General features: G+C 68.3%; 54 protein-coding genes (2 of these 54 running past the window's edge). 35 read left to right on the forward strand and 19 right to left on the reverse strand.

The window, feature by feature from the left end:
• Positions 1-1,149: the 3' portion of a glycosyltransferase gene (locus HWX03_RS04840; protein ID WP_244132572.1), read on the forward strand. Its footprint begins 120 nt before the window's first position; 1,149 of the gene's 1,269 nt are visible here — the last part of the coding sequence; the start codon falls outside the window, past its left edge; the stop codon is at positions 1,147-1,149.
• A 46-nt stretch (positions 1,150-1,195) separates the two neighbouring features.
• Here HWX03_RS04840 and HWX03_RS04845 read toward each other — a convergent pair whose 3' ends face one another.
• Positions 1,196-2,614 carry a cytochrome c peroxidase gene (locus HWX03_RS04845; RefSeq protein ID WP_175870441.1) on the reverse strand — a complete coding sequence of 473 codons (1,419 nt, stop codon included), beginning with the start codon at positions 2,612-2,614 and terminating at the stop codon, positions 1,196-1,198.
• A gap of 94 nt (positions 2,615-2,708) precedes the next feature.
• Positions 2,709-4,382, reverse strand: coding sequence for an alkaline phosphatase family protein (locus HWX03_RS04850; RefSeq protein ID WP_175870442.1), 1,674 nt, complete (start codon positions 4,380-4,382; stop codon positions 2,709-2,711).
• 401 nt (positions 4,383-4,783) lie between these two features.
• Here HWX03_RS04850 and HWX03_RS04855 point away from each other — a divergent pair, with 401 nt between their 5' ends.
• On the forward strand, positions 4,784-5,641 hold the full coding sequence (locus HWX03_RS04855) for an EamA family transporter (protein ID WP_175870443.1): 858 nt from the start codon (positions 4,784-4,786) through the stop codon (positions 5,639-5,641).
• A gap of 27 nt (positions 5,642-5,668) precedes the next feature.
• Here the strand turns inward: HWX03_RS04855 and HWX03_RS04860 are convergent, their stop codons facing one another.
• Positions 5,669-6,142: an Lrp/AsnC family transcriptional regulator gene (locus HWX03_RS04860; RefSeq protein ID WP_014899441.1), complete on the reverse strand. Its 474-nt coding sequence runs from the start codon at positions 6,140-6,142 to the stop codon at positions 5,669-5,671.
• A gap of 319 nt (positions 6,143-6,461) precedes the next feature.
• Between HWX03_RS04860 and HWX03_RS04865 the strand changes: the two genes are divergently transcribed.
• The 6 genes from HWX03_RS04865 to HWX03_RS04890 all read left to right on the forward strand — a co-directional run bounded on the left by HWX03_RS04865 (position 6,462) and on the right by HWX03_RS04890 (position 10,842).
• Entirely contained in the window at positions 6,462-7,847 is a 1,386-nt protein-coding gene (locus tag HWX03_RS04865; protein WP_175870444.1) for an amino acid permease, read from the forward strand.
• 46 nt (positions 7,848-7,893) lie between these two features.
• Positions 7,894-9,096 (forward strand): amino acid aminotransferase, encoded by a 1,203-nt coding sequence (locus HWX03_RS04870; protein WP_175870445.1) that lies wholly within the window; start codon positions 7,894-7,896, stop codon positions 9,094-9,096.
• Positions 9,097-9,261: 165 nt separating this feature from the next.
• Positions 9,262-9,660 carry a DUF488 family protein gene (locus HWX03_RS04875; protein WP_174430024.1) on the forward strand — a complete coding sequence of 133 codons (399 nt, stop codon included), beginning with the start codon at positions 9,262-9,264 and terminating at the stop codon, positions 9,658-9,660.
• A gap of 131 nt (positions 9,661-9,791) precedes the next feature.
• Positions 9,792-10,082: a DUF1488 domain-containing protein gene (locus tag HWX03_RS04880; protein WP_174430023.1), complete on the forward strand. Its 291-nt coding sequence runs from the start codon at positions 9,792-9,794 to the stop codon at positions 10,080-10,082.
• 16 nt (positions 10,083-10,098) lie between these two features.
• Positions 10,099-10,338, forward strand: coding sequence for a hypothetical protein (locus HWX03_RS04885; RefSeq protein WP_006479066.1), 240 nt, complete (start codon positions 10,099-10,101; stop codon positions 10,336-10,338).
• 153 nt (positions 10,339-10,491) lie between these two features.
• Positions 10,492-10,842, forward strand: coding sequence for a metal ABC transporter ATPase (locus HWX03_RS04890; protein ID WP_175870446.1), 351 nt, complete (start codon positions 10,492-10,494; stop codon positions 10,840-10,842).
• Between the two features lie 28 nt (positions 10,843-10,870).
• Here the strand turns inward: HWX03_RS04890 and HWX03_RS04895 are convergent, their stop codons facing one another.
• The 3 genes from HWX03_RS04895 to lhpI all read right to left on the reverse strand — a co-directional run bounded on the left by HWX03_RS04895 (position 10,871) and on the right by lhpI (position 13,172).
• Complete coding sequence (locus tag HWX03_RS04895; RefSeq protein WP_174430021.1) at positions 10,871-11,647, reverse strand: helix-turn-helix domain-containing protein; 777 nt, start codon at positions 11,645-11,647, stop codon at positions 10,871-10,873.
• A gap of 15 nt (positions 11,648-11,662) precedes the next feature.
• Entirely contained in the window at positions 11,663-12,067 is a 405-nt protein-coding gene (locus HWX03_RS04900; protein WP_175870447.1) for a response regulator transcription factor, read from the reverse strand.
• 169 nt (positions 12,068-12,236) lie between these two features.
• On the reverse strand, positions 12,237-13,172 hold the full coding sequence (gene lhpI, locus HWX03_RS04905; protein WP_175870448.1) for a bifunctional Delta(1)-pyrroline-2-carboxylate/Delta(1)-piperideine-2-carboxylate reductase: 936 nt from the start codon (positions 13,170-13,172) through the stop codon (positions 12,237-12,239).
• 268 nt (positions 13,173-13,440) lie between these two features.
• Here lhpI and HWX03_RS04910 point away from each other — a divergent pair, with 268 nt between their 5' ends.
• The 7 genes from HWX03_RS04910 (at position 13,441) to HWX03_RS04940 (ending at position 21,496) form a co-directional block, all read left to right on the forward strand.
• Positions 13,441-14,178: a GntR family transcriptional regulator gene (locus tag HWX03_RS04910; protein WP_175870449.1), complete on the forward strand. Its 738-nt coding sequence runs from the start codon at positions 13,441-13,443 to the stop codon at positions 14,176-14,178.
• A 129-nt stretch (positions 14,179-14,307) separates the two neighbouring features.
• Positions 14,308-15,429, forward strand: coding sequence for a branched-chain amino acid ABC transporter substrate-binding protein (locus HWX03_RS04915; protein ID WP_175870450.1), 1,122 nt, complete (start codon positions 14,308-14,310; stop codon positions 15,427-15,429).
• Positions 15,430-15,497: 68 nt separating this feature from the next.
• Positions 15,498-16,505, forward strand: coding sequence for a trans-3-hydroxy-L-proline dehydratase (gene lhpH / locus HWX03_RS04920; RefSeq protein ID WP_175870451.1), 1,008 nt, complete (start codon positions 15,498-15,500; stop codon positions 16,503-16,505).
• Positions 16,506-16,690: 185 nt separating this feature from the next.
• Positions 16,691-19,279: a transglycosylase domain-containing protein gene (locus tag HWX03_RS04925; RefSeq protein ID WP_175870452.1), complete on the forward strand. Its 2,589-nt coding sequence runs from the start codon at positions 16,691-16,693 to the stop codon at positions 19,277-19,279.
• A gap of 79 nt (positions 19,280-19,358) precedes the next feature.
• Positions 19,359-20,237, forward strand: a complete 879-nt coding sequence (locus HWX03_RS04930) for a PilZ domain-containing protein (RefSeq protein WP_175870453.1) — start codon at positions 19,359-19,361, stop codon at positions 20,235-20,237.
• A 226-nt stretch (positions 20,238-20,463) separates the two neighbouring features.
• Positions 20,464-20,793, forward strand: a complete 330-nt coding sequence (locus HWX03_RS04935) for a DUF4148 domain-containing protein (protein WP_105132824.1) — start codon at positions 20,464-20,466, stop codon at positions 20,791-20,793.
• A 298-nt stretch (positions 20,794-21,091) separates the two neighbouring features.
• The gene (locus tag HWX03_RS04940) at positions 21,092-21,496 is read left to right on the forward strand and encodes a lysozyme inhibitor LprI family protein (protein ID WP_059505223.1); all 405 of its coding nucleotides are present in this window, start codon (positions 21,092-21,094) and stop codon (positions 21,494-21,496) included.
• A 66-nt stretch (positions 21,497-21,562) separates the two neighbouring features.
• Here HWX03_RS04940 and HWX03_RS04945 read toward each other — a convergent pair whose 3' ends face one another.
• Positions 21,563-22,210 (reverse strand): response regulator transcription factor, encoded by a 648-nt coding sequence (locus tag HWX03_RS04945; RefSeq protein ID WP_006483707.1) that lies wholly within the window; start codon positions 22,208-22,210, stop codon positions 21,563-21,565.
• A complete protein-coding gene (locus tag HWX03_RS04950; protein WP_175870454.1) occupies positions 22,207-24,309 on the reverse strand; it encodes a PAS domain S-box protein in 2,103 nt (700 codons plus the stop codon). The genes HWX03_RS04945 and HWX03_RS04950 overlap by 4 nt, the downstream gene beginning before the upstream one ends.
• 320 nt (positions 24,310-24,629) lie before the next feature.
• Here HWX03_RS04950 and HWX03_RS04955 point away from each other — a divergent pair, with 320 nt between their 5' ends.
• The 5 genes from HWX03_RS04955 to HWX03_RS04975 all read left to right on the forward strand — a co-directional run bounded on the left by HWX03_RS04955 (position 24,630) and on the right by HWX03_RS04975 (position 30,100).
• The gene (locus HWX03_RS04955; RefSeq protein WP_175870455.1) at positions 24,630-25,100 is read left to right on the forward strand and encodes a universal stress protein; all 471 of its coding nucleotides are present in this window, start codon (positions 24,630-24,632) and stop codon (positions 25,098-25,100) included.
• Between the two features lie 305 nt (positions 25,101-25,405).
• Complete coding sequence (locus HWX03_RS04960; protein ID WP_175870456.1) at positions 25,406-25,912, forward strand: cupin domain-containing protein; 507 nt, start codon at positions 25,406-25,408, stop codon at positions 25,910-25,912.
• Between the two features lie 185 nt (positions 25,913-26,097).
• Entirely contained in the window at positions 26,098-27,123 is a 1,026-nt protein-coding gene (locus tag HWX03_RS04965) for a DedA family protein/thiosulfate sulfurtransferase GlpE (protein ID WP_175870457.1), read from the forward strand.
• 444 nt (positions 27,124-27,567) lie between these two features.
• Complete coding sequence (locus tag HWX03_RS04970; RefSeq protein WP_175870458.1) at positions 27,568-28,950, forward strand: amino acid permease; 1,383 nt, start codon at positions 27,568-27,570, stop codon at positions 28,948-28,950.
• 214 nt (positions 28,951-29,164) lie between these two features.
• A complete protein-coding gene (locus HWX03_RS04975) occupies positions 29,165-30,100 on the forward strand; it encodes a universal stress protein (RefSeq protein ID WP_175870459.1) in 936 nt (311 codons plus the stop codon).
• A gap of 434 nt (positions 30,101-30,534) precedes the next feature.
• Here the strand turns inward: HWX03_RS04975 and HWX03_RS04980 are convergent, their stop codons facing one another.
• Positions 30,535-30,969 carry a hypothetical protein gene (locus HWX03_RS04980; protein WP_175870526.1) on the reverse strand — a complete coding sequence of 145 codons (435 nt, stop codon included), beginning with the start codon at positions 30,967-30,969 and terminating at the stop codon, positions 30,535-30,537.
• A 540-nt stretch (positions 30,970-31,509) separates the two neighbouring features.
• Between HWX03_RS04980 and HWX03_RS04985 the strand changes: the two genes are divergently transcribed.
• Together HWX03_RS04985 and HWX03_RS04990 are read left to right on the forward strand one after the other, a co-directional pair.
• Complete coding sequence (locus tag HWX03_RS04985) at positions 31,510-31,764, forward strand: DUF3562 domain-containing protein (protein ID WP_175870460.1); 255 nt, start codon at positions 31,510-31,512, stop codon at positions 31,762-31,764.
• Between the two features lie 201 nt (positions 31,765-31,965).
• On the forward strand, positions 31,966-33,765 hold the full coding sequence (locus HWX03_RS04990; protein ID WP_175870461.1) for a methyl-accepting chemotaxis protein: 1,800 nt from the start codon (positions 31,966-31,968) through the stop codon (positions 33,763-33,765).
• A gap of 43 nt (positions 33,766-33,808) precedes the next feature.
• Here HWX03_RS04990 and HWX03_RS04995 read toward each other — a convergent pair whose 3' ends face one another.
• Positions 33,809-34,786 (reverse strand): sigma-54 dependent transcriptional regulator, encoded by a 978-nt coding sequence (locus HWX03_RS04995; protein ID WP_175870462.1) that lies wholly within the window; start codon positions 34,784-34,786, stop codon positions 33,809-33,811.
• A 455-nt stretch (positions 34,787-35,241) separates the two neighbouring features.
• Between HWX03_RS04995 and HWX03_RS05000 the strand changes: the two genes are divergently transcribed.
• The 3 genes from HWX03_RS05000 to HWX03_RS05010 all read left to right on the forward strand — a co-directional run bounded on the left by HWX03_RS05000 (position 35,242) and on the right by HWX03_RS05010 (position 38,528).
• Entirely contained in the window at positions 35,242-37,221 is a 1,980-nt protein-coding gene (locus HWX03_RS05000; RefSeq protein WP_175870463.1) for an ATP-binding protein, read from the forward strand.
• Positions 37,222-37,287: 66 nt separating this feature from the next.
• Positions 37,288-37,698, forward strand: a complete 411-nt coding sequence (locus tag HWX03_RS05005) for a BON domain-containing protein (protein ID WP_175870464.1) — start codon at positions 37,288-37,290, stop codon at positions 37,696-37,698.
• A 203-nt stretch (positions 37,699-37,901) separates the two neighbouring features.
• Positions 37,902-38,528 carry a DUF4142 domain-containing protein gene (locus tag HWX03_RS05010; RefSeq protein ID WP_175870527.1) on the forward strand — a complete coding sequence of 209 codons (627 nt, stop codon included), beginning with the start codon at positions 37,902-37,904 and terminating at the stop codon, positions 38,526-38,528.
• A gap of 34 nt (positions 38,529-38,562) precedes the next feature.
• Here the strand turns inward: HWX03_RS05010 and HWX03_RS05015 are convergent, their stop codons facing one another.
• The 3 genes from HWX03_RS05015 to HWX03_RS05025 all read right to left on the reverse strand — a co-directional run bounded on the left by HWX03_RS05015 (position 38,563) and on the right by HWX03_RS05025 (position 40,222).
• On the reverse strand, positions 38,563-39,066 hold the full coding sequence (locus HWX03_RS05015; protein WP_175870465.1) for a PRC-barrel domain-containing protein: 504 nt from the start codon (positions 39,064-39,066) through the stop codon (positions 38,563-38,565).
• A 101-nt stretch (positions 39,067-39,167) separates the two neighbouring features.
• Positions 39,168-39,599: a CBS domain-containing protein gene (locus HWX03_RS05020; protein ID WP_174429999.1), complete on the reverse strand. Its 432-nt coding sequence runs from the start codon at positions 39,597-39,599 to the stop codon at positions 39,168-39,170.
• A 371-nt stretch (positions 39,600-39,970) separates the two neighbouring features.
• Complete coding sequence (locus HWX03_RS05025; protein WP_174429998.1) at positions 39,971-40,222, reverse strand: hypothetical protein; 252 nt, start codon at positions 40,220-40,222, stop codon at positions 39,971-39,973.
• 139 nt (positions 40,223-40,361) lie between these two features.
• Between HWX03_RS05025 and HWX03_RS05030 the strand changes: the two genes are divergently transcribed.
• From HWX03_RS05030 to HWX03_RS05055, 6 genes are all read left to right on the forward strand, one after another.
• The gene (locus tag HWX03_RS05030) at positions 40,362-40,661 is read left to right on the forward strand and encodes a hypothetical protein (RefSeq protein ID WP_175870466.1); all 300 of its coding nucleotides are present in this window, start codon (positions 40,362-40,364) and stop codon (positions 40,659-40,661) included.
• Between the two features lie 95 nt (positions 40,662-40,756).
• Positions 40,757-40,954 carry a hypothetical protein gene (locus HWX03_RS05035; RefSeq protein WP_174388259.1) on the forward strand — a complete coding sequence of 66 codons (198 nt, stop codon included), beginning with the start codon at positions 40,757-40,759 and terminating at the stop codon, positions 40,952-40,954.
• A 15-nt stretch (positions 40,955-40,969) separates the two neighbouring features.
• Positions 40,970-41,281 carry a hypothetical protein gene (locus tag HWX03_RS05040; protein WP_006479035.1) on the forward strand — a complete coding sequence of 104 codons (312 nt, stop codon included), beginning with the start codon at positions 40,970-40,972 and terminating at the stop codon, positions 41,279-41,281.
• A gap of 203 nt (positions 41,282-41,484) precedes the next feature.
• A complete protein-coding gene (locus HWX03_RS05045) occupies positions 41,485-42,366 on the forward strand; it encodes a MipA/OmpV family protein (RefSeq protein WP_175823234.1) in 882 nt (293 codons plus the stop codon).
• 95 nt (positions 42,367-42,461) lie between these two features.
• Positions 42,462-44,156 (forward strand): VRR-NUC domain-containing protein, encoded by a 1,695-nt coding sequence (locus tag HWX03_RS05050; protein WP_175870467.1) that lies wholly within the window; start codon positions 42,462-42,464, stop codon positions 44,154-44,156.
• Positions 44,153-46,453, forward strand: a complete 2,301-nt coding sequence (locus HWX03_RS05055; RefSeq protein ID WP_175870468.1) for an ATP-dependent DNA helicase — start codon at positions 44,153-44,155, stop codon at positions 46,451-46,453. The genes HWX03_RS05050 and HWX03_RS05055 overlap by 4 nt, the downstream gene beginning before the upstream one ends.
• A gap of 18 nt (positions 46,454-46,471) precedes the next feature.
• Here the strand turns inward: HWX03_RS05055 and HWX03_RS05060 are convergent, their stop codons facing one another.
• Positions 46,472-47,245 carry an IclR family transcriptional regulator C-terminal domain-containing protein gene (locus HWX03_RS05060; RefSeq protein WP_126369857.1) on the reverse strand — a complete coding sequence of 258 codons (774 nt, stop codon included), beginning with the start codon at positions 47,243-47,245 and terminating at the stop codon, positions 46,472-46,474.
• 148 nt (positions 47,246-47,393) lie between these two features.
• Between HWX03_RS05060 and HWX03_RS05065 the strand changes: the two genes are divergently transcribed.
• Both HWX03_RS05065 and HWX03_RS05070 read left to right on the forward strand, forming a co-directional pair.
• Positions 47,394-47,627 (forward strand): AbrB/MazE/SpoVT family DNA-binding domain-containing protein, encoded by a 234-nt coding sequence (locus tag HWX03_RS05065; protein ID WP_175870469.1) that lies wholly within the window; start codon positions 47,394-47,396, stop codon positions 47,625-47,627.
• On the forward strand, positions 47,614-48,027 hold the full coding sequence (locus HWX03_RS05070; protein ID WP_174388254.1) for a PIN domain-containing protein: 414 nt from the start codon (positions 47,614-47,616) through the stop codon (positions 48,025-48,027). Before HWX03_RS05065 ends, HWX03_RS05070 begins: the two co-directional genes overlap by 14 nt.
• 72 nt (positions 48,028-48,099) lie before the next feature.
• On the opposite strand, the gene HWX03_RS05075 is transcribed toward HWX03_RS05070, so the two are convergent.
• Positions 48,100-49,401: a UDP-N-acetylglucosamine 1-carboxyvinyltransferase gene (locus tag HWX03_RS05075; protein WP_174434282.1), complete on the reverse strand. Its 1,302-nt coding sequence runs from the start codon at positions 49,399-49,401 to the stop codon at positions 48,100-48,102.
• A 215-nt stretch (positions 49,402-49,616) separates the two neighbouring features.
• Complete coding sequence (shiA, locus tag HWX03_RS05080) at positions 49,617-50,924, reverse strand: shikimate transporter (RefSeq protein ID WP_174388252.1); 1,308 nt, start codon at positions 50,922-50,924, stop codon at positions 49,617-49,619.
• A 358-nt stretch (positions 50,925-51,282) separates the two neighbouring features.
• On the opposite strand from shiA, the gene HWX03_RS05085 reads away from it, so the two are divergent.
• Complete coding sequence (locus HWX03_RS05085) at positions 51,283-52,410, forward strand: VOC family protein (RefSeq protein ID WP_175870470.1); 1,128 nt, start codon at positions 51,283-51,285, stop codon at positions 52,408-52,410.
• Between the two features lie 111 nt (positions 52,411-52,521).
• Here HWX03_RS05085 and HWX03_RS05090 read toward each other — a convergent pair whose 3' ends face one another.
• Together HWX03_RS05090 and HWX03_RS05095 are read right to left on the reverse strand one after the other, a co-directional pair.
• Complete coding sequence (locus HWX03_RS05090) at positions 52,522-52,926, reverse strand: helix-turn-helix transcriptional regulator (protein WP_175870471.1); 405 nt, start codon at positions 52,924-52,926, stop codon at positions 52,522-52,524.
• Between the two features lie 155 nt (positions 52,927-53,081).
• Positions 53,082-53,747: a cation diffusion facilitator family transporter gene (locus HWX03_RS05095; protein WP_175870472.1), complete on the reverse strand. Its 666-nt coding sequence runs from the start codon at positions 53,745-53,747 to the stop codon at positions 53,082-53,084.
• 358 nt (positions 53,748-54,105) lie between these two features.
• Between HWX03_RS05095 and HWX03_RS05100 the strand changes: the two genes are divergently transcribed.
• Positions 54,106-55,125 (forward strand): DNA-binding protein, encoded by a 1,020-nt coding sequence (locus HWX03_RS05100; protein WP_175870528.1) that lies wholly within the window; start codon positions 54,106-54,108, stop codon positions 55,123-55,125.
• Between the two features lie 82 nt (positions 55,126-55,207).
• Here HWX03_RS05100 and HWX03_RS05105 read toward each other — a convergent pair whose 3' ends face one another.
• On the reverse strand, positions 55,208-55,817 hold the 3' end of the coding sequence (locus HWX03_RS05105; RefSeq protein ID WP_175870473.1) for a hypothetical protein. The gene runs 962 nt beyond the window's last position; 610 of the gene's 1,572 nt are visible here — the last part of the coding sequence; the start codon falls outside the window, past its right edge; it ends in the stop codon at positions 55,208-55,210.

Here is a 55,817-nt window from a genome sequence, read left to right on the forward strand (position 1 = left end):
CGCAAGCGTTTCAGGGCCACATTGTCGGTTACGTACGCATCGCCGATGCTGACGCAACGCTTTCGTGCATTGATTCCGAATGACATCCCGATTGAAATTCTGGTGCGTCCGCGGTGGCTTCGCTATTTCCAGGACCGCCGTCACGCACGCAAGCTCGACAAAGCGGGCCGGATTGCTCGTGACCTTCACGGGGCGCTCGCGGTGCGTCCGTACATCGGGCGGCGCGTTGCCGAACTGGCGCGCGACGTAGACGTGATCGTTGATTACGACTTGTCGCTGCGGCGCATTGCCGGCCGATTCGGTGTGGCTTGGATCGGCGTCAACCACTTCAGCTTCGTCGCACGGCTCGGCGGCCAGGGCCGGCGCGTGCGCCGCCTCCTCGACCAGTACGGCCGCTACGACAGTATTGCCGCATTGAACCCGCAGATGGGCGACGAAGCCGACCTGATGTTCGGTGACCGGCTTCAGCAAGTAACCGTCCTGCCCAACGCCATTGACATCGATGCCATTCGTGAGCGCGCGACTGCAACGCGTCCCGAGTTGCCAACCGACGCGCCTTACATCGTTTCCGTCGCACGGCTCGATGAACTCCAGAAAGATCACCGCACGTTGCTGCGCGCGTATGCGCAACTCGTCGCGCGGCGCGGCGTGGCGGAGCATCTCGTGCTGGCCGGCGACGGCGCTTATCGCGACGAGCTCATGCGTCTCGCGGACGAGCTCGGCATCGGTGCGCGAGTGCATTTCATGGGGCAAATGGACAACCCGCATCCGCTGATGGCAGGCGCGTCGATCATGGTGCTGAGTTCGAAGAACGAAGGGATGCCGATGGTGCTGATCGAGGCTCTCGCACTGGGCAAGGCAATCGTATCGACCGATTGCCCGACAGGGCCGCGCGAGATTCTCGATCACGGCCGCGCGGGATTGCTGGTGGAAGTCGGTGATGTCGACGCGTTGGCCGCAGCGATGGCGCAATTGCTGACCGACGGCAGACTGCGTGCCGACCTTGCCGCCCGCGCGTTCGAGCGGGCTACATGCTTCGGCATTGCGGAAAGCAACCGGCGCCTCGATGCCTGCATCGAGGCGATTCGCGTGAAACGCGCAAGCCGGCGTCGGGCGCAACCGGGTGAGGGCATGCAGCGCGCCGGCTGAGGGTCGATGTCCTGGGGGTGACGCGCTCCGCTTCGGCGCGTGTCGTTTACCGTGCCGGCTGGTCGGTAAGCGTATTCAGGAACGCTTCGATATCCTTGATGTCCTGCGCCGTCATCGCGGGCTTGTCGCCGGGCTTGCGATCGAACGGCGCGTCGGTCACGTCGACGTTCGCGCGATATTTCGGCGGGATGTCGTCGTATTCGTCGACCTTGCCGTCCGCGCCGCGCGAATAGAACTTCTGCGGCGAGATGCTGCGTTCGTTGTAGAACGCCATCACCTGGTCGAGCGTGTGGAACACGCCGTTGTGGAAGAACACCTGGCGCGTCGCCGCGTTGCGCAGCGTCGGCGTCAGGAACATCCCGCAATACTGCGTCTGGTCCTTCAGGTCGTCGCGGAACGGCCCGCACACGCCGAGATCGTAGAACGCCGGATTGCGGTTCTGCGCGAGCGCGCGGTTTCGCGGCGCGCCGAGCGCCTCGTACTGGTAATCGGTAAACATCGGCGGCAGCCCGTCCTTGCCGGGTTTCGACAGGTGGCAGCCCGCGCAATTCGCCTTGTCCGGATCGTTGAACAGGCGCAGCCCGCGCAGTTCGGCCTGCGTGAGGCGCGCGCGGCCTTCGAGCCAGCGGTCGTACTTGCTGTCGTACGGATGGAACGACGGATCCTCGACCTGATACCGCGCGATTGCGAACATCGCCTCCGACACCGCGAGCTGCGGAGTGGAAAACACGCGCGCGCCGAACAATTGCTCCAGTTGCGCGCGGTGCGACGATTGCGCGAGCTTGCGCGCGACGTCGCCGACGCTCGCGTTCGCCATCTCGACCGGATTCAGCAGCGGGCCGAACGCCTGTTGCTGCAGCGTATCGGCGCGGCCGTCCCAGAACATCCCGCCCTGCGGCACGAGCTGCGGTGCGGCCGACGTGCCGGCCACCTTCTGCGCCTTGACGACGCCGGCCGCCGCCGTGGCCTGCTGCGCGACGCTCGGCGCGGCGTCGTTTTCGCCGGCATCGGGGCCGATGCTGAAATTCGGCTGGCGGTACAGATACATCAGCGACGGCGGCGGACGATAGCCCTGCTGCGTCATCGCGAGGCCGCCCGGCTGCACGTCGAGCGCGTTCGGCGGGCCGTACGCATGGTCGGGGCTGTGACACGACGCGCACGACTGCTTGCCCGACGCCGACAGCGACGGATCGTGGAACAGCGCGCGCCCGAGCTGCGCGACCGCCGACAGCGGCTGCGCGGCAGGCCGCTGCAGCACGACCGGATGCGGGTTCGCGCCGGTCCAGTCGGCGACCACGGTGCCGATCGCCGCCGGCACCTGCGCGGGAAACGCGATCGCGAACGCGCCATAGCCGATCACGGCCGCGCCGAGCACGAGCGCCGCACGGCGCAGCAGGCGGGAAGGGGCACGCGGCGCGGGCGTGCCGGCGGCATCGGGAGACGGAAACGCAGGGCGAGCTGTCATGCTGTCGGTCGAAAAACGGGCGCCGCACAAAGCGGCGCGTTAAATGGAAACGGCCGGCGCGTGATGCGCCGGCCATGCGGTCAGGCGGTGACGGTCAGATCGCCGGTGCAGCGCTCAATGCGGTGCCGAGCGTCGGGTCGAGATACAGCGGCGTCGTGTTCGGCTTCGACGTGAAGTCGAACAGGTTGCGCAGGTCGCCCGCCGTCGCATCGAACGAACCGCCGCCGATACGCTGGCCGCCGAGCCAGTTGTCCTCGATGAAGCGCACGACGGACGACTGGTCGAGCATCGTGTGATCGACGTAGTTCTGCTTCGCATACGGCGAGATCACGACCAGCGGAATGCGCACGCCCGGGCCGCAGCGGCCGTTCACGGTCGCGCCGTTCACGCCGGCGGTGCCGCCCGTGCCGCACTTGCCGGCGCCGTTGACCTGGTCGACCGGGTCCGACGACGCGTGCGTCGGCGCCGTGTACACGTGGTCGTACCAGCCGTCCGAGTCGTCATAGGTGACGATCACGGCCGTGTTCTGCCAGTCCGGCTGCTGCTGCAGGAAGTTGACGACCTTCGTCACGAATGCCTGCTCGTCGAGCGGATCCGAATAGCCCGCGTGCCCGTCCTGCGCGGCCGGCGCCTTCAGGTAGCTGACCGACGGGAAGTTGCCGGCCTTCACGGCGGCGAAGAAGTCGTCCGTGTCGTACTGGTGGTTCGCCGGTTCGGCCGTCTTGCCGTCGGTCTCGACGCTCGAACCGATCGCCGCGATCGAGCTCGGGCGCGTGTGTTGCGGGTTCGCGGTCGACGCGTAGTACTGGAACCAGTTGTGGTGCGGGATGTAGTCGGCCGTCGCGGCGTTCACGGCGGTCGCGACCGTGCTGCGCGCGCAGCCCGTCGTGCCGTTGCCGTTCGTCGTCGACAGGTTGAAGCCGCCCATGAAGCCGCCCCACGTAATCTTCGCGCCGTTCAGCAGGTCGCCGATGTTCTTGCCGCTCATCATCGCCTGATCGGTCGTGCTCGAACACACGTCGAAGCCCGGGTCGACGTCGTTGATCATCGTGAAGCCGCCCTGGCCGTCATTGATGTAGTACGAGCTGGCGGCGAGCGTCGACGGCTGCTTCGACGTCTTGACGATCTGCATCCCGTTGGTCTGCCCCGCCACGACGTTCAGCGCGCCCGGCGTCGACGGGCCGTAGACCGTCGTGAACGTGTTGTCGCTCATCGCGAAGCGCTGCGCGTAGTTCCACAGCGCGGTCACCGTGTTGCCGTCGAAGTAGCCCATCACCTGGCCCTTCGTGCCGAACGCGCCGGCGCCGCCGGACGAGCCCTTGCCCGTGTACTTCGGGAACAGGTCCGCCAGGCCGTTGTCCTCGGCCTGCTGTTCGGCCGTGTATGCGTGGTTCTGGTCGGCGGTCGCGGCCTGCGTGCGGTCGAGGCGGAACGGGTTCGCCGCGTCGGCGCCGTTGGCCGTGTTCGTGAAGTTCGGGTTCGCGGTGAGCAGCGTGCCCGTCAGGCCGTTCGGCGTCGGCGTGCCGGATTTCGCGGCGAACGCCGGTTCGCCCGACGGGTTCGTCGCGTTCGGGTAGGTGCCGAAGTAGTGGTCGAACGAGATGTTTTCGCCGTAGATCACGACGACGTGCTTGATCGGCGTGGCGGTCTGCAGCGCATCCTGCGACGACACGGCGGGCGTCGGCGTGGAATCGTCGCTGCCGCCGCAGGCGAACAGCGCCAGCGCTGCGGCTGCGCAGGCAGTGACGAGCAAGGCTTGACGGAACATCGGGAAACTCCAGGGTAAGGTCTTCGATGGTGGAGAACGGCTCCGTCGCCGTGTCGGTTCGGCGCAGAGCTCGTGAGGGAGCACGCGCATTGGAACAGCCGCGTATGAAGATATGGGGACGGAGTGTTTTCGCGACGGTTGCGCTGCGGTATCGGTTTCATTACGGCGCAGCCCGATACGAAAGAGAACGGAAAGGGGCGGACCGCGTGCCACCTCCGCGTCACATGCCGCGGCGTGCGGGCTGATTGCGGCGCACGCGGTGCCTGGCGGGCGACGGGGAGCAGCCGGCCGGATCTTTTACGGCGCGCCGTGCGTCGCTTTTTTGACAATCCGATGACGCATTCATACGATGAACGCCTGCCGCGCAACGCGCGACTTTCGACCGTCAGGGAGGTTTCAGCGTGCCGATTCCCGTTCTGTTTGCCGTTCTGTGCGCGGCGTTCCTGCACGCGTCATGGAATGCGCTGGTGCGCAGCAGCGGCGACCGGCTGCGCTCGGCCACGGTGCTGCAGATCGCGATCGGGCTGTTCGCGCTGCTGTTCCTGCCGGCTGCCGCGCCGATCACGCCGTCGAGCTGGCTCTGCGTCGTCGCGTCGGCCGTGATCCACGTCGTCTATACGCTGCTGCTCGTCCGCGCGTACGAACACGGCGACCTGAGCGTCGCCTACCCGGTCGCGCGCGGCACGGCGCCGCTGCTCGTCACGCTCGGCGCGGCGGCGTTCGCGGGCGAACGCCTGAATATCGGCGCGCAATGCGGGCTCGTGCTGATCTGCGCGGGCATCATGGCGATCGGGCTGGAGCGCGGGCGCGGCGCGAAACACCGGATGATGCAGGTGCTGCCAACGGCGTTCGCGACCGGCGTGTCGATCGCGGCATACAGCGTGGTCGACGGGATCGGTGTGCGCGAGAGCAGCAGCACGGTCGGCTATACCGCGTGGATGTTCGTGCTGACGGGCGCGATGATGGCCGCGTACTACCGGCTGCGGGCGGGGCCGCTGCGGCTGACGCAGGATGTCGGCGAGACGGCGAAGGCCGCATGCGGCGGCGTGTTCGCGGCGCTCGCGTACGGCATCGTGATCTGGGCAATGGATCGCGCGCCGATGGGGCCGGTGTCGGCGCTGCGGGAAACGAGCGTGGTGTTCGCGGCGCTGATTGCGCGCGTGTATCTCGGCGAGCGGCTGACGCCGCGGCGGGCGGCCGGTTGCGCGGTGATCGCGGCGGGGGCGTTGTTGATCAGTGCGTTCGAGGCGGTGAGCTAAACGCATTAGCCCAGCGCGCCGGGCCTGTCAGCTTTCCACCGGCATCGCACTCGTACACTTGATCTCGTCGAGGCACACGCTCGAATGCACGCCGCTCACGCCGGGAATGCGCATCAGCGTCTCGAGCAGGAATCGCGACAACCCTTTCAGATCGTGCGCGACGACCTTCAGCACATAGTCGATATCGCCCGTCACCGAGAAACATTCCTGGATCTGCGCGAGATCCGACACGAGTTTCTGGAACTTCGACAAATCGCGGATATGCCCGCGCTCCATCGTCACGTGCACGAACGCGGTGACGCCGAAGCCGAGCGTATCGGGGCAGAGCCGCGTTTCATAGCGGCGGATCGCGCCGATTTCCTCCAGCCGGCGGTGGCGTCGCAAGGTCTGCGCGGGCGACAGGCCGACCGCCTTCGCCAGATCGAGGTTCGACGCGCGGCCGTTCTCCTGCAACACCGACAGCAAGTGGCGATCGATGCGATCGAGAACCGGTTCAGGCATTTTTGTTTCCTCATTTGTCTCCTGGATGCAATCTTATCTCATAATGTAGGGTTTGCATGAGCGGGTTACGCAACCCGATTTCGCCGTCGCGACGCTAAACTGACGCCGGATTTTCGTGTGCGGCCGCAGCCATGCGGCGTGGGCGACGAGTCGGCGGCCGCTCCGGCCAGCACGCCGACGCGAATCGGCCGCCGCCACGCGAAGATTGCAGTCCCCAACCCGGCGGCTCCACGAACGGCCGCCGGCACAGCAAAACAGCGCCCGGCACACCGAGGCGCGCCGCACCGCTTCCGGCGGAGGCGGGCAGAATGGAGAAGACATGGTTTCTGGAAACGAGAAGGACGGCCTGAAGCGCGGGCTGAAGAACCGGCACATCCAGCTGATTGCGCTCGGCGGCGCGCTCGGCACGGGGCTGTTCCTCGGCATCGCGCAGACGATCAAGATGGCCGGCCCGTCCGTGCTGCTCGGCTATGCGGTGGCCGGCATCGTTGCGTTCTTCATCATGCGCCAGCTCGGCGAGATGGTCGTCGACGAGCCCGTCGCGGGGTCGTTCAGCTACTTCGCGAACAAATACGTCGGCCACTTCACCGGCTTCCTGTCCGGCTGGAACTACTGGGTGCTGTACATCCTCGTCAGCATGGCCGAGCTGTCGGCCGTCGGCATCTACGTGCAGTACTGGTGGCCCGGCGTGCCGACCTGGGTGTCGGCGCTGGTGTTCTTCGTCGCGATCAACCTGCTGAACCTGGCGAGCGTGAAGTCGTACGGCGAGACGGAATTCTGGTTCTCGATCATCAAGGTCGCCGCGATCGTCGGGATGATCGGCTTCGGCGGCTGGCTGCTCGCGAGCGGCCATGCAGGGCCGGAAGCGACCGTCCGGAACCTGTGGCAGCACGGCGGCTTCTTCCCGAACGGCGTGTCGGGGCTCGTGATGTCGATGGCCGCGATCATGTTCTCGTTCGGCGGGCTGGAGCTGATCGGTATCACCGCGGCCGAAGCCGACGATCCGAAGCACAGCATTCCGCGCGCGACCAACCAGGTCATCTACCGCATCCTGATTTTCTACATCGGCGCGCTGGCCGTGCTGCTGTCGCTGTACCCGTGGGAGAAGGTCGTCACCGGCGGCAGCCCGTTCGTGCTGATCTTCCACGCGCTGAGCAGCAACGTGGTCGCGAACGTGCTGAACGTCGTCGTGCTGACGGCCGCGCTGTCGGTCTACAACAGCGGTGTATACAGCAACAGCCGGATGCTGTTCGGCCTCGCGAAGCAGGGCAACGCGCCGAAGGTGCTGTGCTCGGTGAACAAGCGCGGCATTCCGCTCGCCGCGCTCGGCGCGTCGGCGCTCGCGACCGGCGTGTGCGTGCTGGTCAACTACTTCATGCCGGGCAAGGCGTTCGAGGTGCTGATGGGCCTCGTCGTGTCGGCGCTGATCATCAACTGGGCGATGATCAGCCTGATCCACCTGAAGTTCCGCCAGGCCAAGCGTGCTGCCGGGGAGGAGACTTCCTTCCGCAGTCTGGGCTATCCTTTCACGAATTACCTGTGCCTGGCATTCATGGCCGGCATTCTCGTCGTGATGTACCTGACGCCGGATCTCCGCCTGTCGGTGTACCTGATCCCGGTATGGCTCGCGGTGCTCGCGATCGGGTATCGCTTCCGTCAGAAGAATGCGGGCTTTGCGGTGCACGACGGCGCCTCCGCACGCTGACGCAGGCCACGATCGACCCTTCTTCCAAACGAGACCGACTCAAGCCATGTTCGAACACATCGACGCGTATCCGGGCGACCCGATCCTGACGCTCAACGAGAACTTCCAGAAAGATCCGCGCGACCAGAAGGTCAACCTGAGCATCGGGATCTATTTCGACGCCGAAGGCCGGATTCCGGTGCTGGGCGCCGTGCGTGAAGCCGAAACCGCGCTGCAGCGCGACAGCGGCCCGAAGCCGTACCTGCCGATGGTCGGCCTCGCCGCGTACCGCGACGCCGTGCAATCGCTGGTGTTCGGCGCCGATCATCCGGCCCGCGCGGCCGGCCGCATCGCGACGCTGCAGACGCTCGGCGGCTCGGGCGCGCTGAAGGTCGGCGCCGATTTCCTGAAGCGCTATTTCCCGGATTCGCAGGTGTGGCTCAGCGATCCGAGCTGGGAAAACCACCGCTTCATCTTCGAGCGCGCCGGCTTCACGGTGAACACGTATCCGTACTACGACGAGGCGACGGGCGGCCTGAAGTTCGACGCGATGCTGGCGGCGATCGACGCGCTGCCGGCGCGCAGCATCGTGCTGCTGCACGCGTGCTGCCATAACCCGACCGGCGTCGACCTCGACGAAGGCCAGTGGGAGAAGCTGATCGACGTGATCGAGGCGCGCGGGCTGCTGCCGTTCGTCGACATGGCGTACCAGGGCTTCGGCGCGGGCCTCGACGCGGATGCGTTCGCGGTGCGCGAACTGGCCCGTCGCGGCGTGCCGACGCTCGTCGCGAACTCGTTCTCGAAGAACTTCTCGCTGTACGGCGAGCGCGTGGGCGGCCTGAGCGTCGTCTGCGAAGACGCGGCCGCGGCCGACCGCGTGCTCGGCCAGCTGGCCGGCGCCGTGCGCTCGAACTACAGCAACCCGCAGACCTACGGCGCGAAGGTCGTCGCGGCCGTGCTCGGCACGCCGGCGCTGCGCAAGCAGTGGGAAGAGGAACTGTCGGCGATGTGCCGCCGCATCGCGCGGATGCGCCAGTCGATCCACGACGGCCTGCGCGACCACGTGAGCGGCGAAGCGCTCACGCGCTACGTGAAGCAGCGCGGGATGTTCACGTACACGGGCCTGACCGAATCGCAGGTCGACGCGCTGCGCGAGGTGCACGGCGTGTACATCCTGCGCTCGGGCCGGATGTGCGTGGCGGGCCTGAACGACTCGAACGTCGGCATCGTCGCGGACGCGATCGGCAAGGTGCTGAAGAGCGGCGTCTGAGCGCGGCGCGGCGGCGCGCCACGATGCAGAACCGGCTGTGTCCCGTCGCGGGAGCAGCCGGTTTTTTGTTGGGCGGCCGTCATCTGCGGCGCCCGGCTGACACACGGGCCGGCGCGGCGGTACGATCACGGCATCGTACGCAAGACAGGGGAGCAGAGGAGCGACATGGGCATCCGGATCATCCAGCTCGGCACGCCGCGCGCGGCCGGCGAAGGCCTGCGGATCGGCACGGTGCGGCGGCCGCCGCGCGGCGTACCGAAGGCGGAATTCGCGTCGCGCAACTACTATGATGTATGGTTGCCGACGTTGTCGCCGAGCCCGGAACTCGTCGCGCAGGCGCAGGCCGCCGAAACCGACGCAGAATGGAAGGCGTTCAAGCGCCACTTCCGCGCGGAGATGGCGCACGGCGACGCGGCGAAGGTGCTGGACCTGCTGGCCGCGCTGTCGGCGACCACCGCGTTCTCGATCGGCTGCTACTGCGACGACGAACGCCATTGCCACCGCAGCGTGCTGCGCGAGCTGCTCGCGGAGCGCGGCGCGGCGATCGAGCCCGACGCGGGCTGAAGCGGGCTGAAGCGGGCTGAAGCGGCGTCGCGCGGCCGCACCGTGATCGTGCGGTGCAGCGAACCGGTTGACGTGGGTCAAGCGCGCGGCCGCGCGCGCCACTATGCTCTTGTCATGGAGCCATCACGACAATGACAGGCGAACAGATGCACATCGTTTTCCCGCCCGAGCCACCCGAATACTGCGCGCGCGACCTGGTCGTCGCGTTTTCGGCGCTGGTCGACGGGCGTTGCGTCCAGTGCGCGGTCACGGCCGAGGCGCTGGAAGACCATTTCGGCGCGCGGTCGCTGCTCGAACGCGATCTGCTGGGCGCATTCGACGCGCACCGGTCGGCCATCGAGGCGAAGGCACGACGAATGCTCGAGGAAATCGGCGGCCGGCCGGTGCTGCTGCACAGCGGGCACTTCCGGCTCGAAGACTGATACCGCAGGAGGGCGCATGACACTGCAGGGCAACATTCACGAACGCGACTGGTCGGTCGAAGTGGAGACGCGCCCGTGCGAATCGGGCGAGTTCCGCTGCCGCGTGTCGGTCGAGCACGGCGCCGGCGCCGCGCGGTTTCATCATACGTTCGAGCACAGCCACGCGTATCCGACGGAGCGCGAGGCGATGATCGAAGGGCTGCGGGCCGGCATGACGTGGATCGAGATGAAGGCGTCGCAGACCTTCAACGTATGAACGGTCCCGCGCCGGCCAGGCGCGGGCAGACTATCGGCCGGCCGCGATCGAAAAATGCGCGCCGCGCCACGGGAAACACGTGCCGCCGCATCATGAGGCGGCCGGCACATGCAAGGCGGTCGACGAGCGGGCGGCCCCGTCAGGAGAGACGACATGGGCGTGGGCATGCAGATCGCCTGCCTCGGATTCACGGGTTCGGCAGCGGTCGAGGCCGAAGCCGGCGCGCAACTGGTGCGGCTCGAACGGTTTCGCGCGTTGATCGACGGCTGCCATCTCGCGATCGAGTCGCGTACGGTGGCCGATGGTGCGCGCCTGTACGACGTGCGGCTCGACCTGGTGATGCACGACGCGGCGCTCCGGTCGCTGCCGCCGTGCGTCGGCGCCGACGTGGACGATGCGCTGCGCCGCGCGTTCGCGCAGGCCGAACAGGCGTTGATCGCGTGGCAGGCGGGCGCCGCAACGGCGGCGCTGCGCGACGCGGCGACGGGCAACGCCAGGCAGTGATGCCGCGCCGGCCATCCGGCGCCGCGTGTCAGACCCGCGCGAGCGCTTGCGCGTCGATGATGCGCACGCGCTTGCCGCGCGTGTCGACGAGCGCTTCGCGATGGAACCGCGAGAACATCCGGCTGACGGTTTCGAGCTTCATCCCGAGATAGCAGCCGATTTCCTCGCGCGTCATCCGCAGGTTGAATTCGGTCGCCGAATAGCCGCGCGCCTCGAACCGCGACGACAGGTTCAGCAGGAAATGCGCGACGCGCTGCTCGGCCGACATCGTGCCGAGCAGCAGCATCTGGCTCGATTCGCGGACGATCTCGCTGCTCAGCATCTGGTAGAGGAAGTGCTGCATCGGCTTCATCTCGCGGCACGCGGCTTCGAGCGCGCCGAACGGGATGATGCAGACCACACTGTCTTCCAGCGCGATCGCGTCGCAGCAGTGCTGGCCGCCGCCGATGCCGTCCATCCCGAGCGTTTCGCCGGCGATCTGGAAGCCCGTCACGTGCTCGCGGCCGTCGCGATGCATCATCACCGTCTTGAACGAACCCGCGCGCACTGCATAGATGCTCTGGAACGGATCGTCGGTGCGGAACAGCGCGTCGCCCTGGCGAACCTGTCGCGTCGTGCAGATGATCGTGTCGAGGCGGCCGTATTCGGCGGCCGTCAGGTGCGGCGGCAGGCACATCGAGCGCATCGCGCAGGCCGAGCAGCGGGCGGCCGGATGTTTGGCGGCGTCGGCGCGCGCGGCCGGGCGCAGCGGAATCGTTGGGCGGGGTACGACGGACACGTCGGCGAAGGCGGTGGCGGTGGACATGAATCGCTCGGCTCGTCAGGGGAGGCGCACGCGAGCGTGCGTCAGGGATTCGATGACACGGCATGCAGCGTCGAATTCGACGGTCTTGTCGAAGAAGTAGTCGGCTCCCGCCGTCGCGCATGCCTCTCTGAATGCCGGCGCCGAGTGGTTCGTCAGCACGATCGTGACGATGCGCGGCGTGGCCTTCGACAGTATCCCGATCAGGTCGAGACCGCTGCCGTCCGCGAGCCGCACGTCGACGATCACCACGTCCGCGCGACTGCTGCGGATATGCGTCCACGCGTCCTGGCCGTCTTCCGCTTCGCCCACGACGGCAACGCCGTGGATCGCGCCGACGAGCAGCGCGATCCGCTGGCGGACGGCGACTGCGTGATCGACGAGGAACACCCTGAGCGCGGCGGGTGACAGGCTGGCATTCATGCCGGCAGTATCGTGGTGCGCCGCCGAAATTGAAATCGGCCGAATTGGAACTTCGTGTAGGCCGCTTCGACGCGGTGTAGGGCGTTTCCTACACCGCGTACGGGAAACCGCCGGTGTGAATCCGACGATGCGATGCCGCGCGAGCGGCGCGAACGGTTGCGCGGCCGGGTCAGCCGGCGCCGCGCGCGGCCAGCGCGTCGCGCGCGGCGCGGCACGCAGCCAGGTCCCATGCGGCGCAGCCGACGCTCTTGAACAGCAGCGGGCCGCTGCGGGCGAAGGTGCCGTTCAGCACGTCGGCGAGCGACGCGACGTGCTGCCAGTCGACCTGCGCGACGATCAGGTCGCCGGCTTCGTGGCGCGCGCCGGCCGGATCGTCGACGACGAGCCGGCTGCCATGCACCGTGTTCGCGTCGATCTCGGCGGCATCCGCGGTGAACGCGCCGACGCCGACCACGAGCCGGCCTTCGCGTGCGGTTTCGCGATAGACGGGCGTGCGGCTCGTCGTCAGCGTGACGACCACGTCGATCGCGTCGGGAATCGCGTCGCCGTCGAGCGGCGCGAGTCGCGGCGCATGCGCGCGGTGGGCGGCGCAGAAGGCGGCCGCGCTGTCCGCGCTCGTGCCGCGCACGTGAAGGCGCGCGTCCGGAAAGATCGCCGCGAGCGCTTCCGCGTGATTGGCCGCCTGCTTGCCGGTGCCGATCAGCAGGATGTCGCGCGGCGCGGCGCCGTGCAGCGCCTGGATGCCGAGCGCGGTGATCGCCGCCGTGCGGCGGCCGGTGACGGTCGGGCCATCGAGCGCGAAGCGCATTGCTCCGGTGGTGGCGTCGTACGCGGTGACCTGGCCGAGGATCGTCGGCAACCCGCGTGCGCCGTTGCCCGGGCACACGTTGACGAGCTTGTGGCTCGCCAGGTCGTGGGCGCTCGACGGCATCGACAGCATCACGCCGCCGCCTTGCAGCGGCACGACCAGGCGTTCGGGGCTGACGATGTCGCCCGCCGCATACTCGACGACCGCTTGCCTGAGCGTGGCGAGCAGCGCCGGGTAGTCGAGCAGCGCGGCCGTGTCGGCCGCGTCGAAAACGGGAATCGGGGAAAAGGCGGTCATCGTGTACGTCGCAGGCGTCGGTGAGCGTGAACGGCGGACGCATGCCGCGCCCGCCACAAGTCTGCCGGATACCGTGACACCGGGCAGTGAGTGTGGATCGAATCTATACCACTTGCTGGCGCGTCCGCAACCCAGAAAATAAAGCGCTTCGTGGATTTTGGTTCTAATATCTGGCCAAAAGGCTCGCCACTGCCGCGCTACCCGCGCCGCTCCGGTATAGTGCGAACCCATTCCAGATCCACGCCCACGAACGGGCAGGAGCCCTACGATGATGTCCGCGCGTCCCGACTCACTCGAAGGCGGTTTCAGGCCGCTGCAGATCTACGAGCAGGTAGCCGAAAAAATCCGCGACGAGATTCGCGCGGGGCGTTACGCGGCCGAGTCGCGGCTGCCGTCCGAGCGCGAGCTCGCGGCGCTGTTCCAGGTCGGCCGGCCGGCCGTGCGCGAAGCGCTCGGCGCGCTGCAGAACGAAGGGCTCGTGTTCACGAAGCGCAATTCGGGCACCTACGTCGTCGCGGCGCCGCTCGACGTGCTCGCGAAGCGCGGCGACGCGCACACCGCGTCCGAGGCCGACTTCAGCCCGACGTCGACGCTCGACGTGCGGCTGATCCTGGAGCCCGCGATCGCGCGCCTCGCGGCCGCCCATGGCCGCGCCGACCCCGGTGCCGAGCGCTATCTCGCGCAGATGGAAACCATCACCGACGTCGACGACCCGCACCAGCGCGCGCTGTGGAACGAGAGCGACCGGCTGTTCCACCGGCAGCTCGCACTGATGACCGGCGACGCGCTGATCGTGAAGATCGCGGACGAAGTCGCGAAGACGATGGACCAACCGCTGTGGAAGCGGCTGAAGGACGACGGCATCTACGACGCGGGCCGGATCCGGCTCTACGTGTCCGAGCACCGGCTGATCTACGAGGCGATCGTGTCCGGGGATGCCGATGCGGCTGCGTTCTATGTCGAACAGCACATCCGCCGCGTGCGGCGCGACATCGCGCCGAAGTAGCACGCCTGCGCGCGCGTGTTCGGTCTGGTCTTCAATATGACCAAAATCTCCATAATTATTTTGAAATTGCTTGCGATGTGACCACGCGTGTCCTACATTGGTTTCACACAAAACCAATCAGGAGACATTATGCGACACCTCGTAACCGCGCTCTCGGTGGCTGTGGCCGCCGGCGCACTGACTTCCGCGCACGCGCAGGAAGTCGTGACGATCGGCCATTCGGCGCCGCTGACGGGCCCGCAGGCCGCCAACGGCAAGGACAACGAAAACGGCGCGCGGCTCGCGGTGGACGAGCTCAACAAGGCCGGCGTGAAGGTCGGCGGGAAGACCGTGACCTTCAAACTGGTTTCCGAAGACGACCAGGCCGACCCGAAGGCCGGCGTGCAGGTCGCGCAGAACCTCGTCGACAAGGGCGTCGTCGCGGTGCTCGGGCCGTACAACTCGGGCGTCGCGATTCCGGCCTCGCGTGTGTATGCGAACGCCGGCGTGCCGATCCTGCCGGTCGCGTCGAACCCGGCGCTCACGCGGCAGGGCTTCAAGAACATCTTCCGGATCGGCGCGAGCGACGAGCAGCTCGGCGGCACGATGGCCACGTTCGCCGCGAAGACGCTGAACGCGAAAACCGCGGCCGTGATCGACGATCGCACCGCGTACGGCCAGGGCGTCGCCGAGCAGTTCATGAAGGTCGCGAAGGCGAACGGCATCAGGATCGTCGACCAGGAATACACGAATTCGTCGGCCACCGATTTCCTCGGCATTCTCACCAAGATCAAGGCCGGCAACCCCGACGTGATCTTTCTCGGCGGCTATGCGGCGCAGGGCGCGCCGATGGCCAAGCAGATGAAGCAGCGGGGCTTGCGCGCGAAGCTGCTCGGCGGCGACGGCATCTGCTCGGCCGACATGGGCAAGGTCGCGGGCGAGGCGGCGTCGATCGTCTATTGCGCGCAGGGCGGGGTCGCGCTCGAGAAGACGCCGGCCGGCCGCGAATTCCTGAAGAAGTACCACGACGCCTATCACACCGATACGCAGGTCTACGGCGTCAATTACTACGACGGCGTGAAGCTGCTCGCCGACGCGATGGTCAAGGCCGGCACGACCACCGACAAGGCGAAGCTGATCGCGCAGCTCGCGAAGTCGAACTACGCGGGCGTCGCGGGCACCTATTCGTTCGACGCGAACGGCGACCTGAAAGGCGCGCCGACCACGGTCTACGTGATCCGCAACGGGCTGCCGGAACCGTACGCGAAGTAATAGCCGCACCGCCCGTCACCGGACGGCGGCCCGGCCGCCGTCCTTCGTTTCAACGCATCCGATTCGTCATGAAAATTTCCCGATCCCTGTCCACCGTCGAAGTGCACACCGGCGGCGAGGCGTTCCGCATCGTCACGAGCGGGCTGCCGCGGCTGCCCGGCGACACGATCGTCCAGCGCCGCGCATGGCTCAAGGAGCACGCCGACGAGATCCGCCGCGCGCTGATGTTCGAACCGCGCGGTCACGCCGACATGTACGGCGGCTACCTGACCGAGCCCGTGTCGCCGAACGCCGATTTCGGTGTGATCTTCGTGCACAACGAAGGCTACAGCGACCATTGCGGACACGGCGTGATCGCGCTGTCGACGGCGGCCGTCGAGCTCGGCTGGGTGCAGCGCACGGTGCCCGAGACGCGGGTCGGCATCGACGCGCCGTGCGGCTTCATCGAAGCGTTCGTCCGGTGGGACGGCGAGCATGCGGGGCCCGTGCGCTTCGTCAACGTGCCGTCGTTCATCTGGCGGCGCGACGTGTCGGTCGAGACGCCGTCGTTCGGTACCGTGACCGGCGACATCGCGTATGGCGGCGCGTTTTATTTCTATGTCGACGGCGCGCCGTTCGACCTGCCGGTGCGCGAATCGGCGGTCGAGCAACTGATCCGTTTCGGCGCGGAAGTGAAGGCGGCCGCGAACGCGACGTATCCGGTCGTGCATCCGGAGATCCCGGAAATCAACCATATCTACGGCACGATCATCGCGAACGCGCCGCGTCACGCGGGTTCGACGCAGGCGAACTGCTGCGTGTTCGCGGATCGCGAGGTCGACCGCTCGCCGACCGGCTCCGGCACTGGCGGGCGCGTCGCGCAGCTCTACCAGCGCGGGCTGCTCGCGGCGGGCGACACGTTCGTCAACGAATCGATCGTCGGCACGGTCTTCAAGGGGCGCGTGCTGCGCGAAACGACGGTCGGCGACATCCCGGCCGTGATCCCGGAAGTGGAAGGCAGCGCGCATATCTGCGGGTTCGCGAACTGGATCGTCGACGAGCGCGATCCGCTCACGTACGGATTCCTCGTGCGCTGAGCCGCAGCGCAGGTCGCGCCGCCGTCGCGCCGCCGTCGCGCGGCGTTCAGGTTGTCGTACCAGGTTTGGCGCGTCGTTCCGGATGCCGGGCACGCGCCTTTTTTGCGTCAGCGCCGTCGCGAAACCGCACCACGTATGCCGGCCCAACGCCGCCGCGGGTCGGACGGCCGCGCGAGTTTGGTACGATGCAGCCTTTTCAGCCGAGCTCCACCCGCGTGAATCGCCGAAACGTGTCGTCAGTGCGTGCCTTGTGTGCCAGATGGGTCGCGCGCGCCCAACCTGTCGCGGCGGCCGCCGCCGCGCGCGTCAAGCCTCTCGCCGCCACCGCGTGGCACCATGTCCGCCACCCGACGCGCCGGGGCGTGCTGCTCACGGCCGCCGCCGTGCCGGCGCTGTTCGCGGTGTACGTGGTCGTGCTGATCCCGTTCACGCCGGGCATCGGCGACATCCGCAAGGCGCGCGTCGACCAGCCCGCGCAAGTGCTGTCCGCCGACGGCAAGCTGCTGGCCGAATTCAAGCCGTCGAACCGCGAATGGGTGTCGCTCAAGCAGATCTCGCCGCACATGGTCGACGCGCTGATCGCGACCGAGGATCACCGCTTCTACGAACACCACGGCCTCGACTGGAAGCGCACGGCGTCGGCCGCGCTGCATACGTTCTCGGGTAGCCGCCAGGGCGGCTCGACGATCACGCAGCAGCTCGCGCGCAACCTGTATCCGGACGAGATCGGCCGCGCGCCGACGCTCACGCGCAAGGTGAAGGAGGCGATCACCGCGCTGAAGATCGAGGCCGTCTACAGCAAGGACCAGATCCTCGAGACTTACCTGAACACGGTGCCGTTCCTGTACAACGCGTACGGCGTCGAGATGGCCGCGCGCACCTATTTCGACAAGTCGGCCGACGAACTCGACGTGCTCGACAGCGCGACGCTCGTCGGGATGCTGAAGGGCAACAGCTACTACAACCCGGTGCTGAACCCCGAGCGCGCGCTGCAGCGGCGCAACACGGTGCTCGGCCAGATGGTGAAGTACGGCAAGCTGTCGCCGGCGCAGTTCGCGCAGTGGCAGCGCCGACCGCTGCGGATCGACTTCGAGCGCCAGAAGGAGCCGCCCGGGCCGGCGCCGCATTTCGCGCAGCAGTTGCGCAAATGGCTGATCGCGTGGGCCGACCGCAACGACTACAACATCTACTCGGACGGGCTGATCGTGCGCACGACGATCGACTCGCGCCTCCAGCAGATGGCGACGCAGGCGCTCACGCTGCAGGGCAATCAGTTGCAGGGCATCGCGAACAACGCATGGAGCGGCCGCGACGGCTGCGGCACCGACAACGAGGTGTTCCGCACCTTCATGCGCGAATCGCCCGAGTACAAGGCCGCGCAGGACGCCGGCAAGGACGACGCGGCGGCGATGAAGATGCTCGCGGCCGACCGCGGCTTCCTGCACGCGCTGTGCAAGGCGAAGACCGACGTGCAGGCCGGCTTCCTCGCGATCGATCCGCGTGACGGGCAGATCCGCGCGTGGGTCGGCAGCCGCGACTTCACGCGCGAGCCGTTCGACCACGTCGCGCAGGCGCGGCGCCAGCCGGGCTCGACGTTCAAGCCGTTCGTCTATGGCGCCGCGTTCGCGAGCGGGATGAAGCCGGACGATACGTTCATCGACCAGCCGGTCGAGATCCCGCTGAAGGGCGGCGAGATCTGGCGGCCGAACGACGACGTGCCGCCGACCGGCAAGCCGATGACGCTGCGCGACGCCGTCGCGCTGTCGCGCAACCGGATCACCGCGCAGGTGATGGAGAAGGTCGGGCCGGGCGCCGTCGCACGGCTGGCGCGCGACATGGGCGTGCGCGAAAGCCCGCTCGAACGCGTGCCGTCGCTCGCGCTCGGCACGAGCCCGGTCACGCTGAAGGAAATGGTCGCGTCGTACGCGACGATCGCGAACGGCGGCCTGTACGTCGAGCCGCAGATGGTGACGCGCATCGAGAATCGCCAGGGCGAGGTGCTCGCCGAGTACGCACCGGCGCCGCCCGAGCGCGCGCTCGGTGCCGAAACCGACAAGACGCTGCTCGACGTGATGCGCGACGTCGTGACGCGCGGCACGGGCGGCAGCATTCGCACGCGCTTCGGCATCCGCGGCGACGTGGCCGGCAAGACCGGCACGACGCAGGACAACGCGGACGGCTGGTTCATCCTGATGCAGCCGGGCCTCGTCGCCGGCGCGTGGGTCGGCTTCGACGACGGCCGCGTGACGCTGCGCAGCGATTACTGGGGGCAGGGCGCGCACAGCGCGCTGCCGATCGTCGGCGATTTCTTCCAGCGCGCGCAGCGCGCCCGGATCGTCGATACGAAGGCGAAATTCGATACCGAGCCGTCGCCGGGCTGGTTCGGGTCGCTGCGCGAGCGCGTGACCGACCTGTTCGACACGTGGTTCCCGCCCGAGCCGAAGAAGGCGCCCGCGCCGGTCAGGACGCAGCGTATCGAGCGCCCGGCCGAGGCCGACGAAGGCGCGGCGTCGGCGGCTTCCACCGCATCGGCACCGGATGCCGCATCCAGCGGCATCGTCGAGGAATGGGTGCCGGCGTCCGAAGTGGCCGCGTCGGCCGCGGCGCTGTCGGCGGGCGCATCGCAACCGCAGCCGCAGCCTGCGCAGCCGCCGGCGGGCGCCAGTACGACGAGCGGAAGCAGCGCCGGTGTCGGCGTCGCCCCGTCGGCCGTGCCGGCCCCACCGCCGGTGCCGGTGCCGGCCGCGCCCGATGCGACCGGCGCGTCGCAGTAACGCAGCCGTTCAGATTCCGCGCGATGCTGCCGTAATCAAGTTGTCACGACAGTTCGCGCGGTCGCCCCGCGCTGCTCCGATGCGGCTTTCCACCGATTACGTCGCGCTCGTGCGCGACGACCTTTGCGCCGGCGTTCCGCTCGGCTTCGACCTCTACGACGCCGACGGCGCCGCGCTGCTGCCGGCCGGCACGACGCTGCGCGATGCCGCGCAGCATGTTTTCCTGTTCGACCATTTCCGCCCCATCCGCCGACGCGAGGACGCCGACACCGATTCGCGCGTGTCCGAGGCGGCAGCCGCGCCCGCCACGCGCATGGGCTTGTCGGCGGGCGCCGCGATCGGCATCCGCCGCCGGGTCGGCACGACGCGCGTGCTGCAGCGCTGCCGGTTGATCGGCGTCGGCGCATCGGGGGCGCTGTTCGTCGAGCCGCAGCCGGCCACCGTGCTCGAGTTCGCACGCGGCGACGACGTCGAAGCGGTGGCGATCGGCCGCGCCGCGGTGTTCCGTTTCGGCGCGACGGTCGAATCGGTGCAGGCGTCGGGCGCCGGGCCGTTCATGATCCTGTCGCCGCCCGGGTTCGTCGACCGGCTGCGCACGCGCGGGGAGCCGCGCGTGCCGGTGCGCATCGCGGCCTGCTGCACTGGCGGAGCGGAGGGGGCGGAAGGCATCGGGGTGGTGCACGACATCAGCCTGAGCGGGCTGTCGATCGCCATCGACCGGGCGATCGCGGCGCCCGGCGAGCCGTTGCGCGTGCTGCTTCCGTACGAAACCGGCGGCCGCGTCGAGCGGCTGGCGCTCGATGGCATGGTGCGGGGCGTGCATGCCGACCCGGCGGCGCCGGCGCTGACGCTGCATCATGCGGCGTTCGGCGACATCGATGCCGACGACCTGATTCGCCTCAAGGCGCTGCTGTTCGACAGGCAGATGGCGTCGGCGGATACCGATCGCCTGCGCTGAATGCGCGGCCGGAGGCGTGCCGGCTACCGTATCGCGGCATTCGGTGCACGAACGTCGATAATCATCTGACGAATCGACTTATTCCCGATGGATTGTACGGTTTCGGTCAACAGTGAATTTGCGATTTAAGTATTTACCCTGATAGTCGAGCCTCCTAGACTTCTACTCATGCGCAACGACCCCGAGTCCGAAGCGCCTGACAAAACAATCCTGGAGGTAACGCATCATGAAATCGCTGATCAAGGCAGTTGCACTGGCCGCCCTGGTGGCCGCACCGGTCGTCTCGTTCGCCCAATCGAACCAGCAGCCGCTGACGCGCGCGCAAGTGCGCGCCGAGCTGGTCCAGCTCGAAAAGGCCGGCTACAACCCGAACGACTGGATCAACTATCCGGAAAACATCCAGGCCGCCCAGGCCAAGATCGCCGCCGCGCAGAACACCGGCGCGCAAGCCGACGCAACCGGCTACGGTTCGAACCCGGTCGCGACGTCGCAGTCGGGCCAGCGCGCGGTCGTACCGGCCGTCAGCGACCGCTCGTCGGTGTACTTCGGCCACTAAGCCGGCCGTTGTCTCGCGGCCGTTGGCGGCCGCGGCTGAAGGCTTGTCGAAAAAGCCCGCACTCGTTTAGTTTCGAGTGCGGGCTTTTTCAATGATGCGCAACGATGTGATGCTTTCGCCATCAGGAAACACGACAACAGGCGAAATAGCGAGCGTCGGGTATCAGCCCGACACCCGCTGACAATCCGCCGCACGTGCGCTAGCATCGCGGTCGATGTCGCCGCGGTGGCGCGGCCCATGCACACGGGGCGCAGCAGGGCACCGGGTTCCACACTTCAACGAACAACAAGGAGCATCCATGCGTGTCTTGACCGGTCTGCTGGGCTCACTGGCGCTGGTGGCGAGCGTCGCCCATGCGCAGGCGAATTGCGCGGACGCGACGGATCAGGCGACGATGACGGCGTGTGCCGATCGTGCGTACAAGAAATCCGACGGGGAGTTGAACCGGACCTACCAGGCCGTTACCGCGCGCTTGCGCGATGCGCGGCCGCTCGCCGACAAACTCGTGAACGCGCAGCGCGCGTGGATCGCGTACCGCGATGCCGAATGCCATTTCTCGAGCGCGAATGCCGAGGGTGGCAGCGCGTACCCGATGGTCGTATCGACCTGTCTCGACGATCTGACGAAAGCGCGCACCGAGACGCTGAAGGGCTATCTGTCCTGCGAGGAAGGCGACCTCGCGTGCCCGGTGCCCGCGAAGTAACGTCGTGCGCGGGCCCGCTGAGGCCCGCACGACGCCGGCTACACGTCGTCCGTTACACGTCGTCTGTTACACGTCGTCCGTTTCGTCGAGCAGCTTGTGCCGCATCGCGTAACGCACGAGCGCCGCTTCGTGCGGCATCTGCATCTTTTCGAGGATCCGGGTCTTGTAGGTGCTGACCGTCTTCGCGCTCACGCACAGCGCATTCGCGATCTCGGTCAGCGTCTGGCCGGCGGCGATCCGTCGGAACACGTCGAATTCGCGGTCGGACAGCCGCTGGTGCGGCAGCGTCTCGGCCGGCTCGTTCAGGCTCTGCGCGAACTGCTCGGCCATCGCGAGGCTCACGTAGACGCCGCCCGACGCCACCTTCGTGACCGCGCCGACCAGCTCCGCACTCGCGCTTTCCTTCGTCAGATAGCCGGACGCGCCCGCGCGGAACGCACGCACCGCGTATTGCTGCTCCGCGTGCATCGTCAGCACGAGCACGCGCAGCGCGGGCTTCTCGTCCTTGATCTGCTTGATCAGCTCGACGCCGTTGCGGCCCGGCATCGACAGGTCGAGCACGAGTACCTGCGCGGGCGTTGCACGCACCAGCGCGATCGTCGACGGGCCGTCGCAGGCTTCGCCGGCCACCTCGAATCCGGTGGCGTTCTGGAGGATGTGCCGCAGACCGTCGCGTACGAGCGTATGGTCGTCGGCGATGAGCACCTTGATCATGTGATGAGCGTGTCCTGTTGAACGGTGGCGAGCGGAAATGAGACGGTAATCGAGAAACCGCGCGCGAGCGCGGTGTCGATCGTCACGGTGCCGCCCAGCATGTGCGCGCGTTCGCGAATGCCGATCAGGCCGAACGACTTGTCCTCGTGGGCCGGACCGCCGGGCGCCGCGCCGCGGCCGTTGTCCGCGACGCGCAGCACGCAAAAGCCTTCCTCGATGTCGAGCCGCAACGCCACGCGCGTCGCATCCGCATGGCGCGCGACGTTCGTCAGCGCTTCCTGGACGATGCGGAACAGCGTGGTCGCGCCCGTACTGGTGAACGTGAGGCCGCCCGTTTCGATGTGGCGCTCGACGTCGATCCCGTAGCGGTTCGTGAAATCGTTCGCGAGCCATTCGATCGCGGGCACGAGGCCGAGATCGTCGAGCATCACCGGCCGCAGGTCGGCCGCGATCCGCCGCACCGATGCGACCGTCGCGTCGATCAGCCGCCGCATGCCTTGCAGATGCATCTGCACGCCTTCGTCGGGCTGCGCGCGGCCGGGCATGCGCAGTTGCTGCTCGATGACCGACAGGTCCATCTTCAGCGCGGTGAGCTGCTGCCCGAGGTCGTCGTGCAGCTCGCGCGCGATGCGGGTTTTTTCCTCTTCGCGCACGTTCTGCAGGTTCGCCGACAGTTCGCGCAATTCCTCGCGCGATTGCTTCAGCGCGTTCTCGGCCCGCAGCCGCTCGGTGATATCGCGCAGCATCACCGTATAAAGCTTGCCCGACGCGTCGCGGATCTGCGAGATCGACGCTTCGATCGGGAATTCCTCGCCGTTGGCCCGCAGCCCGAACAGCACGCGCTGGCGGCCCATCTGCCGCTCGGACACGCCCGTCACGCCGAACTGGTCGACGTGCTTCGCGTGCGCCGCGCGGAACCGCTCGGGAATGAAGCGCGACAGCGGCGCGCCGATCGCCTCCATCGCGGACACGCCGAACACCTGCTCGGCCATCGGATTGAAGATCACGACCGTCTGCTTCTCGTCGATCGTGATGATCGCTTCCATCGACGAACGGATGATGCCCATCATCCGTGCCTCGTTGAGGCTGCCGCGGCTGCTCGCGCCGGCATCGGCACGGCCGCGCAGCAGCGCATGGACGAGCGCCGCGAATCCGAACGACGCGATCAGCCCGGCGGCGAGCACCGTGCCGGCCGCACGCTGCGCGCCGGTCGCGCTCGGCCGGCCGTCCGCGGAATAGGCGAGCGTCAGCGCCGTGCCGCCGAAATTCAGCGCATCGGTGCGCCGCATCAGGTCGGGCGACGCCGACGCTTCGTCGGTCGTCGTCTCGACGCTGACGATCGCGCGCGAATCGCCGCCGGCGGTCATCCACAGGTCGATCCCGCGTTCCGCGTCGAGCGCGCGCTCGACCAGGCGCCGCGGGCTCAGCGCCGCGAACAGCATCCCGTCGGCGCCGGCTTCGCGCGTGCCGGACGGCGTGGCGGCGGCCAGCGGCGAGGCCGTCACGGGCAGGAACAGCGTCAGGGTGCGGGCGTCGCGGGAGGCATCGTCGTCGGCAGGGTGGACGCCCAGCGCGATATCGCCGGTCCGCAGCGCGCGCGTGAGCGGTGCCGCGTCGAACGCGCCGAAGCGCACGACCGGCGAGTTCGAGGCAGGGGCGCTGAGCGTCGCTGCCGCGAGCGGATCGGCCGGCAGCGGCTTCGCGCCGGCCAGCGCGCCGCGCGCCGCGGGCGTCAGCGGCGCATAGCCGATCTGCCGGACCGGCGAGCGGCCGCTGTCGAGATCGAGCGTCTCCGCATACCGGCGCCATTGGCCGGGCGTCATGTCGCGGACGAGGCCGAATGCGCCACGCGCGCCTTCGAGCACGGCGACACCGGCCTGCAGTTCATGCCGCAGCATCGCGGTCACGTGCGTCGTGCGGCGCTCGAAACGCGTATGAACGGTGGCTTGCCACTGCTCGCGCACGAGCAGCGCGACGCCGAGCGACAGCACGGCGCCCGCGCACAGCGTAACGACGCCGGCCGCGAACGGCTGGCGTAACATGGTCTGGAGGCGCGTGGGCCCTCGGGCGTCCCGCGTCGGGGTTCCACTGGCGGTCATTCGATGGCCATTCTGTTGTTGGGGCTGCCCGCGGCACTCGGGCAACGCGGCAAAACCGGGGAAAACTCGCACCGGCTGCGTGCAACGACTATTTTGAGAATGAAATTGTGCGCGTTTTACACGTTTTTTGTAATGGGGTCAGTTGAAATTGCGGCAAACGGCGTGAAGCAGCGGGCGCGCCGGCCGCGCTTGACGCGCGTCAACGCGCGTGTCGGCACGTGGGGCAGACTGTTCGGCAGGCAAGCCGGCGCCGGGCCGGCTGGCGATAACGGGCCGTCGTTACGCAACGCGCGACGCACGCCCGATCGGAGGGACGGACCATGTACAAGCGGATTTTCGTCGGGCTCGACGGTGGCCCGAGCGCGCGTCTCGCGCTGAACGAGGCGATCCGGATCGCGACGGCGTCCGGCGGCGAAGTGACCTGTGCGTACGTCGTCGAGCATCGGCCGCAGCTCGTCGACGTCGACGCCGGCTTCGCCGCCGAGCACGACGGCGATGTCGCCGCGACCGATGCCGCGACGCCGGTGCTCGACGACGCGAAAGCGGCGCTCGCCCAGCAGCATGTGCGGGGCACGGTGCGCGCGCTCGACGCATACGGCGAGGACATCGCGACGGTGCTGATGCGCACGGCGGCCGAAGCCGACGCCGACCTGATCGTGATGGGCACGAGCGGGCGGCACGGCCTGCGCAGGCTGTTGCTCGGCAGCGTGGCGGAATCGCTGCTGCGCGCGGCCGACCGGCCCGTGCTGCTGGTACGGCACGACGAGCCGGGTGCGTCGGCGGCCGCGTAATCGACGCGATACGGCGCCGACGCTGTGCGCGCATCTGCGGGCGGCAGGGTGCCGCGCGTGTGGCCGGATTGTGGGCGGGATCGGGTGTGCCGCGCCGCGCCGCCGGGGCGCTCGCCGGTGCGCGATTGCGCGTCGACGGTTGCATCCCGGCACGCAGTTCTGGCAGCATCGGTGGGTATCCGCTTGTTCGCCGCGCGCATGGCCGCGGCGATCGACGCACGGACATCCGGCGGCACCCGGTCGCATGAATCGAGATCGGGCAGTCAGCCGGATGCCGGTTTTCTACCTTACCGACGTCATCTGCCATGCCGATTTCCGCGACCGACCTGATTCGCCAGTTCGACCTGCAGCCGCATCCCGAAGGCGGCTATTTCCGTGAAACCTACCGCGCGATCGATTCGGTCGTGCGTCCGGCCGACGGCGCGCCACGTGCCGCGTCGACCGCGATCTACTACCTGTTGTGCGACGGCGCGTATTCGTCGTGGCACCGCATCCGCTCCGACGAGGTCTGGCATTTCTATGCGGGCGATCCGATCGAAGTGTGGGTGCTCGACGCGCGCGACGGGCTGACGATCCACCGGCTCGGCAACCCGCTCACGCATCCGGGCACCGTGTTTCAGGCGGTCGTGCCGGCCGGAAGCTGGTTCGGCGCGCGCTGCGCGTCGCCGGAGCACGTCGCGCTCGTCGGCTGCACGGTGGCGCCGGGGTTCGAGTTCGCGGAATTCGAGCTGGCGGATGCGGCCGCGCTGGCGGCCGAGTTTCCCGACTACGCGGAACATGTCGCGCGACTCGCGCAGCGCTCCGACGCGTGACTGTCACGGTCGCGTCACGCCGCGCGCAAAGCCCTTGCCGACGGCCCGTGTTCCGCGCGATCGAGGCCAAACCCGTTTAGAATGCGCAGGATGCACCGGTCGGTCGCGGACATGCCGCGGCGGCCGTTGCGCTGCCGTACCGACGGCCCTGTCGCGCGGCCCGCATGTCTTCCAGGAGCGCCGCCGTGTGGCACTTTCCCATTGCTATTCCATCGTCGCTCGGCCCGTGGGCCGTGTTCGCGAGCGTGTTGATCACGCAGCTCGGCGTGCCGGTGCCGGCCGTGCCGATGCTGATTCTCGGCGGCACGATGGCGGCGATGGGGCAGGCGTCCTGGGTCAGCATGTTCGCGGCGGCGATCGGCGCGACGATGCTGGCCGATTCGCTGTGGTTCTTCATGGGCCGCACGCGCGGCCGGCGCCTGCTGAACGGCCTCGTGCGTTTCTCGCTGTCGCTCGACACGACGCTGCGCTTCGCGCGTAACGTATTCGAAAGGTACGGCGCGCCGCTGCTCGTGCTGTCGAAATTCCTGCCGGGCCTCGGCCTCGTGTCGGCGCCGCTGCTCGGCACGACCGCGATCGGCGTCGGCGTGTTCCTGTTCTGGGATCTGGCCGGCGCGTCGCTGTGGGCGGCGTTCTGGCTGATCGGCGGCGCGGCCATTCACGACCAGATCGTCCAGTTCGTGCTGTGGGTGCGCGCGAGCGGCGGCACGATCCTCGACGCGTTCCTCGCGATCTTCATCACGTTCCTGCTGTACCGCTGGGTGCGCCGCGTGCAGTTCCGCCGCTATCTCGCGCAGGTGCGCATCTCGCCGCCGCAGCTCGTCGAGATGATGACGTCCGACGAACCGCCGCTGATCTTCGACGCGCGGCCGAAAGCGATTCGCGAACGCGAGCCGTACCGGATTGCCGGCGCGGTGCCGGTCGATCTCGATTCGCCGGACCTGCTCGACCCGGAAGTGCTGAAGCGGCCGATCGTCGTCTATTGCGTGTGCCCGAACGAGGCGACGGCGAAGCGCCTGATCGCGAAGATGCAGCGCAAGAAGATGATCCACAACATCCGCGCGCTGAAGGGCGGCCTCGATGCGTGGGAAAAGCACGGTTATCCGGTCGAGCCGCTGCCGGCCGATCTGGATTCGTCGCGGTATTTCGTGCGACGTGAGCAGGGTGCGCTCGAAGGCGAATATACGGTGCGGGCGACGTTGTCGAAATAAATGCGTGCGCGCCACCGCGCGCATTCGAATCCGACCACCGCTTTCAAGCACCGCGATTTTCCCCAAAATCGCCTGGCGTGAAACCGCCGATCCTCCCTATAATCCCGCCTGCATATAGCGTGCGCATGATTGCGCACATTCGACGCGCGTTCGTTCGCGCCGAAAGCGATGCATCCCGTTGCCGCTCGTCACGCGCACAGCCGCGTCGCGCGGGCCGCTCGGGTGTATTCCGTGAAAGGCCCGATTCGTTTTTCCGGATTGTTCCGGGAAATACGGATAATCCGCGGCAATTCCAACCGGATTGACGCAGTGTCCGTGTCGTTTCTTATTCGGAAATCGACAGCGGGGATTATTTCGTTTTCGGCTGCCGAAATCGGCATGAACGGTCGCGCATTGTCATCGACACAATGACGGCGGCCCGCTCGCGGCTGCCAGGAGACGGATTTGAAACCACCAGAAGACCAGCTGCACCGCGGGCTGGAAGAACGGCACATCAACCTGATGGCGCTCGGCGCGACGATCGGCGTCGGCCTGTTCCTCGGCTCGGCCACCGCGATCCGCACGGCCGGCCCGGCCATCCTGCTGACCTACCTGCTGGGCGGCCTCGCGATTTTCCTGATCATGCGCGCGCTCGGCGAGATGGCGATCACCAACCCGGTCGCCGGCGCCTTCAGCCGCTATGCGCGCGACTACCTCGGCCCGCTCGCCGGTTACCTGACCGGCTGGACCTACTGGTTCGTGTGGATCGTCACCTGCATGGCGGAAATCACGGCGGTCGGCGTCTACATGCACATGTGGTTCCCCGGCGTGCCGAACTGGATCTGGGCGCTCGCGGCGCTCCTGGCGATGGGCTCGGTGAACTTCATCGCGGTCAAGCTGTATGGCGAATTCGAGTTCTGGTTCGCGCTGATCAAGATCGTCACGATCGTGCTGATGATCATCGGCGGCGGGCTGATGATCGCGTTCGGCATCGGCAACGGCGGTATCGCGACCGGCATCTCGAACCTGTGGTCGCACGGCGGCTTCATGCCGAACGGGATCAATGGCGTGATCGCCGCGCTGCCGATCGTGATGTTCGCGTATCTCGGCGTCGAGATGCTCGGCCTGACGGCCGGAGAGGCACGCAACCCGGAGAAGTCGCTGACGAAGGCCGTGAATTCGGTGTTCTGGCGCGTGCTGATTTTCTACATCGGCGCGCTGTTCGTGATCATGTCGCTCTATCCGTGGGACCAGATCGGCACGCAGGGCAGCCCGTTCGTGATGACGTTCTCGCGGCTCGGCATTCCGGCCGCCGCCGGCATCATCAACTTCGTCGTGCTGACCGCCGCGCTGTCGTCGTGCAACAGCGGCCTGTTCAGCACCGCGCGGATGCTCTACAACCTCGCGCAGCAGGACCAGGCGCCCGCCTGGCTCGGTCGCGTGAACGGCAGCGGCGTGCCCGTGTACGGCGTGGCCGTGTCGGTCGCGCTGCTGCTGATCGGCGTGTTGCTCAACTATCTCGCGCCGCAGCACGTGTTCACGTGGCTCACGTCGGTATCGACGTTCGGCGCGATCTGGACGTGGTGCGTGATCCTGATCGCGCAGATGCGCTTTCGCCGCACGCTGTCGGCCGACACGATCGCACGCCTGCCGATCCGCGTGCCGTTCTATCCGCTCGGTTCGTTCGTTGCGCTCGGCTTTCTCGTGCTGGTCGTCGTGCTGATGGCGTTCACGCCCGATACGCGCGTCGCACTCGTGATCGGGCCGGTGTGGATCGTGCTGCTCGGCATCGCGTACGCGCTGTTCTACGCGAACCGTCCGGCCGCGTCGATGCCGACGAAGTCGTAAGCCGCACGGGCAGGGTGCCGCGCGATCGTTGATCGCGATCATGCACGCGCGGGCCGGACGGCCTATGCTGAACGAACGCATCGCTTGTCCGCGCTTCGCGTGGCGCACCACCGATCCCTGCGGCCGCGGCGGCTGTCCGGCCGCCGCAGCGCCACTGCCGCGCGAAGCCCCCGTCGTCGTTCCGCGACGACGCGCACGCACGGAGATCTTCGCCATGCAGCCTGCCCAGCCCATTCCGACGCTTGCGCGAATCGCGCTGGCCGTCGACTCGACGCCCGAATCGCTGACGGCCGCGCGCTACGTGCGCACGCTGCTGCGTCCCGGCATGCGATTGCGCATCATTTGCGCGATCGACAATCCGCGCCTCGTGCTGCCCGACATTCCGCGCATCGACGCGCTGCTGACGTCCGCGCGCGAGGACATGATGCGCGAAGCGCAAACCGTCTGCGAGCGGATCGCGGCGCTGTTCGACGACAGCGGCATCGACGTCGAACAGGCGGTCCTCGATACGTCGGTCACGGGCGGCTCGGTGGCGGACGCACTGGTGAACGATACGTCGACGTGGCACGCGGACGTGCTGGTGATCGGCGCGAATCCGCATCACGGGTTGTTGCGGCTCGTCGAAGGCGCGATGTCGGACACGCTGACGAAACGCGCGCAATGCGCGCTGCTGATCGTGCCCGGCACCTATGCACGGCCGTCGGACGGCACGCTGCAGCGGCTGATGTTCGCGGTCGACGGCAGCGAGCCGTCGCTGCACGCGGTGCGCGTCGGGCTCGGCTTCGCGATGCCGACGACGTTGCTGTATGCGGCGTACGTGATCGATCGCGCGGTTCGCCTGACCGATGTCGTGCCGGTGCGTGCGCTCGAGGATGCGTACCGCGCGGAGGGCGAGGATGCGCTCGCGAAGATCGGCCCGCTGTTCCATGCGACGGGCAATCCGACCAAGCGCGGCATCGTCGAAACGCGTCCGACCAGCGACGACGTGGCTCACGCACTGATGCGCGATGCCGTGCACTGGCGGGCGGAGCTGCTGGTGGTCGGCACGCATGGCCGTCGCGGCATCGCCGCCTGGCTGATCGGCAGCGTCGCGCGGCGGGTTGCGCATCTCGCGCAGGTACCCGTGCTGCTGGTGCGGGGTGCGGAATGAATCGCGCGTTATCGCGAGCGAAGCGGGTTTGGATTGACCTGCATCAGAAACGCCGCGCACATCGCGTGAGACAGTGACGGAACATCCGGCGACGCGGCTGGCCTGTCGTGCATGCGCGACCCCAGCCGCGCCTGCATGCAAGAGGCGATCACTGCCGCACTCGCCGCCGTCACATCATGTTCAGGCGCCGCGCCACGTGTTTGTCCGGCGCGTCATCCGACCAGGAACTCTCCGGCACGAGGGTAGGCAACCGACGGTTGCCTTGGAGGACGGGCGGGGTGCAAGTCACCCCGTCCGCTTTCCGCCTGGCCCCGTCGAATTCACTTCCCCGCAGGAATGATGTCGATGCGTCGATGCGGCCGCGTCGAGCGGCGCGTCATCGCGCGCGCAACCACTGCACGGCCCCATACCGTGCGTTGGCTGACATGCGCAGATCACAAGGTACGAAGAATCGATCGCAGGTCGTGCCGGCGGCCCACGCCGTGTCGTACCCGCGCATGCGGACGCACGACATGCAGCGGCGCACATGCGCTGCACGTGCGGCTGCGCAAACGATTCGTATGCGGCCAGCCAGGGCGCGCCTTGCGACGTGGCTCCGACCCGGCCGGTGCGTCGGCTGCGTTTCGCGCGCCGAGTGCCGCGGCGAACCGCTGCAACGCGAGGACGGACCCCACGACGCTCTGATACTTTTCGCGGCCGATCTGCCCGTCGAGCGTGACGAGCAAGCCGGCCTCGCGTGCGAGCGCGAGCAAGGTGTCGAGGTCGTCGGACGGACGGTTGCCGGCCGACGCGGCCCGGGCGGGCAGGGCGCGCGCGCTGCCCGACGCGCGCCGCTGGCCGTCCCGGCCCGGTAAGTTGCGATGTGTCATGGTTGGTCTCCTGCGCCGAACCCCGCGTGCCGGCTCGATGGCCGACTGAGCGATGTTCGGTATGAACGCCTCGTTCATGTGATCAGTATCGTGTGGCGACGGCGCGCTGCCAAGCGGCGCGCGCTGAAGTCGCTGTCAGGAAATTGCGCGACGCGTATCGGAATCCGCTGACACGCGCAGCGGCCGACCGGACGGCCCGGCGCGTTCGTCCGATGAATGAATGGCACGCGGGTGCCGCTTGACGCGTGATTTCGGACGGTCTAACTTTCCCCACTGCATCGGCGTCGCGCGGCGTTCCACCCGCCGCCCGTCGCCAGTGCCACGCCCGGGGTGGCGTGGCAGGGTTTCCAGTCTCGTTCGCGGGCCATGTGCACCGCGAACCCTGCGCGGCCGGTTCGGCAACGGATCGGCGGCGGCACGCAACGTGCCGTTGATCGCGCGCAAACACGCGCCGGCGCATCGTACGCCGCACGTCTGTCCTAGTCTTTAAGCTTCCAGTACCGTCATCTTTTTCGTTCCTCGACCGTCAGGAGTCCGTCGATGTCCAAGGACAATTTGCTCGATTCACTCAAGGAAGCCGCCGAACAGCGCGCGATCGGCGCGGATCAGTTGCGTGCGATGCTCGACGACGAAGTGCGCGCGCTGTCGTCCGGCGCGCGCGTGCACGACTACATCCACGTATTCGCGATCCGGCACCTGCGCGAGCGGATGCGCCAGAAGGACGATTTCGACCGCGACACCCGGGCCGATGCGGCGCCCGCGGATGCCGATCCGCGTCCGAGCCATCGGTTGTAGCGGGCGGTGGCCGGGCGCCGCGACCGGCGCGCAGCACACCCGTCGACCCCGGCCATCCTGACGATCCGCTGACAGTCGCCGACGCGTTTCGTCATACGTTTCATTGAATTGTCACGACGACCTCAAGTAAGCGGCGGGATTTGCCGTTTACCCGGTGCATGCGTCCACCGGGCGTTCCCGCTCCCTTACCGAGTCGTTGCCATGCTCTCGTCCATCCGCGCCCGCATCCTCGTCGCGTGCGTCGCCATCGTCGTATTCGCGCTCGTCGCCACGACGCTGATCAACTATTTCATCGCACGCTCGTACAACGACGACGCGATCGACCGCAACCTGACCTCCGTCGCCAGCGGCCACGTGGTCGGGATCGCCGACTGGGTGGCCACCCGCAGCCGGATGATCGCGTCGCTGCAGGATGCCGCGCTGACGCCCGATCCGCTGCCGGTGTTCAAGCAGATGGCCGCGGCCGGCGGCTTCACCAACGTCTATGCCGGCTACGCCGACAAGGCGTTCCACTTCTCCGACCCGACCGGCATCCCGCCCGACTACGACCCGACCGGCCGCCCGTGGTACAAGCAGGCCGCCCAGGCCGGCAAGCCGGTCGTCACGCCGCCGTACGTCGATGCCGGCACGGGCAACCTCGTCGTCACGTTCGCGGTGCCGATCCTGCGCGACGGCGCGCTGAAGGGCGTCGTCGCCGCGGACGTGTCGATGGACAGCGTGATCGCCAACGTCAAGTCGATCCGCCCGACGCCGGCCAGCTTCGGGATGCTGGTCGACAGCAGCGGCCACGTCGTCGCGCACCCGGACGCGAAGCTCACGCTGAAGCCGGTGGCCGACGTATCGCCCGAACTCGGCTCGCTGGGCGTGGCATCGATCGCGGCGGCGAACGCGCCGGTCGAGGTCGGCGTCGGCGGCGACGCGAAGCTGGTGCGCGCGAAGCCCGTGCCGGGCACCGACTGGTACGCGCTGGTGCTGCTCGACAAGACCGAAGCGACGGCCGGCATGCGTTCGCTGCTGACCGCGTCGCTGATCACGCTGATCGTGATCGTCGGCGTGGCGTCGCTGATCATCGGCGCGATCACCGCGACCGCGTTCCGCCGCCTGTCGCAGGTGCGCCAGGCGATGGCCGCGATCGGCTCGGGCGCCGGCGACCTGACACGGCGGCTGCCGGCCGACGGCCGCGACGAAGTCGCCGACATCGCGCGCTCGTTCAACAGTTTCGTCGACAAGCTGAACGACGTGATGCGGCAGATCCGCGACGCGAGCGAATCGGTGCGCACGGCCGCGAACGAGATCGCGGCGGGCAACCAGGACCTGTCGTCGCGTACCGAATCGGCGGCGGCGAGCCTCGAGGAAACCGCGGCGTCGATGGAAGAGATCACCGCGACCGTCGGTCAGTCGGCGGCAGCCGCCGGCCAGGCCGACGAGCGCGCGGCGGCCGCGTCGCGGATCGCGTCGCACGGCGGCGTGGTCGTGTCGGACGTCGTCGCGACGATGGGGAAGATCGAGGAAGCGTCGGGCCGGATCGGCGACATCATCGGCGTGATCGACGGGATCGCGTTCCAGACCAACATCCTCGCGCTGAACGCGGCCGTCGAAGCGGCGCGCGCGGGCGAACAGGGCCGCGGCTTCGCGGTCGTCGCGCAGGAAGTGCGCAGCCTCGCGCAACGCAGCGCGCAGGCCGCGCGCGAAGTGAAGGTGCTGGTCGAATCGACGGTCGCGAGCGTGTCGGCCGGGTCCGGGCAGGTGCGCCAGGCCGGCGACACGATGCGCGAGATCGTGTCCAACGTGTCGAACGTGACGACCATCATCTCCGAGATCACGCACGCGGCGAACGAGCAGACGCGCGGCATCCAGGAAGTGAACCGCGCGGTCAGCCAGCTCGACGAAATGGTGCAGCAGAACGCGGCGCTCGTCGAACAGTCGACCGCGGCGGCCACTGCGCTGCAGTCGCAGGCGAACGCGCTGGCGACGACGGTCGGGCAGTTCAAGGTCGCCTGACGCAGCCGTTGGCTGGCGGCCCGCGGCATGCGGGCCGCGATGCTCACGAGCCGCCCTGGTCGCGCATCAGCGCGAGCCGGTTGTAGAGCGTCTTCAGGCTGATGCCGAGGGCTTTGGCCGCCTGCGGCTTGTTGCCGTCGAAGTGACGCAGCGTCGCCGCGATGAAGCGCTGCTGCGCATGATGCAGCGTCGCGCCGAGCGGCAGCGCCATCGCGCCTTCCGACGTGCTGTCGGCCGCCGGCGTCGGCTGCTTCGGCAGCGCGACGTCGATGCCTTCGTCCGACAGGATGTACGCGCGCTCGATCGTGTTGTGCAGTTCGCGCACGTTGCCGGGCCACGAATACGCGCGCAACGCGGCGATCGCCGCGTCGGTCAGCCGCTTGTGCGAGCGATGCCGCACGTTCAACGTGTCGACGAATTCCTGCGCGATCGTCTCGACGTCGCCGTCGCGCTGACGCAGCGGCGGCACGTAGATCGCGAACGCGGCGAGCCGGTAGAACAGGTCCTCGCGCAGCCGGCCGTCGCGCACGGCGTCGGCCGGATTGTGGCGGGTGGCCGATACGAACCGCACGTCGAGCGGAATCGGTTCGGTGCCGCCCACGCGCACGATCGTGTTCGACTCGATCGCCCGCAGCAGCTTCACCTGCAGCGCCCCGGGCATTTCCGCGATCTCGTCGAGCAGCAGCGTGCCGCCGCGCGCGGCTTCGAAAAAACCTTCGCGCTGCGTGGTCGCGCCGGTAAAGCTGCCTTTCTCGTGCCCGAACAGTTGCGCCTCGGCAAGCTCGGGCGGAATCGCGCCGCAGTTCACGGGCACGAACGGGCCGTCATGCCGCCCGCTCAGATCGTGCAGCCGCCGCGCGACGATATCCTTGCCGACCCCGCTTTCGCCGGCAATCATCACGCTCGCGCGGGTCGGCGCGATTTTCTCGATACGACCGAGCAGCGTGCGCATCGCGGCGGACCGGCCGGACAGCCGGCGACCGTCTGCGCGCTGCTTCGTCCGGTTTGCGGATTCACCCATAGACGTTCGCGGGGCCGTTTTGAAAAACGGCATCACGCGTTCCGTTGATTGCAATATTTATCATCGACAGCGAAACGACCGCGAAGGTGCCGCTGAATAGAAAATTCCAATGTACGGGGCATGAGCGAAAGAGACAGGCCATCGGGCTTTTCGCGCGTCCTGACGCGACGCGACGTTCGCATGAGGACCGGCGCTTTTTTACAGAAACCCGATGAAAAAAAGCGGCCGGCGACACATTGCGGCGGTGTGCGCGGCGATGCCGGCAGCCACCCGCCCGGCCGCAGCCGGTGCGGGCGCAGGCGCCGGCCATCCGTTGCCTCGAACGCGGCCCCGGCCGCCGCCGGGTACGTTGTTTGCGGACCTTTTCACGCTCGCCCGGCGCGCTCGACGGGATGCTGGATGGCCGACACGCGGCATCCCCCGCACGACGGGAGCCGGCGCGATGCAAGGACGCAATGAGGACTCTGACCCGTGAGGTGTTTCGGCAGGGTGTATGGGTCGTGCTGGCCGTCGGGCTGGCGTCCGCGCTGCAGGCGTGGGCGATTCGGGCTGTCGGGGAGCACGCGCCCTTTGCGCCGCTGCCTTTTTATGCGGCCGTGGCGGCCGCCGCGTGGCTGACGTCGTTCGGCGGCGGCCTCGTCGCGACCGCCGCGAGCGTCGGCGTGATCGGCGCAGTGTGGTGGCGCGACGCGCCGCTGGCGACGCTGCTGGCGCAAGCCGGCGCGTTCGTCGCGATCAGTTTCGTCGAATGCGTGCTGGTGACGGCCGTGAAGCCGCTGCTCGCGAACGATCGTCTGCGCGAGATCGATGACGACGACGGCGATCCGTACCCGCCGCACCGCGAGCCGTCGTCCGTCGCGGGCGGGTCCGACGACGGGCTGCTGCACCGCGTGGTCGATGCGTCGCCCGATGCGATCGTCGGGACCGACGCCGAGCGCCGGATCACCAGCTGGAATCCGGCCGCGGCAAGCATCTTCGGCATCGATACGGCACAGGCGACCGGACGCGACGTCGTCACGATGATCGCGCCGCGCTGGCTGCGCCGGCATGCGGTGCCCGCGTCGTTCGCGGACCTGCGTGCGCCGGTCGGGCCGCTCGACGTACTGTGCGTGCGCCGCGACGGCGGCCGTTTTCGTGCCACCTTCTCCGCGTCGCCGATCGTCGACGCGCAGGGCAACTGCGCGGGCCTGTCGCTGACGCTGCGCGAAGCGGGCGAACGCCGCCGCAACGAACGCTACAACCTTCGCTCGCTGCGCGGCGCGCGCGACGCGCGCCTGCAGGCCGACGCGTCGAACCGGCTGAAGGACCAGCTGCTGGCGACGGTGTCGCACGAACTGCGCACGCCGCTGAACGTGATCTACGGCTGGGTCGAGGTACTGCGCAACGCCGACGGGCAGGGCTTCGCGCAGCAGGCGGTCGACGCGATCGATCGCAGCGCGCGGTCCCTGTCGCACATGGTCGCCGACTTGCTCGACGCATCGTCCCTCGCGACCGGCCGGCTGCGCCTCGAACGCGTGCCGGTCGATCTCGTTCAGATCGTGCGCGACGCCACGCGCGAACTCGACGCGACGGCGCAGGCGAACGGGCTCGTGCTGTCGACCGCGTATGCGATGCCGGCCTGCGTGATCCAGGCGGACGGCGAGCGCCTGCGTCAGGTCCTGTCGAACCTGCTGTCGAACGCAATCAAGTTCACGCCGCCGGGCGGGCGCATCAACGTATCGCTGACCCGCGCGGGCGAGCGCGTGCGGCTGTCGGTCTCCGACACCGGGCAAGGCATTGCGCCGGAATACCTGCCGCACTTGTTCGACACGTTCAGCCGGCCGGAAGGCGCGTTCACGTCGCCGAAGCGCGGCCTCGGGCTCGGCCTGTCGATCGTGCGCAACATCGCGCAGCTGCACGGCGGCGAGGTCGTCGCGACGAGCGCGGGTGCCGGGCGCGGCATGACCGTCACGGTGACGCTGCCGGCCGGCTGGGACGCCGACGACCCGGTGGAGCAGCCGTCGCGCGCGAAGGGCAGGTCCGATACGGTCGCGCTCGACGGCCAGCGCGTGCTGGTGGTCGACGACGACGCGACGTCGCGGACCAGCCTCGCGGCGGCGCTCGAAACGATGGGCGCGCAGGTATCGACCGCGCGCTCGGGGCACGATGCGCTCGACGCGGTGGAGCGGCAGCAGCCGAGCGTCGTGCTGTCGGATCTCGCGATGCCGGACGGAGACGGTTACTGGCTGCTGGACCGGATCCGGCGCCGGTCGAGCGGCGGCTATCTGCCGGTCGTCGCGGTGACCGCGCACGCCGGCACGGCCGACCGGCGCCGCGTGATGGCCGCCGGGTTCGATGCGTATCTGTGCAAGCCGGTCGACATGCCGACGCTCGCGAGCGTGATCGTCGACGTCGTACCGGACGACGGGGGCGACGGGAAGCCGCGCAAGCGGTAGCGGCGTACACACGGCGCGGCAGTCCGGCCGCCTGGCCGCCCCGCCGCATACGAGAAAGGAGACACGATGGACGCAACGGAAAGCATGCGGCGCGACGGTACGGGCGGCAAGCCGGCACGCACCCGACGCAGGACGCCGGTCGTGCCGATCGCCAGCATACTGATGCTGTCGTGTGCATGGATCGCGACACCCCGCTACGCATCGGCCGAGGAGGGCACTCGTGCGAAGCTTGCGAGCCAGGCGTCGGCCGTCGGGGGCCAGATCCGCGATGCGACACTCGCGTCCCGAGTCAGGGCCGCGCTCGTCGCCGAACGCGGCCTGGCCTCCGGCGACATCGACGTGCAGGTTCGCGGCCGCGTGGTCGAACTGACGGGCAACGTGCCCAACGAGCGGCAACGCGCGACCGCGATCCGCGTCGCGCACGACGTCAGCGGTGTGAGCGGCGTGCACGACAAGCTGCAGATCCGCCGGAAGTAACGTGATGCGCGGGCCGGCGCCGGGCCGATCGGGTGTCGCGCGCCCGCGGCCTGCGCGTCACCGGGCAGGAGGTTCGACATGGGAGCGCCCCGAGGGTGCATGGCACAACGGCGAGTGGACCGATTTCTTCACGTCGGCCCATCGTCCCGCGTGACGGCCCGCCGCGCGGCCGGCCCGCTCCGTTGCCCGATACGGAGGCCCGAATGACGAAAACGAACCGGATGAAGCAACGCAGGCGTCGGCCGGCGGCCATCGTACTGACTGCCACCGCCGGCGCGCTGACGTTCGCGCTCTCGCACGCGCAGGCGCCGCCCGCTTCGTCCGCGCAGGTCGCGCCGGGCGTCATTCGTCCCGGCCCGACCGCCGACGAGGCTGGCATGACGCAGCGGCCGACCGGTATCGACGCCGAGTTCGTCGACAAGGCAGGCATGATCGGGAAGGTGGAACGGCAGGCTGGCCAGCTCGCGCTGGATCGCTCGTCGAACGCGGACGTAAAGGCCTTCGCCCGCCGGATGGTCGACGATCACGCCCGTATCGTGAACGAATTGCGGCACATCGGCGCGCAAAAGGGCGTGCCGGTCCAGACGCGGATGCTGGTCGATCCGGCGGTGACGGCATTACGAGCGAAGGACGGGCGTGCGTTCGATACGGCGTATGTGGCGCTGGCGGGGCCGCGCGCGCACGAAGCGGCGGTCCGGCTTTACGAAACCGAGGCGAAAGAGGGCCGCGACCCGCAGCTTCGCGCCTTCGCGGCCCGCACGCTGCCGATGCTGAATGCGCACCTGAGCGCCGCGCGGCAACTCGCGAAAACGGTGGCCGCCGCCCAGTGACCCACGCAGTGACCCGCTTTCCGGCCGCCAGGCTTCAGTGCTGCCGCGTGCCGTCTTCGGGGCCGCCCGGCGATGCCTCGTACGGCGGCGAATCGAGGGCCGTTTCGCCTTCCTCGATCAGCCAGTACGGCGAACGGCCGTAGTACGCATGCAGCGCTTCGGCCCATTCGGGGTCGGCCATCGTCGGCCACCGGCTCTTGTCGAAGCCGGGCGCCTCGCGCACACGCGCGGTGTCGACCGGCAGCACGAAGCATTGGCGCTCGGCATCGAGGACGAGCGCGCTCCATGGCACCGCGAGCAGCTTGTCGCCGATCCCGAGCAGGCCGCCCGACGACACGACCGCGTAAGCGATCCGTCCAGCGCGCACGTCGAGCATGATGTGAGCGACCTTGCCGATGTCGTCGCCGTCCATCGTCAACACGCGATCGCCTTCGAGCGTGCGCGCGGCCATCACGTCGGGCCCCGGCCCGCCGGCGGCCGGGCGCGGATTCGCGCCGCCGATGTGCGCGGCGTTGCGCGACGGTTTGTCCGTTGTCATCGAAAACCTCCTGGTCGAAGCGGCAACCCGGCCCGCGCGCAAATTCATTGCGCGGGTATTGCGCCGGGGCAGCAGGCCGCGCGGGATGATGGGGACGCTGGTCAGCGGCGGCGCGGCAACGATACGTCTTCGAGCGTATTGGCCAGCTCGTCGCGCGCCGGGCCGCCCGCGCGCGTCGCGATGTCGCCGAGCGACACCATGCCGACCAGCTTCAGATTGCGGTCGAGCACCGGCAAACGGTGCAACTGGACGTCGGCCATCCGCTGCTGGACATCGCCGACGCCGTCGTCCTCGACGCACCATTGCACGGGTCTGGATGCGACCGCCTGCACGGGCGTATCGGGCGAATGACCGTGCGACAGCGCCCGCACCGCAAGGTCGCGATCGGTCACGATCGCGACGAGTTCGGTGCCGTCGCAAACCGGCAGCACGCCGATATCGAAGCGCTGCATCAATTCGGCTGCATGGCGAATCGTGTCGGTCGGCGCGACGCATACGACGTCGCGCGACATGATTTCGTTGACGCGATACATGAACGCCTCCTTCGTGAGCGGGACGATACGGGAGCACCGCGCGTGCCGCGCGCGATGCGCGCACGCCGGGCCCCAGGGCCTGTTCACGCTAGTAACGGGCTTGCGCCGGACAGCCAGCGACGGAGAAATTTGCCAGCCTGCTTGTACATCTTCCACGGCGGCAGCCGCGGCCGTGGACGCGGGATGTCAGTGGCCGATGCCCGTCATCGAGACGATCACTAGTACCACCGCGCTTTCGATCGCGGCCAGCGCCGCGACGCCGGCCGCGCCGCTTATTTCATGCCATCTGCGTTCAAGGACTTTCATCAGATTGCTCCTGATTGGGCCGGCGCGCGGGTGCGCTGTCATGCACCGCGCGCCGGGTGCCGCCGTCAGCCGTGATCGCGGGGCGGAGAAGGGGGGACGTGCGGCGCGCGACGTTCGTGCTTGCCGGACGGCTTGGCGGGCTCGATACGCGTCGCACCGCCGACGGCGGGCGGGTCGCTGGCCGGGAACGTCTCCTCGAGCCCTTCGTCGATGCGCTCCTCCGTCTTGTCTTCGGGCGGCGGACGCGACGTGGCGAGCCGGAGCAGTCCGGCAGCCGGTGACACGGCGTCGCGGCGGCCGGGGGCGTGAACGGTCATGGTCGAACCTCCTTGTCGATGAGAAGGCGCAAGCGCCGTACCCGCGCCAGCCGCGGCACGGCGCTTGCAAGCCGGCGAGAACCGGCCGGGCATGCGGGTACGACGCGCACGCGTCCGGTATGGACGAGAGGACATCGTGATGAATGCAATCAAGAAAAGGATACGTTACGACGCGAACGTATGCGGCGGCGATTTCGGCCACGTGCGAGAGCGTTTCGATACGTGGAAGCGCGAATCGCGGGTCTATCGGCCGGAGCGGCGCATGTTCGACGGCAAGGACGAGGTACGTGAACTGAACGACACCGTCTACGACGGGCCGGAGCGCGCGCAGCAGGCGCTCGTCGCGCAATGCGAACCGTCCGACCCGTTCGCGCTCGCCGTGCAACTGACCGCCGAGGGGCGCACGATGTGGCTCGTCATGGCGGCTTACGGCGACTGAACCCAACGGCCAACAGTCACGGCGTGATAGCGGGCACGGCGCTTGCGAGGGCTCGCCTCGCCATCGAGATGCGCGCGCCGTCGCGCAGGAGTGACATGAAGACGCCATTCACGCTGCACCGTCCCGAACCGACGACACCCGACGTCGACCCGGACCCGCCGCCGCCCGGACATGACGACCCGGTCGATCCGCCCGTGCCCGACGGGCTGCCGCAGGGCGATCCGCCGTCGAACCCGCCGCCGATACGGATGCCGGGCGGGGGCAGTGCGCCACCACCGGCCGCGCGAACCTAGAAAAGGAGGACCGTCATGGACATTCACGTGCAATCACCCGACAAGCGCGCGATCGCTCAGGTACTGGGCCGCTATTTCGAATCGCGTTCGCTGCACTATCACATCGAGGAATTGCCGGGCGGCGTGCTGCAGATCGGCTTTCGCGCCAGTGGCCGCCCGGTCGCCGTCACCGTTTCGTTCGACGATGCCGCGTACGACACCTACACGCACTGGGACGCGAGCCAGAAGCAGCTCGCGCTCGGCCGGCTCGCCGACGGCTTCTCGCGAATGATGTCGACGCGCAGTCCCGCCGCGCTCGCCGGCGACTATCACGTCGAGCGTTTCTGATTCCGCAATCATCCGCCGGCGCATGCCGGATTCCGGCAAAGTGCCCGTGTAGAACGGGCGCTTTGCGTCTGCGCGCGTGTCGCGTAGGATGTCCGTTAATTCAGCGCACGCTACGTTCGCGCAGCAGGCTGCGGGCTGTTGCAGCCGATGAAGCGCGACGCGCTTTCCTTCAGGTTCGTTTCGCGCAACCGACGGAGACCACCTTGGCCACTGTTGCTCGCTTGTTGCTGTCCCCCGGCGCACGCCGGCTCGTATCCGGCCTGTCGGCATTCGCGGCGCTCGCCGCTGCCGGCGCCCGCGACGCGTCGGCCCAGACGCCTTCGCCGCTCGGCGAATGGCAATACACGGCGGGCGTACCGCTCCAGAAACTCTTCGATCCGACTATCCCCACCTGGCAGGTCAGTGTCGGCGCCGCGATGACGCTGCAGCCGCGCTACGCGGGCTCCGACCGCTATCGCGTGATGGGCGGCCCGAATTTCGACATCCGCTATCGCGACCTGTTCTTCCTGTCGACCGGCGAGGGGCTCGGCGCGAACGTGCTGCGCGGGCCGAACTGGCGCGTGAGTTTGTCGGTCGGCTATGACCTCGGGCGCCGTTCGGCCGACGATCTCGGCCACCTGAACGGCCTCGACAACATCAACGCGGCGCCCGTGATGAAGCTCGCGGCCGACTACGTGGTCTCGAAGGATTTCCCGCTCGTGCTGCGCGCGGACGTCCGGCGCAGCATCGGCGGGTCGAACGGCTGGACCGGCGATTTCTCCGCGTACATGCCGATGCCCGGCAGCAACGAGCACTTCTTCTGGTTCGCGGGGCCGACCGTGTCGTTCGCCGACTCCCGCTACATGAACAGCTGGTTCGGCGTGAACCAGGGCGCCGCCGCCCGCTCGGGGCTGCCGGCCTATTCGTCGGGGGCCGGGATCAAGTCGGCCGGCCTCGGCGTGACGATGGTGTGGTTCGTGAACAAGCACTGGTTCGTCACGATGGACGGCGCGATCGAGCAGCTCGTCGGCCGCGCGCGGCGCAGCCCGATCACGCAGCAGTCGACCAACGGCGTGTTCGACATGTCGGTGAATTACCAGTTCTGACCGGGCCGGGCAGCGGAAGGGCGATGCCGCATGCGGCATCGCCCTTCACATTTGATATGATTGCGACCTGTACAAACGTACAGTGATCGATCCCCGTGACGCCTGCCTCGCCGACGCCTCCGGCGTTTTACTACCTGACCAATTTCGAACGCGCGCTGGCCTGGCTCGGCGAGCGTTACGACGACCTGTTCGACGCGCACGAGCACGCGTTCGTCCGGCAGTTCGCGACGCTGCCGCAGGCGTCGCGCGCGCTGCTCGTGCGGATGCTGATGCGCAACGGGTCCGATTTCCGCGCGAGCAAGCTCGTGTACGACGAGATCGGCTGCACGCTCGACGCCGCCGCGCCGCTCGTCGCGCTCGGCTGGGTCGATCCGGCGCCGGCGCTCACGCTCGACGACCTGTTCGCGCTGTCGACCAAGGCCGATCTGCTGCGCATCTTCCCGTCGCTCGCCGCGCATGCGGGCGAGCGCAAGGCCGACTGGCTCGACCGGCTGCGGCCCGCGCACGACGTCGCGCAACCGCTCGACGCCTGGTGCGCACAGTCCGGCGACCGGGTGCTGCGCGTGACGGTCGGCGCGCTGTGCGACCGGCTGCGGCTGATGTTCTTCGGCAATCTGCATCAGGACTGGAGCGAATTCGTGCTCGCCGATCTCGGCGTGTTCCAGTACGAAAGCGTGCCGATCGCGCCGTCGTCGCGCGCGTTCCAGCAGCGCGGCGACGTCGACGCGTATCTCGCGCTGCAGATGTACCGCGACGCGCTCGATGCATGGCCCGACGATCTGCCGTTCGACGACCTGATCCGCGCGCTGGACGCAGTCGGCTGTGCGCAGCCGTGGCTCGCGACGCGCCGCGCGAAGCTGCTGTTCGCGCTCGGCCAGGCGTGCGAACGCCGCGCCGACTGGTGCGCCGCACTCGACGCTTACGCGCGCAGCGCGTGGCCCGGCAGCCGCCACCGGCGCATCCGCGTACTGGAACGCTGCGGGCGCGACGACGACGCGCTCGCACTGGCGCTCGACGCACGCGGCGGCTTCGAGAGCGACGAGGAGCGTCAGCGTGTCGAGCGCATGCTGCCGCGCCTGCTGCGCCGCGCCGGCCAGCGGGTCGAACGCGCGGCCGCCGCCGCGGACGTACCGCGCGAGACGCTCGTGCTCGCGCGTCCCGACGCGTCCGTCAGCGTCGAATTCGCGGTGCGCGACCATCTCGCGCAGCCGGCTTCGCCGGTCCACTACGTCGAAAACACGCTGATCAATTCGCTGTTCGGGCTGCTGTGCTGGGAGCCCGTGTTCGCGGCCGTGCCCGGCGCGTTCTTTCACCCGTTCCAGCGCGGCCCGGCCGACCTGCACGCACCCGATTTCGCCGTGCGCCGCGCGGCGGCCTTCGACGCCTGCTTCGCACAGCTCGATTCGGGCGCATACCGCGATACGATCCGCCGGCATTTCGTGACGAAGGCCGGGCTGCAGTCGCCGTTCGTGTTCTGGGGCGTGCTGACCGACGCGCTGCTCGACGAAGCGCTCGCCTGCCTGCCGCCCGAGCACCTGCGGTTGTGGTTCACGCGCCTGCTCGCGGATATCCGCAGCAACCGGTCCGGCCTGCCCGACCTCGTCCGCTTCTGGCCCGACGAGCGCCGCTACGAGCTGATCGAGGTAAAGGGCCCCGGCGACCGGCTGCAGGACAACCAGACGCGCTGGCTCGCCTACTGCCTCGCGCACCGCATGCCGGTGCGCGTCGTCGATGTCGAGTGGGCCGGCGAGGCCGTCGCGCACGCCGAGGCGGCGGGGTTGTCCGCATGAGCTACGTCGTCGCGGTGCGGGCGATGTGCGAGTTCACCGCGCGACGCGGCGATCTCGACCTGCGCTTCACGCCCGCACCGACCGCGCTCGAAGGCATCGCCGGCCACGGCGCGGTCACGTCGAAGCGCGGCGCGCGCTACGAAACCGAGATCGCGCTGACCGGCACGTGGGGCACGCTCACCGTGCGCGGACGCGCGGACGGCTACGATCCCGTGGCGAACCGGCTCGAGGAAATCAAGACCTTTCGCGGCAGCCTCGACGCGATGCCGGCCAACCATCGCGCGCTGCACTGGGCGCAGGCGAAGGTCTATGCGCACCTGATGTGCGACGCGCGCGATCTCAAGGAAATCGATGTCGCGCTCGTGTATTTCGACATCGTGTCCGAGCGCGAGACCGTGCTGACGGAAACGCTGGATGCCGGCACGCTCGCGACGTTCTTCGCCGAGCAGTGCGCGTGCTTCGTCGGCTGGGCCGAACGCGAGACGGCCCATCGCGCCGCGCGCGACGCGGCGCTGCGCGCGCTCGCGTTTCCGCACGGGCAGTTCCGCAGCGGCCAGCGCGAACTGGCGGTGGCCGTCTATCGCGCGGCACGCGACGAGCACTGCCTGATGGCGCAGGCGCCGACCGGCATCGGCAAGACGATCGGCACCGTGTTCCCGCTGCTGAAGGCATGCGGCGAGGGCGAGCTCGACCATGTGTTCTTCCTGACCGCGAAAACGCCCGGCCGCGCGCTCGCGCTCGAAGCGGCGACGACGCTCGGCGCCGGCACGCCCGCGCTGCCGCTGCGGGTGCTGGAACTCGTCGCGCGCGACAAGGCGTGCGAGCATCCGGACCTCGCGTGCCACGGCGAATCGTGCCCGCTCGCGAAAGGTTTCTACGACCGGCTGCCGGCCGCGCGCGATGCGGCGATCGAGGCCGGGCTGCTCGATCGCGACACCGTGCGCACCGCGGCGCTCGCGCACGACGTCTGTCCGTACTACCTGGCGCAGGAGCTCGCGCGCTGGTCGGACATGATGATCGGCGACTACAACTACTACTACGACGGCAGCGCGATGCTGCACACGCTCGCGCAGCAGAACCAGTGGCGCGTCGGCGTGCTCGTCGACGAAGCGCACAACCTGCTCGACCGCGCCCGCAAGATGTACAGCGCGTCGCTCGATCCGTTCGCGTTCGCGGCCGCGCGCGAAGCCGCGCCCGCGGCGCTGCGCAAGGCCTTCGACCGGCTCGCCCGCGCGTGGGGCACGCTCAATCGCGCGCAGGCCGAGCGCTATGCGGCCTATCCCGAGGTGCCGGGCCCGATCGTGTCGGCCGTGCAAAACCTCGTCGCGGCGATCGGCGAACACCTGACCGACGCGCCGCGCTCGAACGGCGACGCGCTGCTGCGCTTTCATTTCGAGGCGATCCAGTTCGGCGTGCTGGCCGAAGCGTTCGACAGCGCATCGATCTTCGACGCGACGCTGCATGGCGAACCGATGCCGCGGCAGCCGGCGCTCGACGGCGTCGCGACGGCCGGCCGCCGACGCCGCGTCCAGTCGACGCTGTGCGTGCGCAACGTGATCCCGGCCGGTTTCCTGGCGCCGCGCTACGAAGCCGCGCGCACGACCGTGCTGTTCTCGGGCACGCTGAGCCCGTTTCATTTCTATCGCGACACGCTGGGGCTGCCCGGCGATACGGGCTGGCTCGACGTCGACGGGCCGTTCCGCGCCGAGCAGCTGACGGTGCGCGTGGCGAGCCACGTGTCGACGCGCTGGCGCGACCGCGATCGCTCGCTCGAGCCGATCGCCGACCTGATCGCCGCGCAATACGCGGCGCGCCCCGGCAACTATCTCGGCTTCCTGAGCAGCTTCGACTACCTCGGGCGCGTGGTCGCGCTGATGCAGACCCGCCATCCGGACGTCCCCGTGTGGGCGCAGGCGCCCGGCATGGCCGAAAGCGAGCGCGACGCGTTTCTCGCGCGCTTCGACGCAAGCGGACGCGGTGTCGGTTTCGCGGTGCTGGGCGGGGCGTTCTCGGAAGGCGTCGACCTGGTCGGCGAGCGGCTGATCGGCGCGTTCATCGCGACGCTCGGGCTGCCGCAGGTCAACGACGTCAACGAGCAGATGCGGCGCGCGATGGACGCGCGCTTCGGCAACGGTTACGACTACATGTACCTGTATCCCGGGCTGCAGAAGGTCGTGCAGGCAGCCGGGCGCGTGATCCGGACCGAGCACGACGAGGGCGTCGTGCATCTGATCGACGACCGTTACCGACGGCGCGAAGTGCGCAATCTGCTGCCGCGGTGGTGGCGGATCGGGTGACGGCGGCGGCGCCGGTCGCTACAGCACGTTGAGCATCGCGAGCGCGGCTTCCTGGAGATGCGGCAGCACGCGCCGCACGGCCGCGTCGGCCGTCTCCGCGCCGATCGGCATGTTCGTGCTCAGCGCGGCGACGACTTCGCCGTGACGGTTCTTCAGCGGCACCGCGATCCCGCGTACGCCGACCTGCAATTGCTGCTCGATCGCCGCGTAGCCGGCGTCGCGCGCCTGGTCGACCTGTTCGAGCAGCCGCGCCTTGTTGGTGATCGTGTGCGGCGTGAACGGCGGCAGCTCGGTCTCGTCGAGCCACGCACGCACGGCTTCGCGATCCGGATGATGGGCGAGCAGCACGACACCCGGCGACGTCAGCGGCGCCGGCACGCGCGCGCCGAGCACGAAGCCCGTCGTCATCACGCGCGACACGCCGTTGCGGGCGATGAACACGAGCTCCCAGCCGTCGAGCACGCTGACGTACGCCGATTCGTTCAGCGACGCGCTCAGTTGCTGCAGGTAAGGCTGGACCGTGCGCGGCAGCCGCGCCGAATCGAAGTATGACCAGCCGACCCGCAGCACGCGCGGCGTGAGACCGTACAGCTTGCCGTCGGTGTACACGTAGCCGAGCGACTCGAGCGTCAGCAGGTAGCGCCGCGCGGCCGTGCGCGTGAGGCCGGTGCGCGCGGCGGCCTGCGTGGGCGTCATGCGCGCGTGCTGGCTGTCGAATGCCTCCAGGATCATCAGGCCTTTTTCGAGGCCGGCAATCCAGTCGCGTCGGTCGAGTTCGGGCTTTTTCGTCATCACGGGTGGGCAGTGGCGCGCGGTGTTCGCGCAGGAGTGGGCGATTATCGCGCGAGTCGTGGGTACTGGCACCGAATTGTCCATTCAGCCGACTTGCGGATCTGCACCAAAGATATACAATCTTTCGCGTATATCTATGGAGGCTCATATGCAGGTCGCAAAGTGGGGCAATAGCCTGGCGGTTCGCCTTCCGGCCAGTGTGGTTGACGCACTGGAACTCCGCGAAGGCGACGATATCGAGATCGTGGTCGACAGTCCCCGGGTTTTCGCGGTAAGCCGCAAGCCGAGGCCCGACGAGCTTGTGGAGCGGTTGCGGCGTTTCCGGGGCAAGTTGCCCGCCGATTTCAAGTTCAGCCGGGACGATGCGAATGAGCAGGATTGAGACGGAGAAATCGTTCGTCGACAGCAATGTTGTGCTTTATCTGCTGTCCGAGGACGAAACCAAGGCAAATCGTGCGGAGGCGCTGTTCCTTCGGCGGCCAACCATCAGCGTCCAGGTGTTGAATGAGGTCGCCAGTGTCTGCAACCGCAAACTGCGGATGCCGTGGCGCGAGGTAGGGAAGTTTCTGGAGCCGATCAGGAGTTTGTGCCATGTCGTGCCGCTCACCGTCGATGCGCACGACCTCGCGCGGCGGCTGGCGGAGTGGCATCGCTTGTCCTTCTACGACGCATGCATTGTGGCAACTGCTTCGATCGAGGGGTGTGAATACCTGTACACCGAAGACATGCACGACGGCTTGCAAGTGGACGGCGGTCCGGTATTGCGCAATCCGTTCGCTTGAGGACGGGCGACCCGGAAAAGCGAAGAAACCGGATGCGACGCGACCGTTACGCGCGCCGCATCCGTCATGACCTTACTCGCTGCTCGTCCACTCGACGTTCGCGCCGACCGAACGCAGGTTCTCGACGAAATGGGGATGCGCGCGGCGGATCGGCAGCGCGTTCATGATTTCCGAGCGGCCTTCGATGCTCGCGGCCACCATCAGCAGCGCGATCGCGACGCGAATGATGTACGGGCTCTCGACGCGCGCCGGCGTCAATTGCAGCCCGCCGAACGTGATCAACCGGTGCGGGTCGGACAGCAGCACGTGCGCGCCGAACTTCGACAGTTCGCCGGACCAGCCGAGCGCGCCGTCGTAGACCTTGTTCCAGAACATCGCGCTGCCTTCCGCGCGCACGCCGAGCGCGATGAAGATCGGCAGCAGGTCGACCGGCAGGTACGGCCACGGCGCGGCTTCGACCTTGGTCAGGATGTTCTGCGTGAACGGCCGGCGCACGCGCAGCGGGCCGTCGCGTTCCGCGCGTGACCAGCCGTCGCGGTGCGTGACGGTGACGCCGAATTTCGCGAACGTGCGGTCGATCAGCGGGAAATGCTCGGGTGACGAATTGCGCACCGTGATGTCGCCGCCCGTGATCGCGCCGAGCGCAAGGAACGTCGCGATTTCATGGAAATCCTCGGCGAAGCGGAACTCGCCGCCGCCGAGCTTGCCGCCGCCCGTCACGCAAAGCCGCGACGTGCCGATGCCCTCGATCGCGACGCCGATCATTGCGAGGAACTGGCAGAACTCCTGCACGTGCGGCTCGGATGCCGCGTTCATCAGCGTGGACGTGCCGCCCGCGGCCGTCGCGCACAGCGCGAAGTTCTCGGTGGTCGTCACCGATGCGTAGTCGAACCAGTGATCGTTGGCCGTCAGCGGCCCGTCGGTACGGACGATCAGCGAATCGGGCGTGCGCTCGATGTGTGCGCCGAAACGTTCGAACACCTCGACGTGCGGATCGATCTCGCGCACGCCGAGCGTGCAGCCTTTCACGTCGTTCTCGAGGCGCGCGACGCCGAAGCGCGCGAGCAGCGGCGGAATCAGCATGATCGACGAACGCATCGCCTCGGGCAGCCGATGGACGGCCGGATCGAACTTCGTGTTGCGATGGTGAAGCTCGAGCAGACCCGTCGTGAAATCGACCGACACGTCGCTGCCGAGCGTGCGGAAGATGTCGAGGATCTTGCGCACGTCGGTGATGTCCGGCACGCCGACGAGGCGCAGCGGCTGATCGGTCAACAGGGTGGCGCACAGAATCGGCAGGACGGCGTTCTTGTTCGCGGACGGCTTGATGTCCCCGCGCAGCGGAGTGCCGCCGTGGACGATGAGATTCGACATGATATGGGGGCGTATCGGTGACTGACGTAGGCCCATATGATGCCATTGGTCGGCACGCGGCGTGGAATGTTCAGAGGGGGAAAAGGGGAATCGGCGCGCCTAAATGACAGTGTTTGACGTCGCGCCCGAGATGCAGCAGGCCGAATGCCGGCCGGCATGGCTGAATGACCGGCGCGTGGCCGGCCGTGAATCGGGCCGGCCATCCGGTCAGGCGGTCATTGCGCCGCCCGCATCCGCGCGGCGACCACCAGCGAGATCAGGCAGCCGACCGCCAGATAGCCGGCGACGAGGTGCCACGAACCGCCGGCCACGCTGACGAGGCCGACCGCGATGAACGGCGTGAACCCGCCGCCGACGACGCTCGCGAACTGGTAGCCGACGCCCGCGCCGCTGTAGCGGTATTCGGCGCCGAACAGCTCGGTGAACAGCGGCTGCTGGACGCTCACGACCATGTCGTGCGCAGCGTTCGCCAGCAGGATCGAGAAGATCACGATCCACGCGATCGAGCGCGACTCCAGCGCGACGAAGAACGGCACCGCGGATGCGAGGCCGATCAGCGCGCCGATCAGGTAGATGCGGCGCAGCCCGTAGCGGTCGGCCAGCCACGCGAAGCAGGGGATCGTCACGCAGCTCACCGCGCCCACCAGCAGGCCGATGTTCAGGAACAGGTCGCGCGACATGCCGAGGTTCGTCGTCGAATAGCTGAGCGCGAACGCGGTGACGATATACATCGTGAACAGTTCGGCGAGCCGCAGCGCGACGATCAGCAGGAACGCCTTCGGATGGCGCGTCAGCGCTTCCAGCACCGGCAGGCGCAGCTTGCGGTTGCCGTGCTCGACCTTCTCGACGAACTCCTGCGATTCGTCCATGTTCTTGCGCACCCACAGCCCGATCAGCACCAGCACGATGCTGAACACGAACGGCAGGCGCCAGCCCCACGACTTGAACGCGGCCTCGCCGAGCGTATGGCTCAGGATCGACACGATGCCGGTGGCCAGCACGAGCCCGACGCCGTAGCCGACCTGCACGCCGCTGCTGTAGAACGCCTTCTTCTGCTTCGGCGCGCTCTCGACGGCCATCAGCGCCGCGCCGCCCCATTCGCCGCCGACCGCGAAACCCTGGATCGCGCGCATCAGCACCAGCAGCACGGGCGCCCACCAGCCGATCGTCGAGAACCCCGGCAGCAGGCCGATCGCGACCGTCGACAGCCCCATCAGCATCACGGTCAGCACGAGCATCCGCTTGCGGCCGAGCCGGTCGCCGTAGTGGCCGAACACGATGCCGCCGAGCGGCCGGAACAGGAAGCCGACGCCGAAGGTGGCGAACGCCGCGAGCGTGCCCATCGTCGGGCTGACTTTCGGGAAAAACTCGGAATTGAACACCAGCGCGGCGACGATCCCGTACAGCAGGAAGTCGTACCAGTCGACGACGGCGCCGACGAAGCTGCCGATCGCGGCCTTGCGGGCCTGGCTGCGTGCACGGGCGCCGGCGGCGGCGTCGAGGGTGTCGAAGGTGGGGGTCATGGCGATGTCTCCTGGCACGGCGCATCGTGGAATCGTGGCGGCGCCGCGTCCGATGCTGCATTGAAGTCGATGGGTGAACGGAGAATAGGGCGCGGGCCGCACGGCGGCAATTGGCCAATCGGACAATGTGCGCGATTATCGTTCAATTCCGTGCGATTATCGAACGCTTTTCGGGTTTGCACTAGGCGGCGCGACGATATCCCGTTCGGCCGGGGTGTGCCGCCGTGAACGATCTGGTTAAAATCTGCAGCATCGACAACTCGCCCGTTCGGGGCGGAGGCGAGGCCGCCGCATCGGCCGCGCATGCCGCACGCGACAGGCACCATCCCCCATCGACCGCATGCCCCCGGAGACTGGAATGCCCGGCAATTCCCACCCCTTGTCCAGCGATACGCCGCCCGTTGCCGATCCGGCCGCCAATCCGCTCGGGATGGCCGGCCTCGAATTCGTCGAATTCGCGGCGCCCGTGCCGGAAGCGCTCGCGCAGCGCTTCGAGCAGTTCGGGTTCAAGGCGATCGCGCGGCACGTCAGCAAGAACGTCACGCTGTACCGGCAAGGGCAGATGCATTTCCTGATCAACGCCGAGCCCGATTCGTTCGCGGCGCGCTATGCGGAGGAGTACGGAATGGGCGTCTGCGCGATCGGGTTGCGCGTGGCGAATGCCCGGCGCGCGTTCGAGCGCGCGATCCAGCTCGGGGCGTGGGCGTTCGAAGGCGAAAAGGTCGGCGTCGGCGAGCTGAAGATTCCGGCGATCCAGGGCATCGGCGATTCGCACCTGTATTTCGTCGACCGCTGGCGCGGGCGGGACGGCCAGCGCGGCGGCGTCGGCGACATCTCGATCTTCGACATCGATTTCCGGCCGATCGACATCGCGACCGCACATACCGATCTCGATTGCGCGGGCGTCGGCCTGCAGCAGGTCGACCACTTCACGCAAACGGTCGGCGCGGGCCGCATGCAGGAGTGGCTGGATTTCTACCACGACCTGCTGCATTTTCGCGAGATCCACCAGATCGACGCGCACTGGCATGTGTCGGAGGAATCGCGCGTGATGGTGTCGCCGTGCGGCGCGGTGCGGATTCCGGTCTACGAGGAAGGCACGCGGCGCACCGAGCTGATGCATGCGTACCTGCCCGACCATCCGGGCGAGGGCGTACAGCACGTCGCACTGGCCACCGACGACATCCTGTCGTGCGTCGATGCGCTGCGTGCGAACGGCGTGGAGTTCATCGAGCCGCCCGCACGCTATTACGACGACGTCGACGCGCGGCTGCCCGCGCATGGTGTCGATCTCGACGCGCTGCGCCGCCGCGCGGTGCTGGTCGACGGCGAGATCGGCAGCGACGGCGTGCCGAGGCTGTTCTTCCAGACCTTCATCAAACGCCGCCCCGGCGAGATCTTCTTCGAGATCGTGCAGCGCAAGGGGCACCACGGGTTCGGCGAGGGCAACCTCGCGGCACTCGCCCGCGCGCGCGATGCCGGCTGAATGGGCAGGCGCAGGCGGCCGGCACGCGGTTCGGGGCGGGGGCGTTCGATGTCCGTATCTGCGTCGGCGTAGCGGCTTCGGTCCGATCGTGGCGAGTGCGTACGGCCATCGTCACCAGTCCTCCCGCTTCGAGATGCGTGGCCTGGCCCGAGCAGTCGCTGCCGGGCGCTTCCGCGCGGCGTCGACCGCGGCGCCGGTCGGGGCTTTGGCGGCCGTGGTGCCGCGCTTGCTCGCGACCGGCTTTCGCGCCGCCGGCTCGACACCGGAAGCCGAATCGGCCGCTTCCGCCGGCGCACCCCGTTCTTCCAGGCCGAGCATCATGCGAACGCCGAGCGCGTTCAGCACCTTGAAAAGCCGTTCGATGCTGGCCACCGACGGGTTGGCTTCGAGCTGGGCATAGGATTGCTGGGTGATGCCGAGGCGGGCGGCCAGTTGCGCCTGCGTGAGCCCCGCGGATTTCCGGAAGCCGACGAGTATCGGGCGCAACTGGGTCAGGGTCTGGACAGGAAAGGCCATCGGGCGCTCCGCGAGATGACAGGCGGTCATTTGTAATCGGAAAATACAGTCTATGGTATGTATTGTAAAAATACAAATCATAGCCTGTATTAACAAAAAACAAGCGATAGCCTGTTACGCGGAGCCCAATCGGCCATCCCGCCTGCTACCCGCATTCACGACCCGCGCGTCGAGCGATTCGCCCAATTGGCCAATGCCGGCCACTGCGCACAACCGCGCCGGATGAACCCCGCGCCCGTGCGGATCACGAGCGCGCCGATCGCGAGCGCGGCCACATCGTCGAGACGGCCGAAGCCGAGCAGCGCCGCACTCATCGCGAGCGCCGCGAGCAACGACGACAGCGCATCGGTCCGCACGTGCCAACCGCTCGCCTCGAGCAGCGCGGAGCCGGTTTCGCGCGCCTTGCACAGCATCCAGTGCGACAGCACGGCCTTGCCGGCGAGCGTGACGGCAGCCAGCGCGAGCGCGGTCGCGCCCGGCTGTACGACGGGCGGCGTATCGAACCGGGTCAGCGCATGCCAGATCATCTGCGCGCCGGTCGCGGCCAGCAACGCGCCGAGGCCCGCGAGCGCGAGCGGCTCGTAGGTCGGGCGACGCTCCGGCGGCAGGCGCGCGTCGAACCGGCAGGCGACGAGGATCAGCGCATCGGCCGCAAGATCGATCGCGGCGTGCGCGACGTCCGCGAGCAGACCCGACGAATGCGCGGACCGTGCCGCCGCCGTTTCGACGGCGAGCAGCAGCAGGTTGATCGCGAGGCTGACGGCGAGGGCGCGGGACGTGGCTGCGTAAACGTGGGGCGTGGCGCGCGACGGGCGCTGCATGGCGGATCGCTTGTCGGAATCGGGGACGGCTTCGAACGTTACCGGCCGACGGTGGCACGCGAATGACAGGCGAAACGGAGGCGCTGGGTGAGGCGATCCCCTTACCGATAACCCGTAGCGCTCACCGCTTTCGATCGTGCTGAAAAATTACAGCGCGTGTTCATGGGTAGCGAATTCGGCGGCCTCGCATGAGGCTGCCACGCCATCGACGCAGGCCGCTCAAGCGAGGCCGGAATTGCACGTCTCCCACCGAACAACTCTCGACATTATAGAAATAATGTCAAACTCATCACACCGAATAATTGAATATCAAACGGTTTACGTTATATTATTTACTAAATTCCCGACGGAACCTGCCATGTCCGATCTCGCTGCCGACGAACCCCGCCTGACCGCCGAAATCGAGCGCCTCAAGGCCGACTTCCCGAAAACGCGCGAGCTGTACCGCGAAGCCTGCGCGCTGCTGTTCTTCCGCTTCGGCATCACGCCGACGGCGAACCGCCTGTACCAGCTCGTTCGCAAGGGCAGCATGAGCACGCCGACGGCTGTTCTCGGCGAGTTCTGGGCCGAGCTGCGGGAAAAGAGCCGTGTGCGCATCGAGCATCCGGACCTGCCGGCCGATCTGCAGGCAGCGGCTGGCGAACTGGTCGCGGCGCTATGGAATCGGTCGAGCACCGACGCGGCCGCCGCCCTCGACGCGCTGCGCGCGGAAGTCGAAGCCCAGCGGGCCGCGGCGCAAGCGGAAGTCGCGACGTTGCAAGCCGAACTGGCCCGCACCGAAACCGCGCTGGAGCAACGCACGGCCGCGCTGCTGGCCGCGCAGGTCCGCATTCAGGAACTGGAGCAGGCGAGGGCGGCGGACGATGCATCGCGGCAAGCGCTGCAAGCGGATATCGAACGCCTGAAGGCCGACAACGCGGAGGGCGACCGTGCACTCGCCGAGGCCCGCGCGGATTTCACCACCCAGCTCGACCGGTTGCGCGACGATGCCGGCCGCGCCGAGGAGCGGCTGCGTGCATCGGAGAAGCGGGCGCTTCAGGAAATCGATCGCGAGCGGCTCGCCGCCGCGCGATTGCAAAAGGAACTCGATGCAGCGACATCGCGCGCGGAACAACGCGATACGCAGCAGCGGAAGGACATGACCGCGCTACAGGCACAGCTCGGCGACGCGCTGCATCGCTGCGGCGTGCTTCAGGGGCAGCTCGACGGCGCACTGGCGACCGAGGCGGCGCGCGGCAACGAACTCGAGGCGCTGAGGCGCGAGATGGCGGCGCTGGTACGCCGGCCGCCGTTGCGCGGCGTCAAGACCGTCCCGGCCGCCGAGCGGAGCGAGCGGCGGGCGCGCACGAGAAAGCGCGCCGACGAAGCGCCGCGCTAGCCGCAAGGCCCGCCAGCGTCCCGCGCGTGAAGCAACGCAGGGCGGAAAGCCTGTCACCCGCGCGCCGGCGTCCCCACTCAACTCAACTCAACACATACCGCGACGGCAGCGGCGGCGCGTCCGCCGGAATCGTCACGAGCGACGTATTCAGCCAGCCTTGCGGCGTGCCGTTCGACTGCGCATACGCGCCGACGTACGGCATCATCCGCGTCGTCTGATAGACCTGCGGCGTCCAGTCGGGCGGCGCGAGGAAGATCGACGTCGCGCGCTTCTCGCTGTACGCGGATGCGCCATACGTCGAGATGTTCCACAGCGTCTGCTGATACGTCGCGTAGTCGGCGTTGTGACGCGAGCCGCCGGCCTGCCAGCCTTCGAGCTGGATGAACGTGTTGTACGTGCCGGCGCCCGCAAGCAGGTCGTTCACCGTGCGCCCGTACAGGAACGACAGAATCAGCCCGCAGTTCGCCGGCGCGAAATCGTTGCCGACGCTCAGGTAATAGCGGCCCGTCGTGTTCACGACCGATGCGTAGTGCGAATTGCCGATATCCATTGACGTCGACAGCCCGCTCGCACCCATGAAACTGTCGAAGGCCTGCATCGTGACGCCCGCCGGCAGGTCGCTGGTCGCGCTGATCGCGACGAGGTGCGAACCGGCCGCCAGCAGCGTCAGGAACGCGGACAGCGTCGCCGCA

It is taken from the genome of Burkholderia sp. BCC0397, assembly GCF_902832865.1.
Classification (GTDB): domain Bacteria; phylum Pseudomonadota; class Gammaproteobacteria; order Burkholderiales; family Burkholderiaceae; genus Burkholderia.

What these genes read in the sequence shown, in the direction of transcription:
- shiA (WP_174388252.1), bottom strand. Translation starts at nt 50,924, where the DNA reads ATGACCCCCACCTTCGACACCCTCGACGCCGCCGCCGGCGCCCGTGCA.
- HWX03_RS05030 (WP_175870466.1), top strand. Translation starts at nt 40,362, where the DNA reads ATGAATGCAATCAAGAAAAGGATACGTTACGACGCGAACGTATGCGGC.
- HWX03_RS04985 (WP_175870460.1), top strand. Translation starts at nt 31,510, where the DNA reads ATGTCCAAGGACAATTTGCTCGATTCACTCAAGGAAGCCGCCGAACAG.
- HWX03_RS05025 (WP_174429998.1), bottom strand. Translation starts at nt 40,222, where the DNA reads ATGACCGTTCACGCCCCCGGCCGCCGCGACGCCGTGTCACCGGCTGCC.
- HWX03_RS05005 (WP_175870464.1), top strand. Translation starts at nt 37,288, where the DNA reads ATGGACGCAACGGAAAGCATGCGGCGCGACGGTACGGGCGGCAAGCCG.
- lhpI (WP_175870448.1), bottom strand. Translation starts at nt 13,172, where the DNA reads ATGACCGCCTTTTCCCCGATTCCCGTTTTCGACGCGGCCGACACGGCC.
- HWX03_RS04865 (WP_175870444.1), top strand. Translation starts at nt 6,462, where the DNA reads ATGGTTTCTGGAAACGAGAAGGACGGCCTGAAGCGCGGGCTGAAGAAC.
- HWX03_RS04990 (WP_175870461.1), top strand. Translation starts at nt 31,966, where the DNA reads ATGCTCTCGTCCATCCGCGCCCGCATCCTCGTCGCGTGCGTCGCCATC.
- HWX03_RS04895 (WP_174430021.1), bottom strand. Translation starts at nt 11,647, where the DNA reads ATGTCCACCGCCACCGCCTTCGCCGACGTGTCCGTCGTACCCCGCCCA.
- HWX03_RS05000 (WP_175870463.1), top strand. Translation starts at nt 35,242, where the DNA reads ATGAGGACTCTGACCCGTGAGGTGTTTCGGCAGGGTGTATGGGTCGTG.
- HWX03_RS04870 (WP_175870445.1), top strand. Translation starts at nt 7,894, where the DNA reads ATGTTCGAACACATCGACGCGTATCCGGGCGACCCGATCCTGACGCTC.
- HWX03_RS05085 (WP_175870470.1), top strand. Translation starts at nt 51,283, where the DNA reads ATGCCCGGCAATTCCCACCCCTTGTCCAGCGATACGCCGCCCGTTGCC.
- HWX03_RS04910 (WP_175870449.1), top strand. Translation starts at nt 13,441, where the DNA reads ATGATGTCCGCGCGTCCCGACTCACTCGAAGGCGGTTTCAGGCCGCTG.
- lhpH (WP_175870451.1), top strand. Translation starts at nt 15,498, where the DNA reads ATGAAAATTTCCCGATCCCTGTCCACCGTCGAAGTGCACACCGGCGGC.
- HWX03_RS05060 (WP_126369857.1), bottom strand. Translation starts at nt 47,245, where the DNA reads ATGACGAAAAAGCCCGAACTCGACCGACGCGACTGGATTGCCGGCCTC.
- HWX03_RS05095 (WP_175870472.1), bottom strand. Translation starts at nt 53,747, where the DNA reads ATGCAGCGCCCGTCGCGCGCCACGCCCCACGTTTACGCAGCCACGTCC.
- HWX03_RS04955 (WP_175870455.1), top strand. Translation starts at nt 24,630, where the DNA reads ATGTACAAGCGGATTTTCGTCGGGCTCGACGGTGGCCCGAGCGCGCGT.
- HWX03_RS05100 (WP_175870528.1), top strand. Translation starts at nt 54,106, where the DNA reads ATGTCCGATCTCGCTGCCGACGAACCCCGCCTGACCGCCGAAATCGAG.
- HWX03_RS04890 (WP_175870446.1), top strand. Translation starts at nt 10,492, where the DNA reads ATGGGCGTGGGCATGCAGATCGCCTGCCTCGGATTCACGGGTTCGGCA.
- HWX03_RS05065 (WP_175870469.1), top strand. Translation starts at nt 47,394, where the DNA reads ATGCAGGTCGCAAAGTGGGGCAATAGCCTGGCGGTTCGCCTTCCGGCC.
- HWX03_RS04925 (WP_175870452.1), top strand. Translation starts at nt 16,691, where the DNA reads ATGCAGCCTTTTCAGCCGAGCTCCACCCGCGTGAATCGCCGAAACGTG.
- HWX03_RS04930 (WP_175870453.1), top strand. Translation starts at nt 19,359, where the DNA reads ATGCGGCTTTCCACCGATTACGTCGCGCTCGTGCGCGACGACCTTTGC.
- HWX03_RS04945 (WP_006483707.1), bottom strand. Translation starts at nt 22,210, where the DNA reads ATGATCAAGGTGCTCATCGCCGACGACCATACGCTCGTACGCGACGGT.
- HWX03_RS05010 (WP_175870527.1), top strand. Translation starts at nt 37,902, where the DNA reads ATGACGAAAACGAACCGGATGAAGCAACGCAGGCGTCGGCCGGCGGCC.
- HWX03_RS05070 (WP_174388254.1), top strand. Translation starts at nt 47,614, where the DNA reads ATGAGCAGGATTGAGACGGAGAAATCGTTCGTCGACAGCAATGTTGTG.
- HWX03_RS04850 (WP_175870442.1), bottom strand. Translation starts at nt 4,382, where the DNA reads ATGTTCCGTCAAGCCTTGCTCGTCACTGCCTGCGCAGCCGCAGCGCTG.
- HWX03_RS04875 (WP_174430024.1), top strand. Translation starts at nt 9,262, where the DNA reads ATGGGCATCCGGATCATCCAGCTCGGCACGCCGCGCGCGGCCGGCGAA.
- HWX03_RS04880 (WP_174430023.1), top strand. Translation starts at nt 9,792, where the DNA reads ATGACAGGCGAACAGATGCACATCGTTTTCCCGCCCGAGCCACCCGAA.
- HWX03_RS04845 (WP_175870441.1), bottom strand. Translation starts at nt 2,614, where the DNA reads ATGACAGCTCGCCCTGCGTTTCCGTCTCCCGATGCCGCCGGCACGCCC.
- HWX03_RS04980 (WP_175870526.1), bottom strand. Translation starts at nt 30,969, where the DNA reads ATGACACATCGCAACTTACCGGGCCGGGACGGCCAGCGGCGCGCGTCG.
- HWX03_RS04960 (WP_175870456.1), top strand. Translation starts at nt 25,406, where the DNA reads ATGCCGATTTCCGCGACCGACCTGATTCGCCAGTTCGACCTGCAGCCG.
- HWX03_RS04935 (WP_105132824.1), top strand. Translation starts at nt 20,464, where the DNA reads ATGAAATCGCTGATCAAGGCAGTTGCACTGGCCGCCCTGGTGGCCGCA.
- HWX03_RS04915 (WP_175870450.1), top strand. Translation starts at nt 14,308, where the DNA reads ATGCGACACCTCGTAACCGCGCTCTCGGTGGCTGTGGCCGCCGGCGCA.
- HWX03_RS05090 (WP_175870471.1), bottom strand. Translation starts at nt 52,926, where the DNA reads ATGGCCTTTCCTGTCCAGACCCTGACCCAGTTGCGCCCGATACTCGTC.
- HWX03_RS04940 (WP_059505223.1), top strand. Translation starts at nt 21,092, where the DNA reads ATGCGTGTCTTGACCGGTCTGCTGGGCTCACTGGCGCTGGTGGCGAGC.
- HWX03_RS05075 (WP_174434282.1), bottom strand. Translation starts at nt 49,401, where the DNA reads ATGTCGAATCTCATCGTCCACGGCGGCACTCCGCTGCGCGGGGACATC.
- HWX03_RS04860 (WP_014899441.1), bottom strand. Translation starts at nt 6,142, where the DNA reads ATGCCTGAACCGGTTCTCGATCGCATCGATCGCCACTTGCTGTCGGTG.
- HWX03_RS04950 (WP_175870454.1), bottom strand. Translation starts at nt 24,309, where the DNA reads ATGACCGCCAGTGGAACCCCGACGCGGGACGCCCGAGGGCCCACGCGC.
- HWX03_RS05040 (WP_006479035.1), top strand. Translation starts at nt 40,970, where the DNA reads ATGGACATTCACGTGCAATCACCCGACAAGCGCGCGATCGCTCAGGTA.
- HWX03_RS05015 (WP_175870465.1), bottom strand. Translation starts at nt 39,066, where the DNA reads ATGACAACGGACAAACCGTCGCGCAACGCCGCGCACATCGGCGGCGCG.
- HWX03_RS05035 (WP_174388259.1), top strand. Translation starts at nt 40,757, where the DNA reads ATGAAGACGCCATTCACGCTGCACCGTCCCGAACCGACGACACCCGAC.
- HWX03_RS04995 (WP_175870462.1), bottom strand. Translation starts at nt 34,786, where the DNA reads ATGGGTGAATCCGCAAACCGGACGAAGCAGCGCGCAGACGGTCGCCGG.
- HWX03_RS04885 (WP_006479066.1), top strand. Translation starts at nt 10,099, where the DNA reads ATGACACTGCAGGGCAACATTCACGAACGCGACTGGTCGGTCGAAGTG.
- HWX03_RS04975 (WP_175870459.1), top strand. Translation starts at nt 29,165, where the DNA reads ATGCAGCCTGCCCAGCCCATTCCGACGCTTGCGCGAATCGCGCTGGCC.
- HWX03_RS05020 (WP_174429999.1), bottom strand. Translation starts at nt 39,599, where the DNA reads ATGTATCGCGTCAACGAAATCATGTCGCGCGACGTCGTATGCGTCGCG.
- HWX03_RS05055 (WP_175870468.1), top strand. Translation starts at nt 44,153, where the DNA reads ATGAGCTACGTCGTCGCGGTGCGGGCGATGTGCGAGTTCACCGCGCGA.
- HWX03_RS04900 (WP_175870447.1), bottom strand. Translation starts at nt 12,067, where the DNA reads ATGAATGCCAGCCTGTCACCCGCCGCGCTCAGGGTGTTCCTCGTCGAT.